Source organism: Propionibacterium freudenreichii subsp. freudenreichii, from assembly GCF_000940845.1.
Taxonomy (GTDB): Bacteria; Actinomycetota; Actinomycetes; order Propionibacteriales; family Propionibacteriaceae; genus Propionibacterium; species Propionibacterium freudenreichii.
Window position 1 is genome coordinate 1,838,561 of record NZ_CP010341.1, and the last position, 56,751, is coordinate 1,895,311.

General features: G+C 68.0%; 54 protein-coding genes, 2 tRNA genes and 2 riboswitches (1 of these 58 running past the window's edge). Of the genes, 21 read left to right on the top strand and 35 right to left on the bottom strand.

Features of this window, described 5'->3' with window-relative positions:
* Together RM25_RS08015 and RM25_RS08020 are read right to left on the bottom strand one after the other, a co-directional pair.
* On the bottom strand, window positions 1-330 hold the 5' portion of the coding sequence (locus RM25_RS08015) for an SRPBCC family protein (RefSeq protein WP_044636290.1). It extends 75 nt beyond the left edge of the window; 330 of the gene's 405 nt are visible here — the first part of the coding sequence; its start codon is at window positions 328-330; its stop codon lies beyond the left edge, outside the window.
* Between the two features lie 129 nt (window positions 331-459).
* Window positions 460-1,110 carry a DNA-3-methyladenine glycosylase gene (locus RM25_RS08020; protein WP_013161586.1) on the bottom strand — a complete coding sequence of 217 codons (651 nt, stop codon included), beginning with the start codon at window positions 1,108-1,110 and terminating at the stop codon, window positions 460-462.
* Between the two features lie 208 nt (window positions 1,111-1,318).
* Here RM25_RS08020 and RM25_RS11945 point away from each other — a divergent pair, with 208 nt between their 5' ends.
* Together RM25_RS11945 and RM25_RS12320 are read left to right on the top strand one after the other, a co-directional pair.
* Window positions 1,319-2,269 carry a hypothetical protein gene (locus RM25_RS11945; RefSeq protein ID WP_080774522.1) on the top strand — a complete coding sequence of 317 codons (951 nt, stop codon included), beginning with the start codon at window positions 1,319-1,321 and terminating at the stop codon, window positions 2,267-2,269.
* 48 nt (window positions 2,270-2,317) lie between these two features.
* Window positions 2,318-3,022: an NUDIX hydrolase gene (locus RM25_RS12320; RefSeq protein ID WP_013161588.1), complete on the top strand. Its 705-nt coding sequence runs from the start codon at window positions 2,318-2,320 to the stop codon at window positions 3,020-3,022.
* Window positions 3,023-3,196: 174 nt separating this feature from the next.
* On the opposite strand, the gene RM25_RS08035 is transcribed toward RM25_RS12320, so the two are convergent.
* Both RM25_RS08035 and RM25_RS08040 read right to left on the bottom strand, forming a co-directional pair.
* Window positions 3,197-4,009, bottom strand: coding sequence for a Bax inhibitor-1/YccA family protein (locus RM25_RS08035; protein WP_013161589.1), 813 nt, complete (start codon window positions 4,007-4,009; stop codon window positions 3,197-3,199).
* Between the two features lie 136 nt (window positions 4,010-4,145).
* The gene (locus tag RM25_RS08040; protein WP_013161590.1) at window positions 4,146-4,895 is read right to left on the bottom strand and encodes a class I SAM-dependent methyltransferase; all 750 of its coding nucleotides are present in this window, start codon (window positions 4,893-4,895) and stop codon (window positions 4,146-4,148) included.
* Between the two features lie 302 nt (window positions 4,896-5,197).
* On the opposite strand from RM25_RS08040, the gene RM25_RS08045 reads away from it, so the two are divergent.
* Both RM25_RS08045 and RM25_RS08050 read left to right on the top strand, forming a co-directional pair.
* Window positions 5,198-5,971, top strand: coding sequence for an SDR family oxidoreductase (locus RM25_RS08045; RefSeq protein ID WP_013161591.1), 774 nt, complete (start codon window positions 5,198-5,200; stop codon window positions 5,969-5,971).
* A gap of 216 nt (window positions 5,972-6,187) precedes the next feature.
* A complete protein-coding gene (locus RM25_RS08050) occupies window positions 6,188-7,651 on the top strand; it encodes an APC family permease (RefSeq protein WP_013161592.1) in 1,464 nt (487 codons plus the stop codon).
* A gap of 57 nt (window positions 7,652-7,708) precedes the next feature.
* Here the strand turns inward: RM25_RS08050 and eno (RM25_RS08055) are convergent, their stop codons facing one another.
* Window positions 7,709-8,980, bottom strand: a complete 1,272-nt coding sequence (gene eno / locus RM25_RS08055) for a phosphopyruvate hydratase (protein ID WP_013161593.1) — start codon at window positions 8,978-8,980, stop codon at window positions 7,709-7,711.
* A gap of 82 nt (window positions 8,981-9,062) precedes the next feature.
* A riboswitch (Fluoride riboswitch) is annotated at window positions 9,063-9,136 on the bottom strand.
* A 134-nt stretch (window positions 9,137-9,270) separates the two neighbouring features.
* The gene (locus tag RM25_RS08060) at window positions 9,271-9,870 is read right to left on the bottom strand and encodes a TetR/AcrR family transcriptional regulator (RefSeq protein WP_036941834.1); all 600 of its coding nucleotides are present in this window, start codon (window positions 9,868-9,870) and stop codon (window positions 9,271-9,273) included.
* 103 nt (window positions 9,871-9,973) lie between these two features.
* On the opposite strand from RM25_RS08060, the gene RM25_RS08065 reads away from it, so the two are divergent.
* From RM25_RS08065 to RM25_RS08080, 5 genes are all read left to right on the top strand, one after another.
* On the top strand, window positions 9,974-11,401 hold the full coding sequence (locus RM25_RS08065) for an MFS transporter (RefSeq protein WP_044636291.1): 1,428 nt from the start codon (window positions 9,974-9,976) through the stop codon (window positions 11,399-11,401).
* 147 nt (window positions 11,402-11,548) lie between these two features.
* The gene (locus RM25_RS08070; RefSeq protein WP_052809161.1) at window positions 11,549-12,349 is read left to right on the top strand and encodes an ABC transporter ATP-binding protein; all 801 of its coding nucleotides are present in this window, start codon (window positions 11,549-11,551) and stop codon (window positions 12,347-12,349) included.
* Window positions 12,331-12,483: a hypothetical protein gene (locus tag RM25_RS12770; RefSeq protein WP_157761834.1), complete on the top strand. Its 153-nt coding sequence runs from the start codon at window positions 12,331-12,333 to the stop codon at window positions 12,481-12,483. The genes RM25_RS08070 and RM25_RS12770 overlap by 19 nt, the downstream gene beginning before the upstream one ends.
* A complete protein-coding gene (locus RM25_RS08075; protein WP_044636292.1) occupies window positions 12,467-13,240 on the top strand; it encodes an ABC transporter permease in 774 nt (257 codons plus the stop codon). The genes RM25_RS12770 and RM25_RS08075 overlap by 17 nt, the downstream gene beginning before the upstream one ends.
* A 17-nt stretch (window positions 13,241-13,257) precedes the next feature.
* Window positions 13,258-13,875 (top strand): TetR/AcrR family transcriptional regulator, encoded by a 618-nt coding sequence (locus RM25_RS08080; RefSeq protein WP_052809162.1) that lies wholly within the window; start codon window positions 13,258-13,260, stop codon window positions 13,873-13,875.
* Window positions 13,876-13,989: 114 nt separating this feature from the next.
* Here the strand turns inward: RM25_RS08080 and RM25_RS08085 are convergent.
* From RM25_RS08085 to RM25_RS12670, 15 genes are all read right to left on the bottom strand, one after another.
* Window positions 13,990-14,062, bottom strand: a tRNA-Leu gene (locus RM25_RS08085).
* Window positions 14,063-14,171: 109 nt separating this feature from the next.
* Window positions 14,172-15,128 (bottom strand): Ppx/GppA phosphatase family protein, encoded by a 957-nt coding sequence (locus RM25_RS08090; RefSeq protein ID WP_013161596.1) that lies wholly within the window; start codon window positions 15,126-15,128, stop codon window positions 14,172-14,174.
* Window positions 15,125-15,640 (bottom strand): DUF501 domain-containing protein, encoded by a 516-nt coding sequence (locus RM25_RS08095; protein WP_013161597.1) that lies wholly within the window; start codon window positions 15,638-15,640, stop codon window positions 15,125-15,127. The genes RM25_RS08090 and RM25_RS08095 overlap by 4 nt, the downstream gene beginning before the upstream one ends.
* Before the next feature lie 79 nt (window positions 15,641-15,719).
* On the bottom strand, window positions 15,720-16,361 hold the full coding sequence (locus RM25_RS08100; protein ID WP_013161598.1) for an FtsB family cell division protein: 642 nt from the start codon (window positions 16,359-16,361) through the stop codon (window positions 15,720-15,722).
* A 277-nt stretch (window positions 16,362-16,638) separates the two neighbouring features.
* The gene (gene eno, locus RM25_RS08105; RefSeq protein ID WP_013161599.1) at window positions 16,639-17,928 is read right to left on the bottom strand and encodes a phosphopyruvate hydratase; all 1,290 of its coding nucleotides are present in this window, start codon (window positions 17,926-17,928) and stop codon (window positions 16,639-16,641) included.
* Window positions 17,929-18,042: 114 nt separating this feature from the next.
* Window positions 18,043-18,714, bottom strand: coding sequence for a nucleoside triphosphate pyrophosphohydrolase (locus tag RM25_RS08110; RefSeq protein ID WP_013161600.1), 672 nt, complete (start codon window positions 18,712-18,714; stop codon window positions 18,043-18,045).
* Window positions 18,714-19,247: a hypothetical protein gene (locus RM25_RS08115; protein ID WP_013161601.1), complete on the bottom strand. Its 534-nt coding sequence runs from the start codon at window positions 19,245-19,247 to the stop codon at window positions 18,714-18,716. Before RM25_RS08115 ends, RM25_RS08110 begins: the two co-directional genes overlap by 1 nt.
* A gap of 121 nt (window positions 19,248-19,368) precedes the next feature.
* Window positions 19,369-20,370: an IS481-like element ISPfr17 family transposase gene (locus tag RM25_RS08120; RefSeq protein WP_044636817.1), complete on the bottom strand. Its 1,002-nt coding sequence runs from the start codon at window positions 20,368-20,370 to the stop codon at window positions 19,369-19,371.
* A gap of 97 nt (window positions 20,371-20,467) precedes the next feature.
* Window positions 20,468-24,163: a transcription-repair coupling factor gene (mfd, locus tag RM25_RS08125; protein WP_044636293.1), complete on the bottom strand. Its 3,696-nt coding sequence runs from the start codon at window positions 24,161-24,163 to the stop codon at window positions 20,468-20,470.
* Between the two features lie 78 nt (window positions 24,164-24,241).
* Window positions 24,242-24,607, bottom strand: coding sequence for a GatB/YqeY domain-containing protein (locus RM25_RS08130; RefSeq protein WP_013161603.1), 366 nt, complete (start codon window positions 24,605-24,607; stop codon window positions 24,242-24,244).
* Between the two features lie 67 nt (window positions 24,608-24,674).
* On the bottom strand, window positions 24,675-25,268 hold the full coding sequence (gene pth / locus RM25_RS08135; RefSeq protein WP_013161604.1) for an aminoacyl-tRNA hydrolase: 594 nt from the start codon (window positions 25,266-25,268) through the stop codon (window positions 24,675-24,677).
* 204 nt (window positions 25,269-25,472) lie between these two features.
* Complete coding sequence (locus RM25_RS08140; protein ID WP_013161606.1) at window positions 25,473-26,132, bottom strand: 50S ribosomal protein L25/general stress protein Ctc; 660 nt, start codon at window positions 26,130-26,132, stop codon at window positions 25,473-25,475.
* Between the two features lie 377 nt (window positions 26,133-26,509).
* Window positions 26,510-27,505: a ribose-phosphate diphosphokinase gene (locus RM25_RS08145; protein ID WP_013161607.1), complete on the bottom strand. Its 996-nt coding sequence runs from the start codon at window positions 27,503-27,505 to the stop codon at window positions 26,510-26,512.
* A 33-nt stretch (window positions 27,506-27,538) separates the two neighbouring features.
* The gene (gene glmU, locus RM25_RS08150; protein WP_013161608.1) at window positions 27,539-29,086 is read right to left on the bottom strand and encodes a bifunctional UDP-N-acetylglucosamine diphosphorylase/glucosamine-1-phosphate N-acetyltransferase GlmU; all 1,548 of its coding nucleotides are present in this window, start codon (window positions 29,084-29,086) and stop codon (window positions 27,539-27,541) included.
* Between the two features lie 186 nt (window positions 29,087-29,272).
* Window positions 29,273-29,351 (bottom strand) — tRNA-Gln (locus RM25_RS12670).
* A gap of 161 nt (window positions 29,352-29,512) precedes the next feature.
* Between RM25_RS12670 and pyrB the strand changes: the two genes are divergently transcribed.
* Both pyrB and RM25_RS08160 read left to right on the top strand, forming a co-directional pair.
* Window positions 29,513-30,559 carry an aspartate carbamoyltransferase gene (pyrB, locus tag RM25_RS08155; RefSeq protein ID WP_036941731.1) on the top strand — a complete coding sequence of 349 codons (1,047 nt, stop codon included), beginning with the start codon at window positions 29,513-29,515 and terminating at the stop codon, window positions 30,557-30,559.
* A gap of 94 nt (window positions 30,560-30,653) precedes the next feature.
* The gene (locus tag RM25_RS08160) at window positions 30,654-31,463 is read left to right on the top strand and encodes a TetR/AcrR family transcriptional regulator (RefSeq protein WP_044636818.1); all 810 of its coding nucleotides are present in this window, start codon (window positions 30,654-30,656) and stop codon (window positions 31,461-31,463) included.
* Between the two features lie 34 nt (window positions 31,464-31,497).
* Here the strand turns inward: RM25_RS08160 and RM25_RS08165 are convergent, their stop codons facing one another.
* The 5 genes from RM25_RS08165 to RM25_RS08185 form a co-directional block, all read right to left on the bottom strand.
* Window positions 31,498-32,475, bottom strand: a complete 978-nt coding sequence (locus RM25_RS08165) for a 4-(cytidine 5'-diphospho)-2-C-methyl-D-erythritol kinase (protein ID WP_013161612.1) — start codon at window positions 32,473-32,475, stop codon at window positions 31,498-31,500.
* 76 nt (window positions 32,476-32,551) lie between these two features.
* Window positions 32,552-33,412, bottom strand: a complete 861-nt coding sequence (gene rsmA, locus RM25_RS08170; RefSeq protein WP_036941854.1) for a 16S rRNA (adenine(1518)-N(6)/adenine(1519)-N(6))-dimethyltransferase RsmA — start codon at window positions 33,410-33,412, stop codon at window positions 32,552-32,554.
* A 5-nt stretch (window positions 33,413-33,417) separates the two neighbouring features.
* Window positions 33,418-34,374, bottom strand: a complete 957-nt coding sequence (locus tag RM25_RS08175) for a TatD family hydrolase (RefSeq protein WP_230640184.1) — start codon at window positions 34,372-34,374, stop codon at window positions 33,418-33,420.
* Between the two features lie 204 nt (window positions 34,375-34,578).
* Entirely contained in the window at window positions 34,579-35,457 is an 879-nt protein-coding gene (gene rsmI, locus RM25_RS08180) for a 16S rRNA (cytidine(1402)-2'-O)-methyltransferase (protein ID WP_036941738.1), read from the bottom strand.
* An 85-nt stretch (window positions 35,458-35,542) separates the two neighbouring features.
* A complete protein-coding gene (locus tag RM25_RS08185; protein WP_044636295.1) occupies window positions 35,543-37,930 on the bottom strand; it encodes a glycoside hydrolase family 95 protein in 2,388 nt (795 codons plus the stop codon).
* 287 nt (window positions 37,931-38,217) lie between these two features.
* Here RM25_RS08185 and RM25_RS08190 point away from each other — a divergent pair, with 287 nt between their 5' ends.
* The 3 genes from RM25_RS08190 to RM25_RS08200 all read left to right on the top strand — a co-directional run bounded on the left by RM25_RS08190 (window position 38,218) and on the right by RM25_RS08200 (window position 42,566).
* A complete protein-coding gene (locus RM25_RS08190; RefSeq protein WP_044636296.1) occupies window positions 38,218-39,777 on the top strand; it encodes a dolichyl-phosphate-mannose--protein mannosyltransferase in 1,560 nt (519 codons plus the stop codon).
* A 49-nt stretch (window positions 39,778-39,826) separates the two neighbouring features.
* On the top strand, window positions 39,827-40,891 hold the full coding sequence (locus RM25_RS08195) for a YdcF family protein (RefSeq protein ID WP_044636297.1): 1,065 nt from the start codon (window positions 39,827-39,829) through the stop codon (window positions 40,889-40,891).
* A gap of 121 nt (window positions 40,892-41,012) precedes the next feature.
* Window positions 41,013-42,566: a uracil-xanthine permease family protein gene (locus tag RM25_RS08200; protein ID WP_036941747.1), complete on the top strand. Its 1,554-nt coding sequence runs from the start codon at window positions 41,013-41,015 to the stop codon at window positions 42,564-42,566.
* 30 nt (window positions 42,567-42,596) lie between these two features.
* Here the strand turns inward: RM25_RS08200 and RM25_RS08205 are convergent, their stop codons facing one another.
* Window positions 42,597-43,049: a cupin domain-containing protein gene (locus tag RM25_RS08205; RefSeq protein ID WP_048733736.1), complete on the bottom strand. Its 453-nt coding sequence runs from the start codon at window positions 43,047-43,049 to the stop codon at window positions 42,597-42,599.
* Between the two features lie 332 nt (window positions 43,050-43,381).
* Between RM25_RS08205 and galK the strand changes: the two genes are divergently transcribed.
* The 5 genes from galK (at window position 43,382) to RM25_RS08230 (ending at window position 46,597) form a co-directional block, all read left to right on the top strand.
* Window positions 43,382-44,578, top strand: a complete 1,197-nt coding sequence (gene galK / locus RM25_RS08210) for a galactokinase (RefSeq protein WP_044636298.1) — start codon at window positions 43,382-43,384, stop codon at window positions 44,576-44,578.
* 49 nt (window positions 44,579-44,627) lie between these two features.
* Window positions 44,628-44,699: riboswitch (Fluoride riboswitch) on the top strand.
* A 35-nt stretch (window positions 44,700-44,734) separates the two neighbouring features.
* The gene (locus tag RM25_RS08215; protein WP_036941861.1) at window positions 44,735-45,268 is read left to right on the top strand and encodes a universal stress protein; all 534 of its coding nucleotides are present in this window, start codon (window positions 44,735-44,737) and stop codon (window positions 45,266-45,268) included.
* Complete coding sequence (gene crcB / locus RM25_RS12775; protein WP_013161624.1) at window positions 45,265-45,681, top strand: fluoride efflux transporter CrcB; 417 nt, start codon at window positions 45,265-45,267, stop codon at window positions 45,679-45,681. Before RM25_RS08215 ends, crcB begins: the two co-directional genes overlap by 4 nt.
* On the top strand, window positions 45,678-46,064 hold the full coding sequence (locus RM25_RS08225) for a fluoride efflux transporter FluC (protein WP_013161625.1): 387 nt from the start codon (window positions 45,678-45,680) through the stop codon (window positions 46,062-46,064). The genes crcB and RM25_RS08225 overlap by 4 nt, the downstream gene beginning before the upstream one ends.
* A gap of 59 nt (window positions 46,065-46,123) precedes the next feature.
* The gene (locus tag RM25_RS08230; RefSeq protein WP_013161626.1) at window positions 46,124-46,597 is read left to right on the top strand and encodes a GNAT family N-acetyltransferase; all 474 of its coding nucleotides are present in this window, start codon (window positions 46,124-46,126) and stop codon (window positions 46,595-46,597) included.
* A gap of 74 nt (window positions 46,598-46,671) precedes the next feature.
* Here RM25_RS08230 and RM25_RS08235 read toward each other — a convergent pair whose 3' ends face one another.
* The 3 genes from RM25_RS08235 to RM25_RS08245 form a co-directional block, all read right to left on the bottom strand.
* Window positions 46,672-47,997, bottom strand: a complete 1,326-nt coding sequence (locus tag RM25_RS08235; RefSeq protein ID WP_026138135.1) for an ISL3-like element ISPfr2 family transposase — start codon at window positions 47,995-47,997, stop codon at window positions 46,672-46,674.
* Between the two features lie 166 nt (window positions 47,998-48,163).
* Window positions 48,164-49,528 (bottom strand): NADP-specific glutamate dehydrogenase, encoded by a 1,365-nt coding sequence (gene gdhA, locus RM25_RS08240; protein ID WP_013161627.1) that lies wholly within the window; start codon window positions 49,526-49,528, stop codon window positions 48,164-48,166.
* A 154-nt stretch (window positions 49,529-49,682) separates the two neighbouring features.
* Window positions 49,683-51,170, bottom strand: a complete 1,488-nt coding sequence (locus RM25_RS08245; RefSeq protein ID WP_080774526.1) for an MFS transporter — start codon at window positions 51,168-51,170, stop codon at window positions 49,683-49,685.
* Window positions 51,171-51,282: 112 nt separating this feature from the next.
* Here RM25_RS08245 and RM25_RS08250 point away from each other — a divergent pair, with 112 nt between their 5' ends.
* Entirely contained in the window at window positions 51,283-51,876 is a 594-nt protein-coding gene (locus tag RM25_RS08250; RefSeq protein ID WP_013161631.1) for a TetR family transcriptional regulator, read from the top strand.
* A 75-nt stretch (window positions 51,877-51,951) separates the two neighbouring features.
* Here RM25_RS08250 and RM25_RS08255 read toward each other — a convergent pair whose 3' ends face one another.
* From RM25_RS08255 to RM25_RS08270, 4 genes are all read right to left on the bottom strand, one after another.
* A complete protein-coding gene (locus RM25_RS08255; protein ID WP_052809165.1) occupies window positions 51,952-53,391 on the bottom strand; it encodes an MFS transporter in 1,440 nt (479 codons plus the stop codon).
* Window positions 53,392-53,529: 138 nt separating this feature from the next.
* A complete protein-coding gene (locus tag RM25_RS08260) occupies window positions 53,530-54,912 on the bottom strand; it encodes a DHA2 family efflux MFS transporter permease subunit (protein ID WP_036941753.1) in 1,383 nt (460 codons plus the stop codon).
* A gap of 123 nt (window positions 54,913-55,035) precedes the next feature.
* Window positions 55,036-55,347 (bottom strand): ArsR/SmtB family transcription factor, encoded by a 312-nt coding sequence (locus RM25_RS08265; protein ID WP_044636300.1) that lies wholly within the window; start codon window positions 55,345-55,347, stop codon window positions 55,036-55,038.
* A 76-nt stretch (window positions 55,348-55,423) separates the two neighbouring features.
* A complete protein-coding gene (locus RM25_RS08270) occupies window positions 55,424-55,858 on the bottom strand; it encodes a MarR family winged helix-turn-helix transcriptional regulator (RefSeq protein ID WP_013161635.1) in 435 nt (144 codons plus the stop codon).
* A 63-nt stretch (window positions 55,859-55,921) separates the two neighbouring features.
* Between RM25_RS08270 and RM25_RS08275 the strand changes: the two genes are divergently transcribed.
* Window positions 55,922-56,290 carry a VOC family protein gene (locus RM25_RS08275; protein WP_013161636.1) on the top strand — a complete coding sequence of 123 codons (369 nt, stop codon included), beginning with the start codon at window positions 55,922-55,924 and terminating at the stop codon, window positions 56,288-56,290.
* A gap of 49 nt (window positions 56,291-56,339) precedes the next feature.
* On the opposite strand, the gene RM25_RS12325 is transcribed toward RM25_RS08275, so the two are convergent.
* Complete coding sequence (locus RM25_RS12325) at window positions 56,340-56,747, bottom strand: M23 family metallopeptidase (RefSeq protein WP_080774527.1); 408 nt, start codon at window positions 56,745-56,747, stop codon at window positions 56,340-56,342.
* Window positions 56,748-56,751: the final 4 nt, after the last annotated feature.

Here is a 56,751-nt window from a genome sequence, read left to right on the forward strand (position 1 = left end):
GCGCAGGTGGGAGTGCGCCACCTTCACCAGGGTGTGATCGTCATCTGTGAGGGCCAGCGTCAGGTCGACCAGCGACGGCGGGAGCTCCTCGCTCTTTCTCCACCAGAAGCGGATCTGTTCGCCACGATGGACGCTGCGGACGACGCCGGTGCGCCCATCGGCCGCCGTCCACGTCTGTCCCTTTTCCCCGAGGACCGCACCGCGACCCAGAAGGGCCTCGCTACCGTCCTTCGTCATCAGCACGGCCCAGACCTTGGCGATGGGTTGGGCGATCACGCGGCTGACGACGACGGATGTCTTGGGATCTTCGGTACTGACCTGCTCCGACATGGGAACCTCGATTCACTTCTCGGATTCAAATGGGCCGGCCTGCCCCAGGGACAGTCTGGTGCGCAGGGCTGCGATGCTTCGCTGCATCATCACCCCGGCCATGTCATGACCCTATCGGTACCGACGGCCTCAGAGAAGGGTAAATGGACCCTCACGCGGAGTCCACGGCGAGCCGATCTTGCGGGACGAGACGCTGGGTTCGTCGGGCAGCCAGAACCGCAGCGGCTCGTCGCGGGCCTTGGTGATGCCCACCCGCGGCCCCACCCAGATCTCGGGGGCCAGCGCGTCGGGCACGTGGAGCTCGAACAGGTCGTCGGGCCCGCCCAGGGGCTGGCCGTTGTCGGCCAATGAAAGGCCGATCGCCGCCCCGAAGTTGCCGGGGCCCTTGGCCAGTTCCGCCTCGGGACGCCGGGCCTGTGCATCGGCCTGGTCCTCGTCGGGCGACGCCGCCACGATGAAGCCGCGGTTGGTCAGCGCCTGGTCGACGCCCTCGACCACCTCGCCGGCCCGCATCAGCACCCCGGAGGCGGTGCCATCGGGCGAACACACGATGTTGCCCGACAGGTGGATGCCGTAGCTGGAGTAGACGTACACGTGGCGGGCGGGACCGAACATCACCGCGGCCCTGCCCGAGGGCCCGCTCACTGCGTGCGACGCCGGATCCTTGGGACCCAGGTAGGCCTCCACCTCGGTCAGCCGGATGGCCACCTTGCCCCGACGGATGATTGCTCCGAGCAGATATGGCGCCACCGCGTCGGCACGTCGATTGAAATCGATCACGCGCCCAGTCTGACACAGCCACCGGCGCCTGCCCCCGGCCTTCTGCCCACGGGGAAACCTCCCCCGCACGCGGTATTGCGCGGTGCAGCGAAGCCGTGATCCCCGTCGCGCCGGCGCCGCGGCAACCCCGGCCGCGCCCGCCGATGAGTGCGTCGAAGCGGTGTGCAGGCCATGACGCCACGCCGACGAAACGCGTACGGTGGTGGCCATGTCGCACACGGTGAGGGGATACCTGCGCGCGCTGGGCGCACCCGTTGCCCTGGTGTTCGCGGTGACGGCCTGCGGTGCACCCCAGGCTGGGCAGGCCTCTTCATCGGCCACCACTCCCGCCAACGCGCAGTCGACCCAGGCGCCGGCCTTCGACCTCACGGTGGCGGGCCATGCACGCCAGGTGATCGACTTCCTGGTGGCGGCGTCGGGCAACAAGCCGGTGCTGCGGGTCGAGGTGACCCCCACCGCCGCCAACATCACCTACCTGGAGGACGACCAGGCCCACACCATCGGCTACGCCAACGGCCACATCAGCCCCGTGGATTCGACGGTGAAGTACATCAACCAGGCTCAGTTCAAGCCGTCGGGATTCAATATCGACAATGTCGGGGAGCTGTTCGAGAAGGCCGGCGAGATCTCCGGTTCCCGCCAGCAGCAGGACCTCCAGATCAACGAGTACAACCAGGGCGTGGTGCTGATGACGGTCACCACCACCCCCGAGACCAGCACGGTCTTCTTCCGTCCCGATGGCAGCATCGTGAACAAGCTCGACTTCAGCACCGCTGATGGCATGCGTGAGGGCCTCTCGGACACCGTCCAGGGGGCGTCGCGGGTGGAACAGGTGGTGATCAAGCCCGATTCGCTGTCTGCCGATGTGCGCACCGACGCGGCCACGATCCAGCGTCGCACCCGCCAGCGGGCCCTGCCGAGCATCACCTCGAACATCAAGGATTCCTCCGACCCGGGCACCTTCGATCCCGCGCTGATCGACCCGGGGCTGATCGCCCGGCTCGAGCAGACACTGCCCGCAACCGTGGGACGCACCCCGTCGACCAGTGTGACGGTGACCATCGCACAGCACGCCGGACAGCGGGTGCCCTTCATGTACTTCCAGTTCAGCGGGGCCGAGGTGGTCACCACCATGGCCGGCGACGTCATCGCGAAGTAGCCGCGCCGGCGTCCGCGGACGTTTTGGGGCCGGTGGGACAATGGTGGGATGCACGTTATCGGGGTCCAGCGGGTGGACAAGGCGCCTGTTGTTCGCCTACCCGTGGGGCATGGCGAGGATCCCCGTGTGTTGCTGTGGCATCGCGGCTGGGTCGTCTCGCGCTGGCTGTCCGCCACCGGAGCGGACGAGGAGCTCGTGGTCACGGCGCAGGTGCGACAGCGCACGGCCACTTCACGCACGCCCCGTCGCCGCGGGCACCGGCAGGATCCCGACCTGGTGGTGGCGCCCGGAGAAGTGCCCACCAAGCGTCAGCGCGTTGCCGCCTACGCGATCGTGCGCTCACATCGCGGGTTGCTCGGCACGATCTGCAGCGATCGCACAGCCGTGCCCGGACGTTGGCAGCTGCCCGGAGGGGGTCTGGAGGCCTCCGAGACGTCAAGCCAGGCGGTGATCCGCGAGGTGCGCGAGGAGACCGACCAGTCGGTGGCGCTGCGTCGCCTTGTCGACCTGCAGTCCGACCACTGGGTGGGACGCGCCCCGAACGGTCGGCTGGAGGACTTCCAGGCCATCCGCATCATCTATACGGCGGTCTGCACGGCCCCCACCGAGCCCGAGGTGCTCGACGTGGGCGGCACCACTGAGGCATCGCACTGGGTGTCGCTGCGGGGCTGGCGTTCGCTGCCCTGGACGTCCAGTGCCCGCTCCGCCCTCGACCGACACGTGGACGAACTCAGCGGCCTGTTCGCGCGCTGATCGGCCACGCCGACGCCGCTGCTCGCGCGTCGCGGCGCATCACCCTGCGCCGGTTTCCCGCAACGCACGCGTCCCCGAACGCTCGCATCCCGCCGTCCCCTGTCGGGATCGGCGGGATGTGCAGCAAGCAGGTGGGCATGCAGTCCGCGAGGACCGTGGGGGGTCGGCGCGTGATCAGTTACGGAAGAAGCTCAGGATGCGCAACAGGTTGGTGTACAGCCACACCATGGTGACCATCAGGCCGAATCCGGCCCGCCACGATTCCTTGGCCGGCGCGCCCATGCGGACGCCCCGTTCGCATTCCTCGAAGTCCATGAGCAGGCTCGCCACGGCCAGCACCACGCCGATGGCGGCGAACAGCCAGCTGAGGGCACCCGCGCCGGCACCGATGTTGAAGAAGCCCAGATTCACCCCGAACAGCAGGGCGATCAGGTTGATGCCGGCCACCACCGCGTAGCCGATGATCGAGAAGATGAAGATCTTCTGCATGCGGCCGCTGATGCGGGCGCCGAAGGTGCGGTAGGCGAACAGCGTGACGGCCGCGGCAGCGAAGGTGCCCAGCACGGCCTGGCCCACGATGCCGGGGTAGATGCTCTCCATCACCTGGCTGAATGCCCCGATGAGGATGCCCTCGAACACGGTGTAGGCCATGATCGCGGGCACCGAGGTGCTGCGACGCACGGTCACCAGGATGGCGGCGACCAGGGCGATCACCGATGACCCGAGAGCCAGGGGCAGGGCCATCGCCGGGTTGACGGCGGTGAACATCCAGGCGGCCGCGGCCACTGCCACGAGGATCACGAACAGCGTGGCGGTCTTGGCGATCACATCGTTCATCGTCATGCGGGCCGCGGGCCGCGACGGGCCCGGGTATCCGCCGGGCGGATAGGACGCCTCCTGATACGCCGCGTCGACGTACTGCTGACCCGCTTGGCCAGCGGGGACGAAGGCGTCCGGCCTGGTCAGTACTGGGTTGCTGCTTCGCACCTGTGCTCCGATCTGAGAAATGGGCCCGACAGGGCCGGGTCGATCCCACCAAGGCTACCCAGTGGCCCTTCGGCGGCCAATGATGAGCCGGCCCGGCTCACACCCAACTGTCCCTGATTTCGCCGTCATCCGGTGATCAGCGCCGGGCGTCGATCAGGTGTCGCGAGGAGTGGTCGACGAAGGACCTTCCGGCGCGTAGTTGCGCGTCGAGGCACACCAGTTGGTCGTGATACTTGTCCGGCGAGAAGTCAGGCACCCACCAGGGGCACTTGCGCAGGATCCAGACGATGGCCCCGATGTCGAAGTACTCGATGCGCAGGGTCGCGGTGAGCAGGGACTCGATGTGGAGTCCGGCGGCCTGCGCCTGTGCCGCTTCGACATGCGGGTCGCGGCGCTTCCGGTTCTCCGGCAGCGGGCCGAGGAAATACTCGATGAGCTCGAACGACGAGGCCGGCCCCACGTGCTGGGCGAAGTAGTGGCCGCCGGGTTCCAGCACCCGCGCGATGTCGCGCCAGTCCGGCTTCACCGGATGGCGGGAGGTCACCAGGTCGAAGCTGGCGTCGTCGAAGGGCAACGGATCATCCCCGGTGGTCTGCACGACCCTGACGCCGCGGGGCCCCAGCAGCTTCCGGGCGCGCTCCGCATTCGGCGGCCAGGATTCGGTGACCACCATCGTCGGTGGCAGCTGCGGGGCCTCGTTGACCACCTCTCCCCCGCCGGTGTCGATGTCCAGCGCGGCGTGTGCTCGGGCCAGTCGGCCCGCCAGCAGGCGTGCATATCCCCAGGGCGGACGCTCCTCGGTGGCGCGACCGTCGAGGAAGCCGAATCCCCACCCGGTGATATCGGCACTCTGGGCTTCGGCAACCAGCTCAGCAAAGGGCCGCATCAGGTCATTATCGCCCCCGGACGGCCATGGCGGTCGCGTCGCGCTGCGAGGCGGGCACCCGGTGATCGCGCTGGGCTTATCGACTCGTGGACGCAAAACCCTTGCCGCGTAAGGCACCGACGCGCAAAACTAGCAGGAGTTACGTGTTGCCGGCACTCACACCGGCCCGGACATTGCGACGCGCCTGCCTGCGCTCGTCGATGGTCGGCCACATTGGTCCGCCAGGTACCCGGGCCGGGCAGGACGTGACGCCAAGCGACCGGGTCTCCCCCACCCCGGCCCCACCGCATCGGGAGGAACCAATGAGCAAGCGACCGCACACCATCCTGGTTGTCGGAGCCACGGGAAGCGTCGGCCGCTTCGTGGTGGCCGAGGCCCTCAAGCAGGGCTATGCCACCCGAGCGTTGGTGCGCAACCTTGACAAGGCGAAGACCCTGCCCGAGGGTGCGCTGGCCGTGGTGGGCGACCTGACCGACGCCGCCACGCTAGACCGGGCACTTGCCGGAACCGACGCGGTGGTGTTCACCCACGGTTCGAACAGCACCGAGGAGCAGGCCGAGGCCGTCGACTACGGCGCGGTGCGCTCGGTGCTCACCGCCCTGGGCGATCGTTCGGTGCGGGTCGCCCTGATGACCGCGATCGGCATGACCAAGCGCGACAGCATCTACAACAAGGAGAACCACGGACGCGACTGGAAGCGCCGCGGGGAGCGTCTGCTGCGCGCCAGCGGCCTCGAGTACACGATCGTGCGTCCGGCCGCCTTCGACTACAACGCCCCCGACGCCCACAAGCTCGTGATGCGCCAGGGCGAGCACCCGAGCAATGGCGGCGTGGCCCGCGAGCAGATCGCCCGCGTGCTGGTGGACGCCCTGAGCAACGACGCGGCGCGTCACAAGACCTTCGAATTGCTCGACACCACCGGCGAGGAGCAGGCCGACCTGACGCCCCTGTTCGCAGCACTGCAGCCCGATGAGCCGGCGGCGGCCGACGCGCCGGGCGACTCCGAGAACCTGCCCCTGTCCGATGAGCCGCAGCGCGTACTCGACGACCTGAAGCGCCTCACCGACTACGAATAGGCCGGCGCCTGTGGGCCGGCATCTGCCCGGCTCTGCCGACCAAGAACACCCGTGAAGCCGACGTCCCCGGACGTCGGCTTCACGTTTCAAGCATGTAACAACTGGATCGCGGCTCTTTCGTGCGCCCCACCGGGCCACTAGCGTTTGCTCGTTGCACGCACACCCCATCTGTCCGCGTCGGGTTCCCGGCGTTCCACGTACGAGGAGGGCTGAGCCATGAACACGTCAGATCGCACTGCATCACCCCACGCGAACCCGCCAGCCCCCTCAGACGACGGCAAGGCGTCCCCGGCGCTGAAGCAGGTGATGGGGCCCGGACTGCTGTTGTTGTTCGTGGTGGGCGACATCCTGGGGACCGGCGTCTACGCCCTGACCGGGCAGGTGGCCGGCGAGGTGGGAGGCGCGGCCTGGTTGCCGTTCCTGATCGCCTTCGTGATCGCCATGATGACGGCACTGTCATACCTGGAGCTGGTCACCAAGTACCCGCAGGCGGCCGGCGCGGCCCTGTATGTGCACAAGGCGTTCGGGGTGCACTTCATCACCTTCATGGTGATGTTCACCGTCATGTGTTCGGGCATCACCTCGGCCAGCACGGCATCCCGGGCGTTCGCCGTGAACATGGTGCGCGGGCTCACCGGCTCCGAGCCGGCCGACAACAACCCGTGGCTGCTGGTGGTGGCGCTGGGCTTCATTTTCCTGGTGATGCTGATCAACCTGCGCGGGGTGGCCGAGGGCGTCAAGGCCAATGTGGTGCTCACGCTCATCGAGGTGTCAGGGCTGCTGCTGGTGATCTTCATCGGCCTGTGGGCGATCACCCAGGGTCGGGCCGACTGGAGCCAGGTGGTGGCCTTCCAGACCAGCTCGGAACGCAATACGTTCGTGGCGGTGACGGCCTCAACGTCGCTGGCGTTCTTCGCGATGGTCGGTTTCGAGGATGCCGTGAACATGGCCGAGGAGACCAAGGAACCGACGCGCATCTTCCCCCGCATCCTGCTCAGCGGGCTGACCGTCACCGGTGTGATCTATGTGGTGATCGCCATCATCTCGGTTGCCCTGGTGCCGGTGGGCAATCTTGCCGCGAGCGAGGCGCCGCTGGTTCTCGTGGTGGAAAACGCGGCACCCGGATTCCCGATCAACCAGCTGCTGCCCTGGATCTCCATGTTCGCGGTGGCCAACTCAGCGCTCATCAATATGCTCATGGCAAGTCGCCTCATCTATGGCATGGCCCAGCAGGATGTGTTGCCGGGCGTGCTGGCGCGCGTCTTGCCGGTGCGGCGCACGCCATGGACCGCCGTATTGTTCACCACCGCGATCGCCGCCGGGCTGATCCTGTATGTGAGCCTGGCGCGCGGCAGCGCAGTGGTCGGCCTGCTCGGCGGCACCACCTCACTGCTGCTGTTGGCCGTCTTCGCCGTGGTGAACCTGGCAGTGGTGGTCTTGAAGCGCGACCGGGTGGGGCACAAGCATTTTCGCACCAGCCGGATCGTCGCGATCGTGGCCTGCCTCCTGTGCCTATTCCTCGTGCTACCGGTGTCGGGGCGTCCGATTGGCCAGTATCAGATCGCCGGGGTGCTCATCGTGATCGGCGTGGCTCTGTGGGCGGTCACGGTGGTTATCAACAAGCGTGTTGGACGCACGGAGCTGAAGCATCCCGAGGACATCCCGCCCGAAGTGATCTGAACGGGATGTCCACGCCATCGTTGGCCCGACGGGCGTCGTCACCAGGTGACCAGCACCTCAGCCAAGCCCGTAGGCAAGCTCGGGGTGGTCGGCGGCAATCTCCAGCAGCCGGTTGTATTTGGCCACGCGCTCGCCGCGTGCCGGTGCGCCTGACTTGATGTGCCCGCACCCGGTGGCGACCGCCAGGTCGGCGATAAAGGCGTCGGGCGTCTCCCCCGAGCGGTGCGACATGAACTGCCGATAACCGGCAGCGGCGCAGATGTTCATGGCGTCGAGGGTCTCGGTGACCGTGCCGATCTGGTTCAGCTTGATCAGCGACGCATTGGCCACATGACGCTCGATGCCCTTGCGGATGAGCTCGGGGTTGGTGCAGAAGATGTCGTCGCCAACCAGCTCCACCCGGGAGCCGAGTTCGCGGGTGAGCTGCTGCCAGCCATCCCAGTCGTCTTCAGCCAAACCGTCCTCAAGCAGCCAGACCGGGTACCCGTGGACGATGGCCTGGTAGCGCTCGATCATCTGCGCACTGGTGAAGCTGCGCCCATTGACCAGATAGCGGCCATCAGCCTGACGGAACTCCGAGGACGCCGGATCAATGGCGATGGCCACGCCCTCGAGGCCGGGGGTATAGCCAGCGTCACCGATCGCAGCCACGATTGTGTCGAGCGCCTGCTCGGGCTCGGCGAAATCGGGCGCGAACCCACCCTCGTCGCCCAGCCCAACGGGTTGGCCAGAGTCCTTGAGGCGGGCACGCAGGGCGGAGTAGATCTCAGAGCCTGCGCGCACCGCGTCCGTCATGGAGTCCATCCCGGTCGGGCAGATCATGAACTCCTGGAAGTCGAGCGGATTAGCCGCATGGACGCCCCCATTGAGCACATTGAAACAGGGCACCGGCAGGCGGGGCGGCTGGCCTCCGATTCCCGGGAGATATTCGAACAGCTCGTTGCCGCCGCTGGCCGCAAGCGCCCTGGTGAAGGCCATGGATACCCCCAGGATTGCGTTGGCGCCGAGCCGGGACTTGTTCGGGGTTCCATCCAGGGCCAGAAGGCTCTCGTCGAGTTCGCCGACGGACTCGAAGCGGCGCCCAACAATGGCGTCGGCAATTTCATGGGTGACGTGGTCCACTGCGGCGAGAACGCCGAGTCCGCCGAAGCGATGTGGATCGTGATCGCGCAGTTCCACGGCCTCGTGTGTGCCAGTGGAGGCACCGGAGGGGACCATCGCCCGTGCGCGTGTGCCGTCGGACAGGGACAACCTGACCATCAGGGTGGGTCGGCTGCGCGAGTCCAAGATTTCCATCGCGTCCAGCGTGGTGATTGTTTGACGTGGCATGAGTGCCCTCCCGCGTGCTCGCGGACGGCCATGCGCATCGCGTGCCTGCTCGATGCGGGATGCCCATGTCCATCCCTTGATTCAACGAACAGGAACTATCAGCAGGTCTGCGGTTCGGGCTCTTATGCCCCGGCGGGTCCCATCGCCGTTTTCAGGATAGTCCCGCGCATGTGCCCTGGAGCTTCTGATCGCGTGAAAGATTCCACCTCGCGCCTCTAATCATCGGGGAAGGCCGTGTGCCGTCGATGACGCTGCCGACACCCACCAGCTGTTCCTGGTGTCTGCTCGCCTCAGGCCCTCTGCGCGAACTCCGACCAACCTGCCTCCAGGCGAGCCATGATGGCGTCAAGATCGGCCCGTGAGGCGTCCATGTCCGTGGCCGCGAGATCGGGGATCTGGAGCACGATGCGGGCCAGGGCGCGGATCACGGCGTCCTCCGGTCGCCCCACGATCCCGGCCAGCAGGGTGGTGAGCCCGGGCTCGCAGCGCTCCCACCGTTCCTTGGCGTAGGCGCGCAGCGGCGGAGCCTCGACCACCCGGCGCACGAAGGCCGATTGCGTGCCCGAGAAGGCACCGCGGTCACGGAAGAACTGGTGCAGGGCGTCCAGCACGCTCTGCCCGTCGGCCCGCGATTCGACGGCGGTAATGATCGACTGCATCCTCTCGTCGGCAGAGTCGACGTTGTCACCGAAGATCACGGCGTTCTTGCCGTCTGGGAAGTGTTTGAACAGCGTTGTCACTGCGGTATCGGCTTCCTCGGCGATGTCGACAACGGTGACAGCCTCATAGCCGCGCGCGAGCACCAGCCTGCGCGCGGCGGCGGTGAGCGCCGACGAGGTGGCGGCCTTCTTGCGTTCGCGACGTCCCTGGCGTTCCGCTGTCTGACTCATGGCCTCAGTGTACAGATCACGTTTGTGTAGCTCCTCCATTTATGTAGTGATTACACTTTTGCAATGGCTGCGCATATGCTGTCGCTGCGAAAGGAAGTACGTCATGACACAGACATTGACCGCCGTCGAGCCCACCACGAGCTCGCGGCTCGGCAGGCGCCTCTGGGCGATCCTCGCGGTCGTCCTCATCGCGGACGCCATCGACCTGATGGATTCCACGATCATGAACATCGCAGCCCCGACGATCCAGCGCGAGATCGGCGGCGGGGAGGGCCTCATCAAGTGGCTCGGGGCCAGCTATGCGCTCGCGCTGGGCATCCTGCTCGTGGTGGGCGGGCGACTCGGCGACCGCTTCGGGCGCCGGCGGCTGTTCCTCATCGGCATCGCCGGATTCGGGGTCGCCTCGGTGTTGTGCGCGGTGGCCATCGATCCCGCGTTCCTCATTGCCGCCCGGCTGCTCCAGGGGGCCTTCGGCGCCCTGCTCATCCCGCAGGGCATCGGCATCCTCATCGCCACCTTCTCCCGTGAGCAGTTCCCCACGGCTGCCTCGATGTTCGGCCCCGTGCTCGGTGGGGCCTCGATCGTCGGCCCGATCCTGGCGGGATTCCTCGTCGGCGCCAATATCGGTGGCCTGACGTGGCGGCCCATGTTCCTCATCAACATCGTGCTGTGCGCGGCCGGGCTCATCGCCGGATGGAAGCTGTTGCCCCCGGATCGCGACCTGCAGAAGGTGTCCATCGACGGACTCGGCTCGGCACTGTTGGCAGTGGGCATGCTCGGCGTCCTGTTCGGACTCATCCAGGGCTCGACCAACGGGTGGACTGCGGTTCCCGTGATCTGCCTGGGCCTGGGTGTCGCCGGGTTCATCGGCTTCGCCCTGCGCCAACGCCTCGCGACGAATCCCCTCATCGTGCCGGCGCTGTTCCACAACCGTGGCTTCACGTCCGGGTTGCTCATCGGGCTGGGCTACTTCGCGGTGGTCAACGGCTTCGCCTATGTGGTCTCGCTCTACTTCCAGATGCACCTGGGGCTCAGCCCGGTGGGTGCCGCGCTGGCCATGATGCCGATGATGGTGGGCATCATCATCGCCTCCTTCGTGGCACGCCCGCTCATCCCGAAGCTGGGACGCAACCTCGTGGTGGCCGGCCTGGCCACCACCCTGGCCGGGATCGTCGCCCTCATCGCCATCAGCATTGCGGCGGGAGACGCCACCAACCAGTGGATGCTCGCGCCGGCGATCCTCGTGCTCGGATTGGGCATGGGCGCGTCGTTCAGCAGCATCTACGACGTCGCGATCGGCGATCTCACGACGGACCTCGCCGGTAGCGCATCGGGTTCACTGTCGGCGGTGCAGCAGCTGGCCTCGGCCATCGGCTCGGCGGTGGTCACCACGATCTACTTCCAGACCTCGGCAGCCGCCGACGCCAACCGACCCTTCATCGCCTCACTCGTCGTGGTCGGTGCCATCACCGCCGTCTGCCTCATCGCCGCTCCCCTGCTGCCGAAGCGTGCCCCGCAGGACGCCCACTGAGCGGGCCGACATATCCGACAGAAAGTAGCCGGGCGCCATCAATGAAATCACCACCCCATCCCCACCCCAGCACCCCTCGAGTTTCCCCTCGGGATTCTACGTAGTAGACTTGCTCTACGTCGTAGAGTTACGACGGATGGAGCACGAATGTTGGTAGCCAAGGGAATCATCAAGTCGTATGGGAACCTCAAGGTTCTCCGCGGCGTCGATCTGTCGGTCGAGCGAGGGCAAATTCTTGGCCTCATGGGGGTGAATGGGGCGGGCAAGACGACACTGATTTCGATCCTTGCCGGACTGACGCGGCCGGATGCCGGCGACGTGCACATTGGGGGCGTGGATCTGCTTCGTCACCGCCGCCAGGCCGCCCGGCATATCGGGGTCGCCCCACAGGCGTTGGGCATCTACCCGACCCTGACGGTGCAGGAGAACCTGGATTGCTTTGCGGGGCTGGCTGGTTACTCCGGTCGGAAGGCCCGTTCCCGGACTGCTGAGATCGCGCGGTTGATGGGTCTGCAGGATCTGCTCGACCGGCCCGCAGGTCACCTCAGCGGTGGCCAACAGCGGCGTCTGCATACCGGGATGGCGCTTCTGGGTCACCCGGACGTCTTGTTCCTGGACGAGCCGACAGTCGGCTCGGATGTGCAATCACGCGAGGTGCTGCTCAGCATCGTCACACATATGGCGAATGAGGGCACCGCCGTGATCTATACGACGCACTACCCCGCTGAGCTTGAGCAGTTGGATGCAACCATCAACGTGCTCGTCAACGGCAGGATCACGGTGACCGGCAGTGTCCAGGAAGTCACCGGGCAGTGGGCCTCATCATCGATATTCCTTCATTTCCGGGGCAAGACACCGCGGAAGTGGACGGGTGGAAGGAAGACCGCGGCGGACTGGTTCCAATCCGGCCGGTCAGCGATCCCGGTCAGATGCTCGGCCAGACATTGAGCACGCTCGGGGCTGCTGCGGGCGGTCTGGACGATGTACGCATCACCCGTCCCAGCCTCGAGGCGGCGTATCTGGCGATCACGGGCGACCATGCGCTTGCGGAAAAGGAGGCCAGCGATGTCGTTGCTGCCTAGCATGTCGATTGCCAGAACTACCTGGAGGCTGCAGCTGCGCGATCCTGGGTCGTCAGTAATCATGACCCTCCTGCCGCTCATCCTCGTGCCGCTGCTGAACCCCAGCGCGAAGGCACAGCTGATCCTGTCCGGATATCCGAACGCCAGCGGTGCCGAGCAGACGGTGCCTGGGCTCGCCATATTGTGCGCGTTCCTGTCCGTTGAGCAGGTCACCACCTTGTTCTTCCGCGAACATGCGTGGGGAACATGGGACCGGCTGCGCGCCAGCGCGGCGTCCACTGCCGACATCGTGACAGGCAAAGTTGTTGTCCGCTTCCTGATTCAGCTCGCTCAGACTGCCATCGTCTTCGCCGTGGGTGCGCTCATCTTCGGTTACCGTCCCAACGGCTCGGTGCTCGCGATCGGTATCGTCGTGATCGTGTTCACCGCCATGCTCGTCGCCTTTGGCGTGATGCTTGTCGCGCTGTTTCGCACCATGGATCAGGCCGATACGGTCGGAATGCTCGTGGGCATGCTCCTGGCCGGCCTGGGCGGCGCCCTGGCACCTGTCGCGTCGTTCCCCGGCTGGGTGCAATCGCTGGCCCACGTCAGCCCCGCCTTCTGGGTGTTGGACGCCCTGCGCCGCCTCACCCTGGACAGCGCACACCTGACTGACGTGATGCCCGCGATAATCGGCACGCTCGCCTTTACCGCCGGGTTCGCACTGATTGCCGCCGTCAGCTTCCGCTCCAATGCCGTGAAAGTAGGCACCACATGAGTACGAGTGGGCGTCCCATGCGCCCGACCCTGTCCCGGGACTACATCCTTCACACTGCATTGCACATCGTGGACCGTGACGGTTCCGACAAACTCACCATGCGCCGGCTGGGCACCGAGCTTGGCGTAGATCCGATGGCCATTTACCACTATGTGCCGAACAAGGCCGCCCTGTTCGACGGCATTGCCGAGACGATCTGGTCATCGCTCGACCTGGGCGTCCCGAGCCCGGACGAAAGCTGGCAGCAGCAACTCATCGCCGCCATGCGCGCCTTGCGTGGAGTCCTGCGGGCGCACCCGAACGCGGTCGCCCTCGTCGGCACCCGGCCCGTAACCAGCCCCGAGCTCCTAACCGTCATAGAGCAACTGCTCGGCTTTCTCACCGAGGCGGGCATGCCTGCAGACGCTGATACGGCCGATCTGCTGAGCACCCTGGTCAACTACACGATCGGCCAAGTCCTCGCAGAGGTCGGCGAGCCGGTCGGAGCAGAGTCAGCCCCAGCCAATTACCAGGCCCTGTCTCCCCAGACCCACCCACATCTGAGCGCCCTGCTGAACAACGGCTGGACTTACGATCCGGACGCCCAGTATGACCACGGTCTCAACGCCCTGCTCGCAGGCTGGCGCCAGACCTGACACCCCCACGCGAACACGGTTCCTTGCATATCCAGATCCAGGGACCCATCGGCCGCCTCAGCGAGTGCCATCTCCGGTCCAAGACCAGCGCTGGCCTCACATGTAGCGGGGTCGTGCCCCCAGCGGGATTCGAACCCGCACTGGAGCGGGTTTAAGCCGCCTGCCTCTGCCGTTGGGCTACGGGGGCCCGGAAACAGACTAATCGGCGGCACCCACACGCGCGACACGAACCGGGACAACCAGGGCCAACCGGCGATTCACCGGACCTGCCCACCAAGACGGCCCAGGCCCGTGCGCTAGTCGGCGCTGATCGCCTGTCCCTTGCCGTCCACCAGCATGCTCAACGCGATGCCATCGAGGATGTCGGACTCGCTCACCACGAGTTCGGGTGCCCCCACGCGGGAGGCGACCTCCTCGACGATCAGGGCCCCGGCGCACAACACCTCGGCACGCTGCGGCTGCACGGGCCCCCAGCTGACCACCTCGGACACGGTGGCACCCAGCAGCCGATCAGCCACCTCGTGCACCGCTGCCTGGCTCAACACCGAGCCGTGCACGCGCGAGCGGTCGTAGCGGCGCAGGTGCTGTGCAAGGGCGGACATGGTGGTCACGGTGCCGGCCACGCCGATGAAGGTGCGGATGTCGGACAGCTCCACCCCGCTCGAGTCGAGCTCGGAGCGCACCAACTGCCGGGCACGGGCGATCTCGTCGGCCGTGGGCGGGTCAGAGCGCAGGATGCGCTCGCGCAGTCGCCGGGAACCGATGTTGAGGCTCACCGACGCGTCGATGTGGGCCAGGTCCGCGCCCGCGCCGACGCCGCGCACCAGCTCGGTGGATCCCCCACCGGAGTCCATCACCAACACCGGGTCGGCCTTGGACCGGATGCCCGACAGGGCCCCCCGGAAACTCAGGTGCGCCTCTTCCTGCCCCGACACCACCTCGGCGTTGATGCCCAGCCGGGCGCGCACCCCACGGAACAGCTCGTCGCGGTTCTGGGCGTCGCGGGTGGCCGAGGTGGCCACGAAGCGTCCCCGCTCGCAGTCGAGGTCGGCAATGATCTCGTTGAACTGCTCGCAGGCGTCGAACGCGCGGTTGAGGGCATCGGGGGCGAACAGGCCGGTGGCGTCGACGCCCTGACCCAACCCCACGAACAACAGCCTGCGGTCGTATTCGTGCAGCGATCCATCGGGGTTGAGGCTTGCCACGAACAACCTCATCGTGTTCGTTCCGCAGTCGATCGCCGCAACCCTCATCGCTTGCTCCCCTCCGGGCGTGGGACGCAGGAGTGCTTCCAGAACTCACCCACGGCGCGCACCGTCTCGTCACCGAGCGGGTTGACGCCCGGCCCTACCGCCAGCGCATGGCCGAGCAGCGCGTGCAGGCACTTCACGCGGGTGGGCATACCGCCGGCGCTGATGCCGTCCAGCTCGGGCACCTCGCCCAGCGCGGCACGATCGGCCAGATAGGACTCGTGGGCCGCCCGGTAGCGCTCGGCCAGCTCCGGATCGTTCTCAAGGCGCCGCGTCATCTCGGCCATCACGCCGTTGGCCTCCAGCCGTGAGCACGCCGCCACGGCGCGCGGGCAGGTGAGGTAATAGGTGGTGGGGAACGGAGAGCCGTTGGGCAGCCGCGGTTCGGTGGCGATCACGCCGGGACGTCCGCAGGGGCATCGCCAGGCGACCCCCACGACGGCCCGTGGCTCGCGGCCGAGTTGCTCGGCGACAATCTGCTCGTCAGCGGGACTGAGGGGCTCGATTTGGCGCATTCTCCAATTGTGGCACGACCGAAAAACGGCATGCGCCGGACGGAGCTCGCCTCGGGTCCGCGACGCGGCGGTGGGCCGGTCAGCCTCCGCTGGTTGGCGCGGCGCTGGGTCCCACGACCCGTTCGATCCGACTCGGCGTCGGCGTCTCGGTGGGCTTGTCAGCGCTCTTGTTGCTGTCCCATGCGCGCTGCCACCACGCCTCTGCCTGCTGTGCCCCGACGCCGGTGCGGTCGATCTTGGCCCCGCCGCCGTAGGGGTCGCCGTTGGCATCCACCACCTGGTAGCCGGTCTCGCCGGGCATCACCCAGCCGAGCCTGCTGCGCGCCTGGGCCCGCACATAGTCCGGGTCGTTCCAGCGCTGCTGCTCGTTGTCAAGCTGGCTGATGTGCTCCTGGCTGGACGCGATGGCCGCCCTGGCCTGGGATATCTGCTGGCGCTGGTCGACGTAGACCCGCAGGCTGGTGATCAGCGAGATGATCAGCACCGCCACGATCGCCAGGACGGCGGCCAACCGCCGGGTCATGCGGGCGCCGGTGCGGGCGACCGGGCCGGTTGCCTCGTTGCCCGACTCGTCGCCCTCGGCACCCGAGCTCGTCTGGGTCTCCAGGCGGGCGCGTTCATGCGAGCTGCGACGCGAGGTGCGCGCTGCGGTGCGGGTGCTGGGGGTGTCGCCCGCCGAGGGGGGCGCACTGCGGCGCCGGCTGGAACGGGACGAGACCATGTCCCCATTGTCCCCCGACACCGGCCCGGGCGGCATCCGGCAACGCCCGACGCCGTTGAATTCACAGGGCGCGGACCCGCGCGGACGCGACGCGGGTGGACATGTCACGCCTTAGATGGCGCCCCCTGGCATGGCGCTCGGGCACGCCACGGGGACATGCCACCCCGGATATGCCACCGAGGAGATGCAACAGGGGGCGCCACCGGCCTTGCGGCCGGCAGCGCCCCTGTGCGGGTCGTTCAGTGCTGGGCGTCCACCCGGCACCGTGCGTCCATCATCACCACTTGGTGGAGTCGAACTTCGGGAAAGCCCCGGCACCCGCGTAGGTGGCGGCCTCGTCGAGGTCCTCCTCGATGCGGATGAGCTGGTTGTACTTGGCAACGCGCTCGCCGCGGGCCGGTGCACCCGACTTGATCTGGCCACAGCCAAGGGCCACGGCCAGGTCGGCGATCGTGGTGTCCTCGGTCTCGCCGGAGCGGTGGCTCATCATGGTGTGGAAGCCATTGCGATGCGCCAGGGTCACTGCGTCGATGGTCTCGGTGAGGGTGCCGATCTGGTTCACCTTCACCAGCAGCGCGTTGGCCGCCTTCTCGGTGATGCCCTTCTGCAGGCGCTCGACATTGGTGACGAACAGGTCGTCGCCGACGATCTGCACCTTGTCGCCGATGCGCTCGGTGAGCGTCGACCAGCCGTCCCAGTCCTCCTCGTCGAGGGGATCCTCGATGGAAACCAGCGGGTAGTCATTGACGAGCTTCTCGAGGTACTCGATCATCTCGGCGGTGCTGCGCGACTTGCCCTCGAACTCGTAGCGGCCATCGGTGTAGAACTCCGAGGCGGCCAGGTCGAGCGCCAGTGCGACGTCCTTGCCGGGCTTGTAACCGGCGGCCTTGATGGCGTCCTCGATGAGGTCGAGCGCCTCACGGTTGTTGTCGAGGTTGGGGGCGAAGCCACCCTCGTCGCCCAGGCCTGTGCCCAGCCCGCGCTCCTTGAGCACGCCCTTGAGCGTGTGGTAGACCTCGGCGCCGATGCGCATGGCCTCGGCGAAGGACTTCGCGCCGATCGGAGCGATCATGAACTCCTGGATGTCGACGTTGGAGTCGGCGTGGGCGCCACCATTGAGGATGTTCATCATGGGGACGGGCAGCTCATTGGCGGTCGGGCCGCCGATGTACTGGTAGAGCTGCAGCTCGGCCGACTCCGCCGATGCCTTGGCCGCGGCCAGCGAGACGCCCAGGATGGCGTTCGCGCCGAGCTTGGCCTTGTTGTCGGTGCCGTCCAGCTCGATCATCGCCTCGTCGAGCTCACGCTGCCTGCTGGCCTCCATGCCGAGGACTTCCTCGCCAATGGTCTCGACCACATTGCCGACGGCCTTCTGCACGCCCTTACCGCCGTAGCGGTTCTCGTCGCCGTCGCGCAGCTCAACGGCCTCGAACTGGCCGGTTGACGCACCCGACGGGACGCCTGCACGGGCCGACGAGCCGTCATCCAGAACGACCTCAACCTCGACGGTGGGGTTGCCGCGCGAATCAAGAATTTCGCGGGCCTCGATGAATTCGATACTTGCCACAGGTGCTGCCTTTCAGTGTTTTTGGGAAGGCGTTGAGCCCCCTGTCCAGCCTAATGGGTCCGCCGCCACAAAGCGCCTGACGGGAACCACCCGCCGTGACGGCTTCATGCCCCCTCAGGACTGTTCGGCGGCCCTGATTTCGGCCTCCCAGCGGCGCAATGCCGCGCGCGTGGCCTGGTCCGCGTCCACTCCGACGCGTTGGGCCCGGCGCACGAGGCTGAGAATCTTCTCGCCGGCCTCACGATCACTGATCGAAAGGTCCTCATCCTGGGCCGGCCCCATGTCGGGACCCACGTCGTGCACCCGCTGGGCCACCTTGGCCGCCCGCGCCAGCGTGGGCAGGGCGTCGGCGATGCCGTCCAACGACGAATCGCGATGCTTGGCGGCCTTCTTGCGTCGTTCCCAGCTGGCGTCGAGGTCATCGGGCACCTCGGCGTCGCCATAGACATAGGGATGGCGGGCAATGAGCTTGTCGGTGATGCCGCGCACCACCTCGGCGATGTCGTATTCGCCCTCGTCAGAGGCGATGGACGCGTGGAAGACCACCTGCATCAGCAGGTCGCCGAGCTCCTCGCGCTGGTCATCGGCCGTGCCGACCTCGATGGCGTCCACCACCTCGGCCGTCTCCTCGATGAGGTGCTTCACCAGGCTGAGATGGGTCTGCCTGGCGTCCCAGGGGCATTCGATGCGCAGCGTCTGGTTCACTGCCACGAGCCGGGCGAATTCCTCGCCGGCCCGTTGGGCCGCCGCGGGCAACGAGCCCACATCGTCGGGGCGCTGGTTCATCAGCGGTCGGTGCTCAGCTTCGACAGTGATCCGGTACCGGCCACGGCAAAGTCGGTGGGGCTCCACGCGCCGTAGCGCGGGTTCACCACGGGGGCCAGCGAGGCGGCGTCCTTCTGCACGTTCTTGCCCTTGGCCGACAGCACCAGGGCCGTCAGGCGCAGCTGTCCGTCAACCGCCTGGGCGCAGTCATTGTCGGCCAACAGGCCCCGCGCATTGCCCAGGGCCTGCTTGGCCTGGTCCATGTCGGAATCCGACAGCGTCACGCCGTACTCGCGCGCCAGCTGATCGGCGATCATGCCCTCGCCCACATAGGAGACCACCACGCGGCGGATGTCCCCGGGCGTGTACTGGCCGGCGCCGCCCCCGGCGTCCAGCATCTTCGAGCAACCGTCGGCGTAACGGGTGATGGTCGACTCGCTGACCCGGGCACCGTCCAGCTCGATGGCCGTTGCGGGGCTGGGTGAGCAGCCGGCGAACATGGCAAGCGCCGCGGCGGGCACACCAATCCTGACGAGCAGCGAACGCCTGGACATCGAGTAACTCCTTCGACGGGACGGAGCGGCCGCGAGACCGCACAGGCGTGCGCCACCGCGGGGCTGGACGGCGCGAGAGCCGGGCAGCGCATCTGGCGATGAGCTTAGTGCAGCCGGGGGCCTAGCTGTACTTCCCCGTGACGTTGTGAACGCGGGCTGAGGGAGTCTGGCCGCCGATCCCGGTGTGGGGTCTGTGGTGATTGTAGTGATGGAGCCAGGTCTCGTAGGCTGCGGCGCGCTCGGCTTCGCTGGCGTAGGGCTTCGCGTAGGCCCACTCGACGGCGAGGGTTCGGTTGAACCGCTCGACCTTGCCGTTGGTCTGCGGCCGGTATGGCCGGGTCCACTTGTGCTTCACCTCGTCGCCGAGCGCGTCAGCGAAGGCGCCTGACCGGTAGCAGGAACCGTTGTCGGTCATCACCGCGGTGACTGTGACGCCCAGGCCTGCGAAGAACGCGTTCGCGCGGGTCCAGAACCCCGCTGCGGTCTCTTTGCGCTCGTCGTCAAGGATCTCTGAGTACGCGATCCGGGAGTGGTCGTCCACGGCGTGGTGCAGATACCGGTAGCCGCGAGAGCCGGCTGCCCCGGCACGGGCTGCCTTGTCGCGGGCCACTCCCGCGTGACGGTCCTGCATGGATCCGCGACCGTGGGCACGCCACCCGCCGCCGTCGGGGATCCGGCCTTGTTTCTTGATATCTACGTGCACGAGCTGGCCCGGCGCGGCGACCTCGTACCGTGTCGGCTTCGGGCGGCGAACCGGCAGCCCGGTGGCCTGGTCGATGTTGATCAGCTTCGGCATCTTGTATCGGGCGAGCACCCGACCGACCGTGGAACGGTGCAACCGCAGGTGATACGCGATCCGGTGCGGACCCCACCGGCGAGTGAACCGCAACGCGACGATCCGATGCTCCGTCTTACGCGAAAGCCGGTTCGGTGACGAGGTGGGCCTCGAACTACGGTCGATCAACGGCAGCCCTGCCCGGTACCTGTCGGCCCACCGCTTCACCGTCGCGGGCGAGCACTGGAACCGTTCCGCCGCCCGCCGCAACGACCAGCCCTGTTCCACGACGAGAACAGCAAGACGACGACGCCCTTCCGGTGTCAAGGGTGCGTTAGCGTGAGTCACGAAGACCTCCGTGGTCAGGAGAGTGAGTGTGGTAACCCACATCCTGCCCGGAGGTCTTCGCTACCTCACCCGTTCACAACCTCCCGGGGAAGTACACCTAGCCCGCGGCGGCACCGGCGGTTGCCCCCACCGTGTCACCTGCAGTGTTGCCGGCGGTGCCCTGCCGCCTGGGGGCATCGGGCAGCAGGATGTCGCGCACGAACCCGGAGGCCCAGGCGATCAACTCGTCGCCGATGATGGGCTGGCCACCGACCTTGGCGGTGCGCGGTGCGGGCACCAGGGCCAGGTTGGCGGCGTTCTTCACCAGGGTGCCCGGGTAGAGCCGGTCGAGGCGCACCCGGCGCGAGTCGGGCAGCGACAGTTCGGTGCCGTCGGGGGCCCGGCGTCCGGCAATCGGCGCAAACCTGATGGATCGGCCCTGGCTCATCACCTCGGTGAGTCCTGCCTGACGGCACAGCAGCCTGAAGGCCGCCACCGTCAGCAACGATTCGGCCTGCTCGGGCACGGGGCCGTAGCGGTCCTGCAGCTCGCCGCGCAGCGCCTCGATGTCGTCGGTGCTGGTGACCTCGGCGATGCGCTTGTACATCTCCAGGCGCAACCGCTCCGATTCCACATAGTCCTCGGGCAGGTGGGCGTTGACGGGCAGCTCGATGCGCATCGGCTTCTCCTCCTCGCCCGGGCCATCGCCCTTGAACTCGGCGACGGCCTCCCCCACCAGGCGCAGGTAGAGGTCGAAGCCGACGTCGGCGATGTGGCCGGACTGCTCATCGCCCAGCAGGTTGCCGGCGCCACGGATCTCCAGGTCCTTCATGGCAATCGCCATGCCGGCGCCCAACTCGTTGTTGGCGGCCAGCGCGGCGAGCCGGTCATGCGCCGTGGTGGTGAGCGTGCGGTCACCGGGGTACAGGAAGTATGCGTAACCGCGCTCGCGGCTGCGTCCCACCCGGCCGCGCAGCTGGTGCATCTGCGACAGGCCCATGTGGTCGGCACGATCCACGATCAGGGTGTTGGCGGTGGGGATGTCCAGGCCGGCCTCGACGATGGTGGTGCACACCAGCACGTCGGCGCGCCGCTCCCAGAAGTCGACCATCACCTTCTCCAGGGTCTTCTCGCTCATCTGCCCATGGGCGGTGACCACGCGGGCCTCCGGCACCATCTCGCGGATGCGGGCGGCCACCCGATCGATGCTGGCCACCCGGTTGTGCACCAGGAACACCTGGCCCTCACGTGCCATCTCGCGACGGATCGCGGCCAGCACCTGGCCCTCGTCATAGGGGCCGGCGAAGGTGAGCACGGGGTGACGTTCCTCCGGTGGCGTGGTGATGGTGCTCATCTCGCGGATACCGGTCACCGCCATCTCCAGGGTGCGCGGGATGGGGGTGGCACTCATCGAGAGCACATCGACGTTGACGCGCAGCTTCTTCAGCGCCTCCTTGTGCTCCACACCGAAACGCTGTTCCTCGTCGATGATCACCAGGCCGAGGTCCTTGTAGTGCACCTTGGACGACAACAGCCGATGGGTGCCGATCACCACGTCGACCTTGCCCTGCGCCATCTCCTCCAGGGTGGTGGCCACCTCCTTCTCGGTCTGGAAGCGGCTCAGCTGGGCCACCGTCACGGGAAAGCCCGAGTAGCGCTCGGCGAAGGTCTGGTAGTGCTGCTGCACCAGCAGCGTGGTGGGCACCAGCACGGCCACCTGCTTGCCGTCCTGCACGGCCTTGAAGGCGGCACGCACGGCGATCTCGGTCTTGCCGTAGCCGACGTCACCACAGATCAACCGGTCCATCGGCACGATCTGCTCCATGTCGTGCTTCACGTCGGTGATGCAGGCGAGCTGGTCGGGGGTCTCCTCGTAGCGGAAGGCGTCCTCCATCTCGTGTTGCCAGGGGGTGTCGGGGCTGAAGGCATGTCCGCGCGAGGCCTGGCGGGCCGCGTACAGCTTGATCAGGCCGGCAGCCACCTGGCGTACGGCCTTGCGGGCGCGGCTCTTGCGGTGCTTCCACTCGGCGCCGCCCATCTTGTCGAGCGCCGGTGCCTCACCACCCACGTAGCGGGTCACCTGGTCGAGCTGGTCCATCGGCACATAGAGGCGATCGCCGGGCTGCCCGCGCTTGGACGCCGCATATTCGATCACCATGTACTCACGGGTGGCCCCTGCCACCGTGCGCTGGGTCATCTCCACGAAGCGTCCGACACCGTGCTGCTCGTGCACCAGGGGGTCGCCGGGCTTCAGCTCCAGGGGCACCACCTGGTTGCGGCGCTTGGTGGGCATCTTGCGCGACGAGCGGTCTGCGTTGGGCTGGTTGGTGATGTCGCCGGCGGCCACCAGGGTGAGCTTGAGGTCGGGGGCGCGGAAGCCGTGGCGCAGTCCCGACAGGATGATGGACACCACATGGGGCTCGGGCTCATCGGGCAGTTCGTCGAGCACGCGGGCGGGCGTGTCATGGTCGCGCAGCATCTCGGCCATGCGGTTGGCCAGTCCCTTGCCCTCGACGCTGGACACCACGCGCCAACCGCGGGCCAGATCATCGGTCATGGTGGCGATGGCCTTCTCGGCGTCGCCGCGCCAGCCGGGCAGCGGCTCCATGTCGAGGATCATCTCGGGGATCCCCCCGGCGAACGCCGCGTCGGCGGCCGAGACGGATTCGCCCGCGGATGCGGATTCTCCGGTGGGGTCCTCGCCCTGCGGGGCACTGTCGGGTGCCGCGGCGAAGGCCGACAGGCTCCACCAGCCCTGGCCGATGTCGAGGCTGTGCTGGCGCACATCGGCCAGCTCCTGGTACGACGACGCGGCCAGGTCGATGGGGGCCTTGCCGCCCGCGGCAGCAGCCGCCCACGAGGCGTGCAGGAACTCCTGGCTGGTGCGCACCAGGTCGGCGGCGCGGGTGCGCACCAGCTCCGGGTCGCAGACCAGGGTGAGGGTTTCGGGGGCCATCACGTCGACGAGCAGCTCCACGCCGTCGGCAAGCGCCGGGATGAGGGCCTCCATGCCCTCCACCGACTGGCCCTGCGAGATCTTCTCCAGCATCTCGGACAGTTCGGGGTGGGCGTCGACGAGGGCGGCCGCGCGCTGTTGCACCTCGGGAGTGATGAGCAGCTCACGACAAGGGGCGGCAACGAATTCGTCGACGGTCTCGTCGGTGGAGCGCTGGTCGCCGACGGTGAAGAAGCGCAGGTCCTCGATGGTGTCGCCGAAGAAGTCGACGCGCACCGGATGGCTGTAGGTGGGGGCGAAGATGTCGACGATGCCACCGCGCACCGCGAATTCGCCGCGGCGCTCGACCAGGTCGACCCGCGAGTAGGCGGCGGCCACCAGGTCGGCCTCGAGCCGGGAGGGGTCATAGTCCTCGGCGGTGCGCAGCTTCACCACCGGAAGGTCGGCCAGGCCGCGCACCTGGGGTTGCAGCACCGAACGGATCGGAGCCACCACGACCGAGGGCGCAGGCAGGTCGTCCTTGCCGGCAATGCGACGCAGCACCTCGAGGCGGTGGCCCACGGTGTCCGAATTGGGGCTCAGCCGCTCGTGGGGAAGCGTCTCCCAGGCCGGGTAGTAGGCAACCTCCTCGTCGCCGAGCAGCGAGCTCAGCTCGTCCACGAGGGACTCCGCCTCGCGGAACGTGGAGGTGACCACGAGCAATGGACGTCCGGCACGACGCACCAACCCCGAGGTGATGAAAGCCCTGGTGGCGGGTGGTCCTGCGATGTCGAGAGCCGGCACACCTGCGCGCGCCTGCTCAATCGCATCGGCAATAGCCGGGTCGTTACAAACGGTATCGATCAGACCCTGCAGCATCACCGGTCAAGCGTACCCGGGGGCGGTAAACGCCCCTGCCCGGTCGACGGGCGTCGCCGCTCGGCGGCCGTCCGGTCCTCAGTCGACCTGTTCGACCAATCCGCGCAGGGCGTCGGCCTCGGCCCGCTGGGCGGCGGCCTGCTCGGCATCGGTGAACATGGCCGCAGAGACGGCGAGTTCATCGGCCTCGCGCAGGATGAGTTCCTGTTGTTCGGGCTCGCTCAGCACGCGCCGACCGGCCTCCGCGGCACCCAGGCCGGTGGCGGACGCCTCAATCGCGCCGGCGGCCGGCATCACGTCGACACCCACGGCGGTGGCGTTGTCGAGCACCGACAGGGCGGCACGCAGGGTGGACATCCGGGTGCGGTTCCTGGCCCGCATCGCGTCCTTGAGGGCGATGCGCAGCCGGTCGTGGATTCCATCGATTGCCCCGTCATGTGCCATGGGGCCAGCAGAGCACAGCGAGCGGGCAGATACCAAACAACGCTGCGGGCGTCCCGGGCGCCTCGGATCAGTTGTTGAACCGGTTCTGGGTGGGACCCAGCCCGGCGTTGATCAAGGAGATGACGGCTTCCGCGCCGTCGTCCACCTCGATCGCCAGTTCCTCGCGTTCGGCCTTGCTGAAGCGCCCCAGCACGTAGTCGGCACCGGCCCGGTGGCCCTGCGGACGGCCGATACCCAGGCGCACGCGGTAGAAGTCGCCGGTGCCCAGGTGGGCCCGGATCGACTTGAGTCCGTTGTGCCCGTTGTCGCCGCCGCCCAGCTTGATGCGCAGGCGACCGGGGTCCAGGTCGAGTTCGTCATGCACCACGATGATGTGGTCGGGCTCGATGTCCAGGAAGTCGGACAGCTTGCGCACGGCGCGGCCCGACTCATTCATGAAGGTGCGCGGCTTGGCCAGCACCAACTTCTCGGGGGCGGGCCCGCCGATCCCCTGGGGTCCGATCCTGGTGGAGGCGGTTTCGGCGTGCATGCCCCGCGAGGCACTGAAGCGCTCCCCCGCCCGCCTGGCCAGTTCGTCGACGGTCAGAAAGCCGATGTTGTGCCGGGTATTGGCATATTGCGGCCCGGGATTGCCCAGACCCACCACCAACCAGCTCATCATTGCCCCCTGTTGTCAGATGTTCTTGCAGATGTTCTTGTCGTCGCCCACTCTTGTTCAGAATGGCCTTGTTCTGAATGGCCTTGTTCCGGCTGGTCCTGCGATCACGTACCCCGGTGCGCCACGAGTGGGCGCCGCCCGAGCAGGCAGACGGGGCGGGACCACGCCGTGTGATCCCGCCCCATCGTGTCAGCTGGTGTGGTGCGCTCAGCTCTCGGAGTCGGCGCCCTCGGCAGCCTCTGCGCCCTCGGCACCCTCTTCGCCGGCGACGGGAACCTCGGGCTCCTCGGCCTCGGTCTCACCGAGCTCGGCCTCAAGGGCCTCCTCGGAGATCTGGGCGACGGCCGACAGGATCAGCGTCTCGGGATCGTCCTCGAGCTCCGCGCCCGCAGGCAGGGTGATCTGGCCGGCCAGCAGCTGGTCGCCAACCTCCATGCCATCGATCGAGGCCTCGATGCGGTTCGGGATCGCGGTGATCTCGGCCTGGATGGCCAGCTGGGTGCGCTCCTCGTTGATGATCGCCTCGGGGGAGGCAACACCCACGAATTCCAGCGGCACCTCAACGGTGACCTTCTCGCCGCGACGCACGCGCAGCAGGTCGACATGCTTGATGAAGCCCTTGATGGGATCGCGCTGCACCTGCTTGGGCAGTGCCAGCAGGTCCTCGTCGCCCTCAACGTGGATGTTCAACAGGGCGTTGGCGGTGCGCAGCGCCAGCAGGGTCTGGTGGCCCGGCAGCGTCAGGTGCACCGGGTCGGTGCCGTGCCCGTAGAGCACGGCGGGAATCTTGTCCTCGCGGCGGATGCGGCGGGCCGCACCCTTGCCGAACTCGTTGCGCGGTTCGGCGTTCAGCTCGATCTCAGCCATCGGTTCTCCTCATGATCAACATGTGCCGTGAGGAGGCATCCCCACGCATCAACACCGTGACGTGTCAGGGAACCTGAGGGTGAACCATGCTCGACGCGCATCTGCGGAGCATTCACCCGCGGCGCACCAGTCGATCACGGCCCACAACACTGCGGACCCTCGCCAAGCGGCAGGGGCAACTATAGCCGAACGGCGACCGATCCCCGTCATCGGCGGAACCGTCGCCGCATCAGGTGGGGCCACCACCGGGCCCGGGACGCATTGACCCCGGCACGCATTGACCCCCGACCATGTGCTGGCCGGGGGTCAATGTCACGGCCCCACCGTGAAACGCAGAACGGGGGAAACCAGGGTCGTGGGGACCCGGGACGGGAGGCTCAGCCCTGCGGGCCGCTGTGTGACTTGTTCGTGAACAGGCTCGTCACCGAGCCGTCCTCGAAGACCTCGCGGATGGCGCGGGCCAGCAGCGGGGCGATGGACAGCACGGTCATCTTGGGGATGTCGATGCCTTCGGGAATCGGCAGGGTGCTGGTGAAGATGATCTCCTCGAACGGCGTCTCGTTGAGACGCTCCTGCGCCGGACCCGACAGGATGGGGTGGGTGGCGCAGGCAATCACCTTCGCGGCCCCGCGGTCGAGCAGCGCATTGGCGGCCTGACAGATGGTGCCGCCGGTGTCGATCATGTCGTCGACGAGCAGGCAGGTGCGTCCCTCGACGTCGCCCACCACCTCATGGACCTTCACTTGGTTGGCCTTGGTGGGGTCGTGGCGCTTGTGGATGATGGCCAGCGGCACCGTGAGGCGGTCGCTCCAGTTGTCCGCCAGGCGCACGCGGCCGGCATCGGGGCTCACCACCACCATGTCGTCGCCGCCGTACTTCTTCTCGACATAGTCGGCCAGCACGGGCAGGCCGGACAGGTGGTCGAGCGGGCCGTTGAAGAAGCCCTGGATCTGCGCGGCATGCAGGTCAACCGACATGATGCGGTCGGCGCCGGCCGTGCGGAACAGGTCGGAGACCAGGCGGGCCGAGATGGGCTCGCGGCCCAGGTGCTTCTTGTCCTGACGGGCATAGGGGAAGCACGGTGCCACCACGGTGATGCGCTTGGCCGACGCCCGCTTCAGGGCATCGACCATGATCAGCTGCTCCATGAGCCACTCGTTGACCGGTGCCGGATGGCTCTGGATCACGAAGGCATCGCAGCCACGCACCGATTCCTCGAAGCGCACGTAGATTTCGGAGTTCGCATAGGTGATGAGGCGGCTGGGCACCAGCTCAACATCCATCAGGTCGGACACGCGCTGGGCCAACTCCGGATAGGCCCTGCCCGAGAACAGCATCAGATGCTGTTTGCTGTTGCGCTTGACGCCGGTCATTCCCGTTTCTCTCCTCTTATCCCCTGGGGGGCTTCAGTTGTCCTGGGATGAGTTCTTGGCGGCGTCAGCGGCAAGCGCCTGCCTGCTTGCCTGCACGGCCGGATGGATGTCCCCGGTGGAGTTGCGGGCTGCCTCGTCCGCCTTGCTCCCCGGATGACGGGCGGCCACCCAGCTGTCGGAGACATGTTCACGACCACGGGCCACGGCCAACGCCCCGGCGGGCACGTCGTCGATGATCGCCGAGCCGGCGGCCACGAAGGCGCCGTCGGCCACGTCGACCGGCGCCACGAGCACCGAGTTCGACCCGATGAACACGTCGTCGCCCAGGTGGGTGGTCGACTTGTGCTTGCCGTCGTAGTTGGCGAACACGGTGCCGGCGCCCACGTTGACGTCCTCGCCGATGATCGCGTCACCGCAATAGGTCAGGTGGGGCACCTTGGAGTTCTCGCCGATCTTGGCGTTCTTCGTCTCCACGAAGGTGCCGATCTTGCCGCCCATCGCCAGCTCCGTGCCGGGACGCAACCTCGCCCACGGGCCCACATTGGTCCTGGGACCGATCACGGCCAGCTCACCGTGGGTGCGGATCACCTGCGCGTCCTCACCGACCTCGACGTCCTTCAGGGTGGTGTCGGGGCCGATCGTGGCGCCGGCAGCAATGGAGGTGGCCCCCAACAACTGCGTGCCCGGCAGCAGGGTGACGTCCTGCTCCAGGGTGACGTCGCGCTGGATCCAGGTGGTGGCGGGATCGGCGATGGTGACGCCCTGCAACATCCAGTGCTCACAGATGCGCCGATTCACCTCGGCGTTCATCCGCGCCAACTGCACGCGATCGTTGACGCCCTCGGTCTGCCAGGTGTCCTCGGTCTGGTAGGCGCCCACGGCATGGTGATGGCGGTTGGCGTACTCGATCACGTCGGTGAGATAGAGCTCGCCCTGCGAGTTGTTGGTGCGCAGGCTGGCCAGGCCGCGACGCAGCAGGTCGGCGTCGAAGACATAGATCCCCGAGTTGATCTCGGTGATGAACAGTTCGTCGGGGTCGGCGTCCTTGTGCTCGACGATGCGCAGCACCTGATGGTTCTCGCGCACCACCCGGCCGTAGCCGGTGGGATCGTCGACGTTGGCGGTGAGCACGGTGGCGGCATTGTGCTGGGTGTTGTGGGTGTCGACCAGCGCCTGCAGCGTGGCACCCGACAGCATGGGGACGTCGCCGTAGGTGACCACCACGTCACCGCTCAGGTCGGCGGGCAGTGCATCCAGCCCGACGCGCACCGCATCACCGGTGCCGTTCTGCTGTTCCTGCACGGCGATGGTTGCCTCGGGGGCGACCTCGGCCAGGTGCTCCTCGACCTGGGCGCGCTGGTGACCCACCACCACCACCAGGCGTTGGGGTTCCAGGGCCGCGGCTGCCCGCAGCGCGCTGCTGATCATCGACTCGCCGGCAACCTCGTGGAGGATCTTCGAGGTGCGCGACTTCATGCGCGTGCCCTCGCCGGCGGCCAGCACGATCACGGCCGCGACACGCGGCACGGCGGTGGCGTCACTCGAGCGTTGCGGGGCGGTCCGTTCGGAATGGGTGCTCATCGCGATTCCTCCTGTCCGAGCGCACCTGGCATCTGTTGCCAAGACGCTGCTTGCCACACAACTTCGGTACCACTTGTTCAGTATTGCTTGTTGCCCAGTACTGCTTGCTTCCACACCAGCTGCTCGTCGCCGCGTGCCCGCGGCCACGTGCCGGTGACTGCTTGCCACCGACCCTTCACGAGCCAGCTCCCTGGGCAGGAGTCGAACCTGCGTCGCTAGTCCTGATTCAAAGTCAGGCGGGCCCTGCCGGCAGACCAACCAGGGAACGATCGCCACGGCGACCGGTCCCAAGTGTAGAGCCCGAGCGCCGGCCCGGGACAATCGGTGTGTCACGGTGGAATCGGCCCGCCGGGGCGACCGGGCATGGCGAACCGAAGTCGTGGACCGGTGCCCGCGACACCACGACGATCCTCTAGGCTGCACACCGTGAGCTCGGATGATGCGACAGTTCCCGTTTCTTCACTTCCCCCCTTTGGTCCCGGCCAACATCTGCTGAGCGTGTCCCAGCTTGATCGTGCCGCGTTGACCAGCCTGTTCGGCCTGGCCGAATCGTTGCGACCGGTGGGCCAGGGCACGCAGGTGTGCCGCATCCTGGAGGGAGCGATGCTCGGCAGCCTGTTCTTCGAACCCAGCACGCGCACCCGGCTCAGTTTCGAGTCGGCCTTCCAGCGCCTGGGCGGCGCGGTGGTCTCCACCACCGGATTCACGTTCAGCTCGATGGCCAAGGGCGAGTCGATCCACGACACGGCGCGTGTGGTCTCGGGGTATTCCGACGCCCTGGTCGTGCGCCATCCCGACACCGGGTCGGTGGCCGAATTCGCCGACGCCTCCGTGGTGCCGGTGATCAACGCCGGCGACGGCTCGGGTGAGCACCCCAGCCAGTCCCTGCTCGACCTGTTCACGATGCGCCAGGAGCTCGAGGCACGCGGCAAGTCCATCGACGGGGCGACCATCGCCGTGCTCGGCGACCTTCGCTACGGACGCACCGTCCACTCGCTGCTGCGCATCCTGGGCCTGTACTCCAAGGTGACCTTCCGCGTCTTCGGGCCGCCGGCCCTGGCGCTGCCCGCAGAGTTCTTCGAGGTGGTGTCCGCCAGCGGGAACCGCATCGTGGAATGCGACTCGGTGGGCGAGGCGATCGGCCCGGCCGACGTGATCTACTGCACCCGCGTGCAGAAGGAACGCCTCTCGGAGCAGGACGAGGAGTCGGTGCACCTGAAGGGCGACCTGCTCAACATGGCGATCCTCACCCAGTACGGGCGACCGGACGCCATCATCATGCATCCCCTGCCGCGCGACTCGCGCCACAACTCCTTTGACCTGTCCCCCGATGTCGACGACTTCCCGGGCCTGGCCATCTTCCGGCAGACCGACAACGGCCTGCTCATCCGGATGGCGATCTTCTCGATCGCCCTGGGCGTGGCCGACCATGTGACCGACGACCTGCGTCCGGCCGCCTGGCAGCGCCGCTAGGCCAACCCACACCACTGCGCAGCCGTTCGTCGCGGGCCGGGTGACGGGAGCCGCCGGCCGCGGTGGCCCGTTGTCGGCGTGGGACAATGACGCCGTGAGCAGCCAAACCCCAGCACGAGCCACACGACGCGGACGCACCCGCATGACCAGCGCCGAGCGCCGTGAGCAACTCATCGTGGTGGCCCGGTCACTGTTCGCCGAGCGGGGCTTCGACGGCACCAGCGTCGAGGAGGTCGCAGCCCGCGCACAGGTGTCGAAGCCCGTTGTCTATGAGCACTTCGGCGGCAAGGAGGGCATCTACGCCGTCGTGGTCGACCGCGAGGTGACCACCCTCGACAATGCGATCATGGCGGCCATCGCCGTGCCCGCCACCAGCTACCGCGAGGTGATCGAGCGCGGCACGCTGGCGCTGCTCGACTACATCGACGCCTCACCCGACGGCTTCCGCATCATCTCCCGCGATTCCCCGGTGGGCAGCGCCTCGGGATCATTCGCGTCGATCCTTAATGACATCGCCACCCGCGTGGAGGACCTGCTGGCTCCCCCGCTCATCCGGCGGGGCTACGACGCCACCATCGCCGGCGTCTACAGCCAGGCGCTGGTGGGACTCGTGGCGTCGGCCGGGCTGGCCTGGCTGGACACCCGCAAGCCCGACAAGCGACGCGTCGCGGCGGAGCTGGTGAACCTGGCATGGAACGGGCTGGCCAGCATCGAGCACAAGCCCACCCTGATCACCGACCGCGGTGCGGTGCCGGGCAAGCGGCGCCACACCAACAAGCTGCGTCCGGCCCGCACGGCCAGCAAGGGCGCCACTGCGGCCGCCCGCAAGCGGGCCGCGAAGTCGTCCCACGCGTCGTCCGAGGACGATTCAGGTCCCGTCGACCGGGCCGACGGGCAGGACTGACGGGCACGGGCAGGACTGGGCCGGCAGCGCCCGCTCAGCTGACCACCAGTTGGGCCCCGGGTGCGGGACTGGTGACGCACAGGGTCTCGTCGACCTGCTCCAGGCTGCGCAACACGGTCTGCACCAGATAGGCATCGGGCTGGGAGGCGCACAGGAAGGCGCAGGTGGGGCCCGACCCCGACACGATCCCGGCCAGTGCACCGGCTGCGGTGCCCGCCGCGAGCACCTCGCGGAGCTCGGGACGCAGCTGACAGGCCGCCTCCTGGAGGTCATTGCCGAGCAGCGGCGCGACGCGGGCGGCGTCCCCACTGGCCAGCGCGTCGAGCAGGGCGGTGCAGGCGTCCGGGTCGTCCGGCCGCAAGGGCACCACCTTGCCGGCATCCACCTGCTCGTCGAAGCAGGCATAGACGCTGGGGGTGGACAGGCCCCGATCGCTCAGCGCAAGCACCCAGTGATAGTTGCCCCGCGCCAGCGCCGGCATCACATCGCCGCCACGCCCACGGCCCAATGCCGTGCCGCCCACCAGCTCGAACGGCACGTCGGAGCCGATATCGGCGGCCAGTTGCACCAGGTCGTCGGGAGTGGTGTCCAGGTCCCACAACACCGAGCAGGCAAGCAGGGACGCCGCGGCATCCGCCGAGCCGCCGGCCATTCCACCGGCCACCGGGATCGACTTGTCGATCGACAGGTGGACGCCCAGGTCGGCGGTGCCGAAGTGGTGGCGCAGGGCCACGGCTGCCCGCACCGCAAGGTTCGTCGGATCATCGTCGACGCGGTGGGCGTGCAGGCCGCGCGTGGTCACGGTGATGGCATCGTCGCGGCGGCGTTCGGCCGTGAGCTCGTCGAACAGGGCCACGGCCTGGAAGACGGTGGCGAGTTGGTGGTAGCCGTCGTCACCGCGGGCGGCGACGCGCAGTGCGAGGTTCACCTTGGCCGGAACACGCACCCGCACACGCAGGTCCACGGCGCCCAGGCCACGGGCGCCACTGGCGGGGAATTCGGTCTCGCTCACACCCTCAACGTATCCCGGAACTGCACCCGGGGCTGCCGGGATCCTCCCGCGCGCCCTGCCGGCACGGTCGGCGCGATCAGCGGCTCGGTGTGGCGTGCGGCAGCTGCTCGGCGATCGCGGCGAAGGCGGCGATGTCCAACGCCTCACCGCGCACCGTCGGGTCGATGCCGGCCGCCTCGATCGCGGCGGAGGCCGCCGCCGAACTTCCCACGATGCGCGCCAATGCGGAGCGCAGCATCTTGCGGCGCTGGGCGAAGGCAGCGTCGATCACGGCGAACACCTGCTCCCGGGAGGCGCTGGTGGCCGGCGGCTCGCGGCGTTGGATCGCCACCAGGCCCGACTCCACGTTCGGCACCGGCCAGAAGACGCTGGGCGGCACCGTTCCGGCCTTGTGCGCCTCGGCGTACCAGGCGAGCTTGGCGCTGGGCACGCCGTAGGTGCGACTGCCCGGAGCGGCCACGAGGCGATCGGCCACCTCGAGTTGCACCATGATCAGTCCCGCCCGCCAGGACGCGAAGCGTTCGAGCATGTGCAGCAGCACCGGCACGGCGACGTTGTAGGGCAGGTTGGCCACCAGGCGGGTCGGCGCGGGCCCGGGCAACGACTCGACGCGCAGCGCATCGTCGGTGACCACCCGCAGGCGCCCGGCCCGATCGGGTTGATGTTCGGCCACGGTGAGCGGCAGTTGGGCCGCCAGCACCGGATCGATCTCGACGGCGGTGACGCCGGCAGCGGAGGCTAACAGTCCGAGGGTCAGTGATCCGAGGCCCGGCCCCACCTCCAACACCTCATCCTCGGGTCCTACGTCGGCCAGCGACACGATGCGGCGCACCGTATTGGCGTCCACGACGAAGTTCTGGCCGAGCGTCTTGGTGGGGCGAAGGTTGATGGCGTTGGCGTGCCGCCGCACGCTGGTGGGATCGAGGAATTCGGCCACGCCGCTCACCAGGTTCCGGTCACGATGGCCTGCGGGTTGCTGCCGTAGGCACGCGAGGTGTTGGCGTCGAGCTGGCGGCACCATGCGGCCAAGGCCTGCTCGTCACTGGTCTCGATGCCACGTGCCGCGGCCAGGAAACGCACCGTGTGCGGCACGAGATAGGGAGCATTGGGGCGTCCCCGCATCGGCACCGGGGTGAGATAGGGCGCATCGGTTTCCACCAGCACCTTGTCGGCCGGGGTGCTGCGCAGTGCGTCGCGCACGGCACCATTGGCCTTGAAGGTCACCGATCCGGCGAAACTCAGCCAGGCATCGTGTTCCAGGCAGGTGGCGGCGAACTCGGCATCGCCGCTGAAGCAGTGCAGGATCGTGCGCGGCGGCCACCCGTATTCGTCGAGTACCGCGGCGACGTCGGCATGGGCGTCGCGATCATGGATCACCAGGGCACGACCGGTGCGCTGGGCAATCTCGATGTGGCGGGCGAAGAGCTCCCGCTGGAAGGCCTGGCCGGCAGGGTCCTGGATGCGGAAATAGTCCAAGCCGGTCTCGCCCACGGCACGGACCCGCTCATGGGCGGTGGCGAGCTGCTCGATGCGCCGCATCACGTCGTTGACCGCTTCGGGGCCCTGACGGGCCACCATGCGGGCTCCGTCGTTGGGATGCAGCGCCACGGCGGCCACCACCTGTTCGTGGGTGGCCGCGAAGTCCACCGCCCACTCGCTGCTGGGCTGGTCGCAGCCCACCTCGACGATGCGGTGCACGCCGACGACCGCTGCGGCCGACAGGTTGAGCTCGGGGTCGAGCCCGGAGAACTCGACGGTCGCGTCGGCATGGGTGTGGTTATCGGTGACCAGTGCGGGCAGTGGCTCGGGAAGGGCAGGCAGCTTGGCCTTTGACAGCTGGGATTCGATCTCGGCTCGCTTCACGTCGGCCATTATCCCCTCGCGTGTGGTGATGTCCATATTGCTGGTGTGCACGGTCCCATTTCTCGTGGTCAACTTGTTCTCTTTGTCAACGTGTTTCTTGGTCAGCTTGCTTTTCGGTCAACGTGTTTCTTGGTCAGCCGGCTTGATCCGGCGACTTCCCGGAAAGCCTGAATTCCTGCGGATTCCCGAAATGTTCCACCGGAAAGTGGCGTGGCGGCTGCCTCACGTCGTCCCCCGGCGCTATGGGCGCTGGTTCGCGCGGCCGGTGGCGTTGTGTGCCTTCTCGTCGAGCGCGGCCTGGTAGAGCAGCTTGCGCCGCACCCCCGTCTGCTCGGCCACCTCGGCCACCGCCCCGCTGAGGCGCTCGCCGGCGGCCACGCGCGCGTTCACCTGCACCAAGGCCTGTGCCAGTCCCTGCTCGGCGCTCACCGTGTGGCCGGCGATCACGATCGTCGTCTCCCCCCGGGCATGCTCCACGGCCCAGGAGTGCAACTCATCGAGGGTGCCCCGCACGACGTCCTCCCACGGCTTGGTGAGTTCGCGGCACAGCACTGCGGCCCGTTCATGGCCCAGTGCCTCGGCGGCATCGGACAGGAAATCGGCCAGCCGGTGGGGCGCCTCGAACAACACCATGGTGCGCGGTTCGGTGGCCAGCTCGGCGAGCCGGTGACGACGCGGCCCGCCCGAGCGGGGCAGGAAGCCCTCGAAGCAGAAGCGGTCGCTGGGAAGCCCGGACACGGCCAGGGCCGTGGTGACCGCGCTGGGGCCCGGCACCGCCGTCACCCGGATGCCGGCCTTGATGGCGGCATTCACCAGGCGGAAGCCGGGGTCGGAGATGGAGGGCATACCGGCATCGGTGGCCACGACCACGGTCTTTCCGGCCTGCAGGTCGTCGAGCAGCCCGGGCGTGCGTTCGGACTCATTCCCCTCGAAATAGCTGACGATGTGGGCCCGGGTGGTGACGTCTATGCGGGCCAACAGCGTGCGGAACAGCCGGGTGTCCTCGGCGGCGATCACATCGGCGTCGCGCAGGGTCTCGCGCAGCTGGTCGGACGCCTGGTTCGACCCGCCGATGGGTGTTCCGGCCAGGATCAGCAGGCCTTCGTCGCTGGTAGTCACAGCCGTGAGACTATCCGCATCGTCTGACAGGCGAGATATGAGAGACCGGCCGCTGCACCCGGCGCCGGCCATCCACAGGCGTGGATCACAGGGCGGAAACGGTGTATGTCTGCCCGCGCGAGGCGGGGAAGGAGACGAGCATCCGCCCGGGGTCGCTTCCGCCCACCCGGGTGGCGTCCACCGCTGCGCCCGCCGCATCGCGCACCGTGAACTCACCGCGGGGCAGGTCCAGGGCCAGCACGTCGTCACGCCGGGCAGCCACGGTCGCCTCACGCAGGGCGCCGCCACGCCAGCTCAGCGCAATCGAGTGGTCGCCGGGCACCCGCACACCGGCCACCCGCCCATCCGGCCATCGCGCGGGGAGGGTCGGCAGGAGCGCCACCACCCCGTCGGCCACCTGCACCAGCAGCTCGACCATCGCCCAGGACAGAGCCATCGCCGCGGGCAGCGAGCGACGTGGCCCGGCCCCCGCATCGGAACCAGCCCCGGCATCCGAATCGGCCCCGGCATCGCGCAGGGCGAGCAGGGACGCCGAACTGCCCCCACCCACCAGCTCGTCCAACACGGCGGCGGCCTCGTCGGGAAGGCGCAGGCGGGCGGCCAGGCCCAACCGGCGCACCAGTCCCTCGCCCCACGCCCCGTCCCCGTGGGATCCCGTCCGGGCGATGAACGTGCGGCGGGCGGCATCGAAGAGCTCGGGATCGCGGCGCCGCGAGATGCCCTCGCCCGGGAACACCCCGTGCAGGGAACGCAGCAGGCCGGCGCCGCCGTCGGCCGGGCGGCGTCCCCGGGGCCAGTCGCGCAGCCTCCCCGCACGCACCGGGAGCGGGGCAAGGCCGGCCAGTGCCGCATGGGCGCGGGCAACCATCGCCGCATCGGCGGACCCGGGACGGGCACCCACCAGCTCCACATAGTGCTCGAGGCTCTGGCGCACCAGCGACAGGTCGAAGGACGATCCCGCACCGACGCCGGCCAGGCGTCCATCGGGCCCCAGGCACAGGCTCCCGGGCAAGGTCGACGGACATGGCAGGAGCGCGCCATCGGGACCGTTGATGAGCTGATCGAGCACGAACTCGACGGCTGCACGGTGCGCCTCCAGCGCCGCCCCACGGTCACCCCCGTGCGCCGCGTGCCGGTACAACGGCGCGATGAGGCCCAGCAGCGCCGAGGGCCAGTTGGCCTGATCGGTGGGCCCCTCGCCGGGTGCGCCATGGCGCCAGATGTCGGGCGTGCCGTGGACGCAGGCCCCGGCGAACCCATAGCTGTTCGCGGCGGTGGCGCGCCCCGCGGTGACGAGTTCGCCTGCCGCCTGCTCGACGGGGTCCATCAGCTCCCCCAGCCCGACCACGTCGAGGGCGAGCGGCGCCAGCCCGCCGCCGCTGCGTTCGAGGGCATCGCCGGTGTCCGCGGACCTGGTGGTCGCCCACAGGCTGCCGCTGGTCGGCATGGAGCTCGTCCGGCGCGTGCTGGCGATGAGCAGTGACCGGCCCAGGTGGAAGGCCAGTTCGTCGCGGGCAGCGCCATCCCCGGCGCCCAGGTCAAGGTCGACGCGGTCGAACAGGGCCGCATGGTCGGCCACATGGCGTCGAGCCAGCAACTCGCTGTCCATGGCGAGTGCGGCGTCAACCTGCTGGCGGGCGGCTCGCACCAGCGGCCCGGGATCGCCGATCGGGTTGGTCTGCCATCCCAGGAATCCATCGCGGGCGGCTGCCACGAGCCTGCTGCCGGACGCAGTCGTCTCGACTGCCACCACGAGCGCGAACGCCATGCCCGCCGGCACCCGCCCCTCGCCATCGGGCGCGTCGGTGCCGTAGTGCACGGCAGTGGCCCGACGGGCGTACGAGGGATCCGCGGGCGCCTCCACGGGGGCCCTTCCGGCGACGGTCAACCAGATGCGTCCCCCGCGGCGCCTCAGCTGGCGCTCGCAGGGGTGGGGGCAGTCGAACTCCGGCGCCACCAGCTCGTGGGCCGCGCCCATCCAATCGGCCAACAGCACGTGGTCGGGCGCGCTGACGAAGCAGTCGAGCTGGCCGGTCCCGCGCCGGCCCGTCCCGAAGCGCGTCGTGGCGATGGCCCTCGACAGGTCGAGGACGCGGGAGTAGCCATGCGGGGCGTCGGCGACGTCGGGGGCATATCCCCACCGCAGGGAGCCGAGCGGCTGGGGGCTGTCGCGACGCCCGTCCTGCTGCAGTGCCGGGGTGGGCGGAACAGGATGTTGCATGGTCCGGGCCAGTTGCTCGGTGCGCGGCGAGTTCCCGGCGACGATGGCCGCCCGCAGCGCCTCCACCAACCCCGGGGCGCGCCGTGGCGTCGCGTCGAGCGGGCCACCCGACCACAAGGAGTCCAGCCCGAGATCGAGGGTCTCGGTGCCGGGCGCGCCATGGACTGCCACGCCCAGGTTGCCGTTACCGAGCAGGAAGGCGTCCGCCGGCGATGCCGCAGGCCGCGCCACCTCGATGCGATAACGGTCCACTGCCCCTCCTCACGTCGCCCCGTCGTGATCCGCCGGCCGGGACGCCTGCCGAACAGCGTAGCCAGCACCACCCACGAGGTGGCGAGCGCGCAGCGGGCGTCCGGCGGCACATTGCGCCCGAACGGGACGACCACGATGTTCTCCCCCCATGTTCACAGCCCACGCCGCACGACACCCGGGCGGTTCATGGCCGGCACTTCTAAGATGTCGACGTGAGCACCCTGCCCCCCGCCCCTGCGCCGGCACCAGAAGCACCGACCCGGCCACTTCGTCGCGGCGGGTTGCTGATGTCGACGATCGACAAGCTCGACGACGCCACGATCCTGCAGCGCGACCGGTGGCGCAGTTGGATCCTCACGGCGGCGTTCGTCGTGGTCGGGTTCCTCATTCGCCTGGTGAACCTCGGGCGACCCAACCGCCTGGAGTTCGACGAGACCTATTACGCCAAGGACGCCTGGTCGCTGTTGCACTTCGGCTATGAGCGGGCGTGGCCGTCGACCGCGGACGCAAGGATCGCCACGGGCAGCACTGACCTGTGGCAGAGCAATGCCTCGTTCATCGTGCATCCGCAACTGGGCAAGTGGCTCATCGCCGCCGGCGAGAAGCTGTTCGGAATGAACTCCTTCGGCTGGCGCTTCGCGGCACTGGTCTTCGGGGCCCTGTTCATCGGCATCGTCATCAGGATGGCGCGCAGGTTGTCGCGCTCCACGCTCATCGGCTGCCTGGCCGGACTGTTCATCACCGTGGACGGACTCAGCTTCGTGATGAGCCGCATCGCCCTGCTGGACATCTTCGAGGCCTTCTTCACCGTGGCGGCGGTCTCGGCCTGGCTGGTCGACCGCGACCACTTCAGACATCGGCTGGCCGAGCACCTGCGCGCCAACAACCTGCTCAACCTGGGCGGCTCCTATGGTCCGCTGTTGCTGTTCCGGCCATGGTTGATCGCCTCCGGCGTGCTGTTCGGGCTGGCCTGCGGCTGCAAGTGGAACGCCATGTACGTGCTGGCGGTGTTCGGCATCCTCACCGTCATCTACGACCGCAGCGCACGGCGCACCGCCGGTGCCGGACGCCGGGCCTGGCATGCGGTGTGGCGCGACGGCCTGGCCGCATTCGTCCAACTGGTCGTCGTGGCCGTGCCGGTGTACGTGCTCACCTGGATCAGCTGGCTGGTGACCCAGGGTGGCTATGACCGCCAGTGGGGCGCCTCCCATCCGGACGATCCGCTGGTGAAGCTGATCGGCAAGCCGCTGGCGAGCCTGTGGCAGTACCACAAGGAGATCTACGCCTTCCACACCGGCGACTGGATCGCCTCCCAGACCCACACCTACCAGGCCCACCCCTTCGGTTGGCCGGTGATCGGACGGGTGATCGGCATCGACGCGGTGAACGACATCCAGCCCGGCGACGACGGTTGCAAGGCGGTGGGCGACACCTGCCTGCGCGTGGTGTCGGGGGCCGGCACGCCGATGCTGTGGTGGATGGCCGCCCTGGCGGTGATCATTGCCCTGTTCATCTGGATCGGCGCACGCGATTGGCGCTTCGGCGTGCCGATCATCGCCGCCGCGACCACCTGGCTGGGCTGGTTCCCCAACGCCGACCGTCCCACGTTCTACTTCTACGCGATCATGATGATCCCCTTCACCGCCACCGTGTTGGCGATGGTGCTGGGCAAGGTGCTGGGGCCCTCCGACGCCCCACCGCGCCGGCGACGCAATGGGGCCATCATCGTCACCGCGGCCACCGTGATCATCATCGCGAACTTCATGTTCATCTATCCGATCCTCACCGACGAGCTGATGACCCGACGGCAGTGGCTGCTGCGCATGTGGTTCCGTAGCTGGATCTGATCGTCCGCCCCGCATGGCGCGGACCCGCGGCAATGCGACAATATGCACCATGTCCGATGGCTTGTGGGTGTTGTTCGTCACGGCGGCCGTGTTCACGGTGGCCAGCCTGATCGCCTTGTGGGTCACCGCCCGCCGCGATCCGCGCCGCCTGCGCTGCGCCGTGCTGCTGCTGATCGCCGCCTTCTGGCTGCTGGTCACCCTGGTCACGGCCAGCCCGATGTTCGGTGAGCGCGGCCAGACCATCTTCCTGGTGATCGCCGGCGTGCTGCTGGTGGCATGGCTGGCCGCGATGGGCATGCTCCCCCTGCTGCTGGTGATCGACGGCCTCATCGTGCTGCGCCGCGAGGGCATCCGCTCCCGCACCGGACTGCTCGTGCTGGCGGCGGGCATCGCCCTGCTCCTGCTGCCGGGGGTCACCGCCTCGCTGGCACGCAACGACCGTTGGTGGTCGATGGCCCTGTTCACCCTGGTCACCTTCATCGGCACCTACCTGGGCACCTTCCTCGTGGTGATGCTGGCCCAGTTCGTGGTGCGCGCCCTGTTCGGGGGCCGACGCCGCGTGCCCGACCCCGATGTGCTCATCGTGCTGGGTTCCGGACTGATCAACGGGAAGGTGCCGCCGCTGCTGGCGTCGCGCCTGGACCGCGCCCTGCAGGTGAGCGCCGAGGAGGCACTGCAGGGACGTCGTCCGATGTTCGTGGTCTCCGGTGGACGCGGCTCGGACGAGCCCCGTGCCGAGGCCGAGGCGATGGCCGAATACCTGACATCGCGGGGAGTGCCCGATGAGCGCATCATCGTGGAGGACCGCTCCCGCTCGACGCGGGAGAACCTGGTGAACTCCACCAGGCTGTTGCGGGAGCGTGGCATCGGCGGGCCCATGCTGGCCGTGACGAGCTCGTACCACACCACCCGCACCGACGTGCTGGCCGCCGACCTGCGCCTGGACGACGTGTTCGTCACCGGGGCCCACACCGCCTGGTACTACGCGCCGGGCGCCTACCTGCGCGAGTACATCGGCGTGCTGACCTATCGTCTGCCGCTCAATATCGGCGTCGGCATCTTCTGCGTCGTGGCCGCCGTGGCGATGGCCTGGGCCACCTCGCGCGTGGGCTGACCACCCCCGCACGCCGGCACCGCTCCAGTGCGGTGTGACAACGCCATGGACCGCTGTCCCGTAGTCGGGCCGCCTACCCCTACACTGTCCCGCGGACCAGGCACGGAAAGCGGGAGGCACAATGATCTGGAAGCTGCACAACGGGGGTGTTCTCAAACCGGGCGAGGTCGTGGCCCCTGATGAGCGGCTCAGCTGGGGAAAGACGATCGGGCTCGGCGCCCAGCATGTGGTGGCAATGTTCGGCGCCACCTTCGTCTTCCCCCTGTTGATGGGGCTCAACCCGCAGCTGGCGGTGATGATGAGTGGCATCTCGACGATCATCTTCATCATCGTCACCAAGCACGAGGTGCCCAGCTACCTGGGTTCCTCGGCGGCCTTCCCCGGCGTCGCGACCGCCATCTATGCGGCCGGCGGCAAGCCCAATGACGTCTCGGGTGCCCTGTTCGTGGTGGGCCTCACCCTGTTCATGTGTGGCCTGATCATCCACTTCGCCGGCTCACGGGTGATCCACAAGGTGTTGCCGCCGGTGGTCACCGGCGCCGTCGTCATGCTCATCGGGTTCAACCTGGCCCCCGTGGTGGCCAAGAACTACTGGCCCCAGGACCAGTGGACCGCCTTCATCACGATGATCGTCGTGGTGGCGCTGTCGGTCGGGCCGCGCGGATTCCTGTCGCGCATCGCGATCTTCTTGTCGATGGTGATCGGCTATCTCATCAGCTGGCTGCAGGACGTGGTGTTCGGCCCGATGCACAAGGTCGTCGACGGGCAGGCCACCGACGTATTGCGCGTCGACTGGTCGGGTGTCGCCAAGGCGGACTGGTTCGGACTGCCCCCGAAGACCGATCTGGCCACGTGGACCTATTCCATGGACGCCAATGGCGTCGCGCACTTCCCCGCCTCCAATGTGGTGGGCTTCCACCTGCCGTCGTTCCACCTGGCGTTCATCCTGTTGGCGCTGCCGGTGGTGATCGCGTTGATCGCCGAGAACACCGGTCACGTGAAGGCGGTCGCCGAGATGACCGGCAAGAACCTCGATCACCAGATGGGCCGCGCCATCGCCGCTGATGGCGCCACCTCGATGCTCGCGACGCTGGCCGGAGCCGGCCCCACCACCACCTATTCGGAGAACATCGGCGTGATGGCCGCCACCCGCGTGTACTCGACGGCCGCCTATGTGGTCGCCGCGATCGTTGCCATCCTGTTCGGCCTGAGCCCCAAGTTCGGCGCAGTGATCTCGGCGATGCCCGGTGGTGTGCTCGGCGGCATCTGCGTGGTGCTCTACGGCATGATCGGCCTGCTCGGGGCCAAGATCTGGAAGGAGAACCGGGTTGACTTCGCCAACCCGGTGAACCTGGTTCCGGTGGCTGCCGGCATCATCATCGGCGTCGGCGATGTCTCGCTGAAGTTCAGCGACAGCTTCACCCTGGGCGGCATCGCGCTGGGCACCCTGGTGACGGTCGTGGTCTTCCACCTGGCCTACTGGCTCGCCCCCAAGCGGCTCTCCGATGCGGCCCTGGACGGCTCGGGCGTGTTGTTCGATGCGCCGGGCAGCTACTCGGCCAGGCCCCTCATCCCGCCGGCCACCCGTCCGGGAAGGGCCCCGCGTCCGGCGAAGGCCCCTCACCCGCAGGCGGATGGCCCCGCCGGGACGGATCCTGCCGACCCCACGCGCTGATCCCGGTCTGCTGCGCGGGAACGGGGAGACTCAGCCGTAGATCCGGTCGAGTGGCCCGTTGTCGCCGTAGATGGGGTCAACATCGGGCGGGGAGACATTGTTGATGCGCTCGGCCGCCGCGTCATGTTCGACCGGCTCCACAGTGAGGGTGTCGGGATGCGGCTCCTCGAAGAAGGCCGAGATCACCCGGAGGTCGCCGGAGACGCGTCGGCATGAGACCCCCGCCGGCAGCACCACCACGTCGCGGGCGTTCAGGGCGATCTCCACGCCACCCGATCCCCCCAGGGCGACCTCGCCGGAACCGCTCACGACGCCGAACACGGCGAACGCAGTGGAGTGGTAATGGTCGGTGTCGCTGAGCATGTCGTCGCGCGCACCCACCCAACGGTTCTCCGCGAAGGTCGTGCGGAACCAATCATCGAGGTCGCTGCGCTGGGGCGCGGCCTGCTTGTAGACCAGTGCTGGCAGCGCGCTGTTCGGCACAACTCCGTTATCGGCCAACAAATGCCGCGCGGGCTCAACAGGCCCGTTTTCGCTGGGTGTCTCGCTCATGGCCCAAGGCTAGAGCCTTGCCGCAGGTTGCGAACAGGTACCCATCACGTGGTCCCGGGCGTCAACGATCCGAGCTATGAAGGCGGCGACCACACCGGCCCGCCGCCGGCAGGCCCCGAATGCAGAGCGGCAGCCGCGTCGTGCGTGGCCGCGACGTAAAATCCCGGCATACAGTGGATGATGTTCTCGCTAACATTGTTCGTGGGTGGCGCTGTGCAGGTCGCCGCCGACGCACACGCCAACGACGCCGTTGAGGAGCAACCATGAGCCAGCTCGCACACACTGCAGCGCAACGCTTCGAGCAGATCTTCGGCCACGCCCCCACCGGCGTCTGGGCAGCTCCGGGCAGGGTGAACCTGATCGGCGAGCACACCGACTACAACGGCGGCCTATGCCTGCCGATCGCCCTGCCCCAACGCACCTATGCGGCCGCCGGCCCCCGCGACGACGACATCGTGCGGGTCACGTCCCTGGACTTCGACGAGCAGGCGGAGGTCAGCCTCGACGACGTGGCACCGGGGGTTCCCGGCGGCTGGCTGGGCTATGTGGCCGGCACGATCTGGGCGCTGCGCGAGCGGGGCTTCGCAGTGCATGGACTCGACCTGGCCACCACCTCGGATGTGCCGATCGGCGCCGGACTGTCGAGTTCGGCCGCCATCGAGGGCGCCGCAGGCGGTGCGGCATCGGGGCTGTTCAACCTCGGCCTGCTGGACAGCGACGCATCCCGCGTCACGCTGGTCGACGCGTGCCGTCGCGCCGAGAACCACATCGTCGGTGCACCCACCGGGGGGCTCGACCAGACGGCCTCCCTGCGCTGCCTGCCACGCCATGCCCTGCTCATCGACTTCGGCCATGACGCCCGGGTGCGCCAGATCCCCTTCGACGTGGCGGCCCACGGCCTGCGGTTGTTGGTGATCGACACGCGCGCCAAGCACGCACTGGTCGATGGGCAGTATGCCGCCCGCCGCGCGAATTGCGAGCAGGCCGCCCGCGAACTTGGCGTGGACCTGCTGGGACGCATCACCTCCGAGCAGCTTCCCGACGCATTGTCGAGGCTCAGCGACCAGACCCTGCGCCGTCGCGTACGCCATGTCGTCACCGAGATCGCCCGCACGAGGCAGTGCTGTGACGCCCTGGAACACGGCGACTTCCAGCAGGTCGGTGAGCTGTTCAACCAATCACACGCCTCGCTGCGCGACGACTACGAGGTGAGCAGCCCCGAACTCGACCTGGCCGTCGCGGCGGCCCGCGGCGCCGGAGCACTGGGCGCGCGGATGACCGGCGGCGGTTTCGGTGGCTCGGCGATCGCGCTCGTGCCGGTGGCTGCCCTTGATGCCGTGAAGAGGGCCGTCGCCGACGCCTACCTGGCACGCGAATGGACCCCCGCGCATGTGTTCGCAGTGCACGCAGCCGGCCCCGCCGACAGGGTCGCCGTCCACGAGGCACAACTGGTCGAGTAGGCGTCCGCGCCGAGCTGGCCGGCAGCGGTCATCGCGTGGCCGGGGCTAGGATGAACGCGGCGATGGATTCCGCCTGGGCCTCGGCCCGAACCGCCGTCCGGCTGATGATTCCTGTCCCATGTCGTGGGGCGGATGCTGCCCCGGATCGGATTTCCCATGGCCAAGCAGGTGCCCCAGCCAAGCGTCGAGCGCATCGTCGCGCCCGCCTCACATCCCTTGGTCGTCGGGGTGGAACCGGGCACCTCCGAGCTGGTGGTGCGCACCGCCCTGAGCTGGGCCGCAAGCCTGGGCGCCGAGCTGTACATCGGCTATGCCGATCCCACGCGCATCACGGTGGCTGAATATCCCGATGGCACCGTGCGCCACACCGAGCTCGACTCCGACCTTCCCGACGACTCCTGGCACGACCGCGAGAAGGCACTGACCGCCGAACTCGCCCGCGTGTGCCACGGCAGCGGCGTCACCTGGCATTTCCGCTACCTTGCCGGACGCACGGATCGGGCACTCACCCACCTGGCACGTGCCGTGGACGCCTCGGCGTTCCTGATCGGCGCGAAGGGACGCGGCCGCCGGCGCGATCCCCTGGAGTTCCTGCGCAGCTCGGTGGGCACCCAGTTGGCCCATCACCAGCATCGTCCGGTGATCCTGGTGCCGGTGTCGGTCGTGGACTGGAAGGAGCCGCTGCTGTGAGCTGGCCCGGCGGATTGCTCGTCGCGGTGGGTGGCGGGCTCGGCGCGACGATCCGCTTTGCGCTGAGCACCGTGGCCCCCGACCATGCCGGGAGCTTCCCGACGACGATCCTGGCGATCAACCTGGTGGGGGCCCTCGCGCTGGGCTGGCTGTCACGGTTCCTGGTGCTCACCGGACCCGACGAGGGCTGGCGCCGCCGGGTGCGCCTGGGCGTGGGCACCGGGGTGATCGGTGGCTTCACCACCTACAGCACCTTCATCGTCCAGACCCTGTCGCTGATGCAGCTGGGAAGGGTCTGGATGGCCCTGGGCTATCTGTTCGCGAGCCTGCTGGGCGGTATCGCCTGCGTCTGGCTCGGCATCGTGGTGGCGGACCGGATGGCCCGCACGGCCGGCGAGACGGTGCGCCCATGAACATCACCGCTCCCCTGCTGTGGCTCGGAGTGTTCGTCGCCGGGGGCGTGGGTGCCTGGTGCCGCTTCCGACTCGACGGCCTGATCGCGCGACATTGGTCACGCAGTGTGCCGGCAGGCACCTTCACCATCAACGTCCTGGGGTCGTTCGGCCTCGGGCTGCTCACCGGACTGGCCGCAGCGTACGCGAGCCTTGCCCCGCTGACCGTCGTGCTGGGCACCGGGATGATGGGTGGCTTCACCACCTTCAGCACCGCCAATGTGGAGGTCGTGCGGCTCATGCTCAGTGGGCGTCCGGGCGCAGGCATCGGCCTCGACGTCGCCACGCTGGTGGTCGCGGGCGCCGCTGCCGTGCTGGGACTGTTCCTCGGTGGATTGTGGTGACCGCTCCGCGATGAGAAACCATGGTCGGCCGCCCCGGGCATCGGGCTAGGTTCACAACCATGTCAACGTCGCTGTCGATCAGCTTCACCCCTGCCCCACCCGACTCCGCGCTGGGCCATCACCTGTTGGGCCTGTACTTCGCCGAACTGCAGACGAGCCTTCCCGGTGGTTTCGACCCGAGCGGACAGGAGAGCTATGGACCCGACGAGTACTACGTGGCGGCACTGCACGACGGGCAGGCGATCGGATACTGCGGCTACCGGCCTCTGGGCCCCACCGACGCCGAGATCAAGAAGCTCTGGGTGAGTCCCGACTTCCGCGGGATGGACGTGGCCAATCGGCTGATGGCCCACGTCGAACAGCAGGCGGCACGCGACGGCTTCACCAGGGCCCTGCTCGACACCAGCGACCTACTGACCCACGCCGTGGGCCTGTACGAACACCGCGGCTATCACCGAATCGACCGGTACAACGACAATCCCTACGCAACCCTGTTCTTTGCCAAGGCGTTGGGGACTGCGCCCGGACGCTGAGGCGGTTGGACGCCCGGTGGTTCCCCGTCCCGCCTCCGCTGGCCGGATTCCGCCCCGGAGCATGCAAAAGGGGCTCATCCCAATCGGGGGTGTAGGAGTTGGGGTCTGAAGCCGCCGGTCTCGAGCAGGCTTCGGGCGATGTAGTTGGTCAGGTTGCGGAACCCGAGTGCGGAGCCGCGCAGGTGTTCGAGCCGTCCGTTGAGCGCCTCGGTCGGCCCGTTGCTGGTGCCGGGTCGTTCGAAGTAGGCGAGCACGTCAGCGGCTCGCTTCTTCAGGGTCCGGCCCAGGGTGGTGAGCTCGGTGAGCACCTTGGGGACGCCGGCGCTGAGGTCGGTGATCAGCTTCTCCATGAGCTCGCGGCCACGTTGCCGGTCCTCGTGGCGATAGGCGGCGATCATGCGCTGGTAGACACCCCAGGTCGCCTCGACCTCGACGTGAGCGTCATCAACGAACAGCGCGCGTAGCCTGTCGCTCTGCTTGTCGGTGAGCAGGTCCGCGCCGGTGTGCAGCGTGCGCCGCGACTTGTAGAGCGGGTCGTCCCTGAACCCACGGTGCCCGTGGATCGCGAGTTGGACCCGGCGCCGGCACCTGTCGAGGGCGTCACCGGCCAGGCGCACGACGTGGAAGGGATCCATCACCGTGACCGCGTCCGGGATCTCCTCTGCAGCGGCGGTCTTGAACCCGGTGAAGCCGTCCATCGCGACCACCTCGACCGCGTCACGGAAGGCGTCGTCGCGGTCGGCGAGCCAGGTCTTGAACGCCGCCTTCGACCGGCCCTCGACCATGTCCAGCAGCCTTGCTGGGCCGGCGCCATCGCGGACCGGGGTGAGGTCGATGATCACGGTGACGTACTTGTCGCCACGCCTGGTGTGGCGCCAGACGTGCTCATCGACGCCAATGACCTTCACGCCCTCAAACCGCGTGGGGTCGTTGATCAGCAGCCGCTTGCCTTCAGCCAGGACCGCGTTGTTGGCGGTGTCCCACGCGACCCCGAGTCCCTCGGCGACACGGGCGACGGTGAGGTGTGCGACCACGATCCCTTCCAGCGCCCACCGCAGCCCGGTGCGCGAGAGCTTCGCGCGTGGCTCCGCCGCGGCGCTGGTGTCTTGGCGCCACACGTGTCCGCAGTCGGCACAGCGGTAGCGGCGCACTACAACTTCCAGCACGGTCGGTCGCCAGCCCAGCGGCTCGTGGGCCAACCGCCGGATCACGGTGTCACGAGCAGCGCCTTCGCTGCCGCACCGTCGGCACCACTGATCTGGTTCCACCACGCGGCACGCGAGGACCGCACGATCCGGTTCAAGTCGTTGTCCGGTCACGCTCAGACCGAGGCCGTCGAGTCGAGCGAAGGCGGTCAGGTCAGGGCGGCCGAAGCCGGCCGGCGGGGTAGCGTCGGACACGTCGAGGTCTTTCGGATGGATGGCGTAGGAACCTCCATCGTCGGGAGACCTCGACGTCTATCTGCGGACCGACGCGCCCGGCCGACCTACACCCTCATCTGAGAAGACCCGCAAAAGGGCCGCACCCACCAACGGTGGGCACGACCCTTCCGGCCGAACGGATGACTCAGATCACACCCATGGCGACCATGGCATTGGCAACCTTGATGTAGCCGGCCAGGTTGGCGCCAGCCACATAGTCACCGGGAACGCCGTACTCCTCGGCGGTGCCCAGGCAGCGGTGGTGGATACCCACCATGATGTCCTCCAGGCGCTTCTCGGTGTACTCGAAGGTCCAGGTGTCGCGGCTGGCGTTCTGCTGCATCTCAAGGGCGGAGGTGGCAACACCGCCGGCGTTGGACGCCTTGCCGGGTGCGAACAGGATGCCGGCGTCGCGCAGCAGGTCGGTGCCCTCCGGGGTGGTGGGCATGTTGGCGCCCTCCGCCACGAGCTGCACGCCATTCTTGATGAGCGCCTTGGCGCCGGTCTCGTCGAGCTCATTCTGCGTGGCACACGGCAGCGCCAGGTCGCAGGGCACATCCCAGATGCTGCCGCCGGCCACGTAGGTGGCCGACGCCCCGCGTTCTGTGGCGTAGTCGGAGACGCGCCCGCGGCGCACCTCCTTGATCTCGCGCAGCAGGTCGAAGTCGATGCCCGACTCCTCCACCACATAGCCCGACGAATCGGAGCAGGAGATCACATTGCCGCCGAGCTGCTGGGCCTTCTGGATGGCGTAGAGCGCCACATTGCCCGAACCCGAGACCACCACGCGCTTGCCGTCGAGCGCCTGGCCATGGGCCTTGAGCATCTCCTCGACGAAGAACACCAGGCCGTAGCCGGTGGCCTCGGTGCGCACCTGCGAGCCGCCCCAGGTGAGGCCCTTGCCGGTGAGCGCGCCCGACTCGTACTGGTTGCGGATGCGCTTGAACTGGCCGAACAGGTAGCCGATCTCGCGTCCACCCACGCCGATGTCGCCGGCGGGGACGTCCGTGGTGGCGCCGATGTGGCGCTGCAGCTCCGTCATGAACGACTGGCAGAAACGCATTATTTCGTTCTCGGACTTGCCCTTGGGGTCGAAGTCCGAACCGCCCTTGGCACCGCCGATCGGCATACCGGTGAGCGAATTCTTGAAGGTCTGCTCGAAGCCGAGGAACTTGATGATCGACAGGTTCACCGAGGGATGGAAGCGCAGGCCGCCCTTGTAGGGGCCGAGCGCCGAGTTGAACTCAACGCGGAAGCCGCGGTTGACCTGCACCACGCCCTTGTCGTCGATCCACGGGACGCGGAATATGATCTGCCGCTCGGGTTCGCAGATGCGCTGCATCACGGACCACTGCGCATAGGCCGGGATCTTGCCGGCGAGCGGGCCGACGCCCAGCAGCACCTCGTAGACGGCCTGTAGGAATTCGGATTCTCCGGGGTTGCGCGCGACGACAGCCTTGTACTGGGGGCGCAACGTCTCCGCGAGACGATCAATGTCTAGGTTTGCCACCCTTGGATCTTGTCATCATCACAGCGCCCGGCGCGGCAGTTCCGGATCCCGGATCAGCAGCGTGCGCGATGATTCATGCGCTAACGCACGGTGACGCCGGCAGGGCCGGATATATCCGTTCCCCACCGACGCCACCGGGTGCGTTGCGAGCGGCTCAGGCCCTTGCCCCGGCCAGTTCGCCGTCATGTTGCGCGAGCACGCGGGCAGCCTGGTCGGCCACCTCGTTGCCCTTGCGGCGGGTCGGGATGAAGGCCGCGATCGCCGCGCAGACCGCTGCCGCCACCAGGCCCAGGATCAGCGCCATGTGGAAGCCGTCAGCCGAGGGGATCGACTGGCCACCGACCGTGGACGACATGGAGGCCAGCACGCTGGCCACCACCGCGGAGGCCACCGCGGTTCCCAACGAGCGCATCAGGGTGTTCAGCCCGTTGGCGGCGCCGGTCTCCGATTCGGGCACGGCACGCATGATCAGCGTCGGCATCGCCGCATAGTCGAGGCCGGTGCCCACGCCGATGAGGCCGTTGACCAGCAGCACATGCCAGGCATGCAGGTGCAGCGAGGCCGCCAACACATAGCCTGCGGCGATGATCGCCGCCCCGAGCACGAGCAGCGCCTTGGGGCCCCAGACCTTCTCGAGGCGCCCCGCCACCGGCGACATGATGAGCATTGCCAGCCCCGAGGGCGCCAGGATCAGGCTGGCCCTCAACAGGGGCAGGCCGGTGCCGCCCACGGCTTCGGGCAATTGCAGCAGTTGCGGGAACACGATGCTGGACGCGAACAGTGCGAAGCCCATGGCGATGGAGGCCAGGTTGGTCATCAGCACGGGCCCACGCGCGGCCACCCGGATATCAACGAGTGGCTCGCGGATCCGCAGTTCGAGGATGACCCAGACCACCAGCACTGCCAGGCCACCGCCGAGCAGGCCGAGGGTCGTGCCAGAGATCCAGCCCCATTCATTGCCACGCGAGACGGCCAGCAGCACGCCACCCAGCCCGAGCGCCAGGCCGATCAGGCCCACCGCGTCCACGCGACCGCCGGTACGCACCCCGGCGTCGGGCACGAGCCAGGCGATCAGGGCAACGACGATCGCACCCATTGCCGCGGCCACCCAGAACAGCACATGCCAGTCGAAGTGTTCGGTGACGAAGGCGCTGATGGGAAGGCCGATGGCCCCGCCCACGCCCAGCGTGGCGCTGACCAAGGCGATGGACGACCCGAGGCGTTGTGGTGGCAACAGGTCGCGCAGCAGCGAGATCCCCAGTGGGATCACGCCCATGCCCATGCCCTGCAATCCGCGCCCCACGATGAGGGGGCCGACCGAGGGCGACACTGCGGCGACCACCGAGCCGGCGACCAGCAGGCTGAGCAGGATCAGGGCGATGCGGCGCTTGCCGAACATATCGCCGAGCTTGCCCGAGATGGGCGTGCAGATCGCCGAGACGAGCAGGGTGATGGTGATCACCCACGCGGTGTTGTCACGCGTGGTCGCCAGCCGTTCGGGCAGCGAGCTCTGGATGGGAATGAGGATCGTCTGCATGAACGAGGCCACCAGGCCCGCGGACGCCAGGACCGCCACGATCACGCCGGGGTGGCGTGCGCCATGCCCCGCGACGGTGCTGCGGGTGCTTTCAAGTTCAGTCAATTCTGAACCTCCGAGAGAAGTCGGTCAGGAATTCGGGAGTGAGACTGCGTCTCATCCGTGAGAGACAGTATCACCCCTGAGACCGAGTCCCAAGTGGTGTTACGCTGGCGCCATGCCAACCCGAGTGCGCGACCGCAGCCGCGAGATGTTCCGTGAACGCCTCGCCGAAGCGCTCAGCGAGGTGTTCGTCGCGCGCGGGTTCGACGACGTGACGGTCGCGGAGGCCGCGCGTGCCGTCGGCATCTCACGGGCCACCTTCTTCCGCTATTTCAGCTCGAAGGAGGACGCGGCGCTGGCCAGCGTCGAGGGCTCCAACTTTGATTTCGGGGCCGTGCTCGCAGACCTTGACCTGCGCCCCGACGACAGTTGCTGGAGCCTGCTGCAACGCACCTTCCGCCACAGCCTCGCCGGGGTGGGCGGCGCCACGAGTTCCCAGCTCGACCAGCTACGCATGATCCATGCGACCCCGTCGTTGCGTGCCCGCCTGAGCTTCCGCCGGTTGCAGCTGGAGCCCTCGCTGACCGCGGCACTGGTGGGTCATGGCGTGCCGGCCGACCGTGCACATACCGCCGCGATGGCCGGCCTGGCCGCCCTGGAGGTCGCCTGGGAACGCTGGGCACTGCACGAGAGCCCCTCGTTGGCACGTGCCCTCGACGAGGCCTTCGCTGACCTGACCGCCGCGGACAAGCCGATTTCGGCCGGCTGACCGACGCCCACCCACGTGGCGAGCAGCCGTAGCGCGTCGGCCGATGCCGAGCCGGGTGCCGCGGGACGGGTGATGTCAGGCAGGGATCGGGGAATCCTCGGGCGCTTCGACCACGGGAGCCGAACCCATGAGGGGCTGGCCCGCGGTCTCCTTCATCGGCACCAGTGCAATGCCCGCGATCACCGCGAAGAACATGATGTAGAACGCCGGCATATAGGGGTTTCCGGTCAGCTGGATCAGCCACTGGCAGATCAGCGGCGTCGTCCCGCCGAACAGCGACACCGCCAGGTTGAAGGCAATGCCCATCGCACCGAAGCGGGTTGCAGTGGGGAACAGGGCCGGCAGCGCGGACGCCGAGACCGCCAGGTAGAACGAGGTGGGCACCGCGACGATGAACAGCGCACCCAGCACGGCAGCCTCGGTGCCGATCCGCATCACGGCGAACGCGGGAACCATGGTGATCAGGGTGAGCACCACCGCGATCCAGTAGATGGGCTTGCGCCCGATCCGGTCACTGAGCCGGCCCAGGAAGGGCAGCGCGAACGACAGCACGATGAGCACGGGCACGGTGGCGAGCGCTGCCATCAGGTTGCCGACGCCCACTTCTTCCTCGAGGTAAGTCGGCATATAGCTGGTGAGGGCATAGGCCGAGCACTGCGTGGCCGAGACCAGCGCCATGCACACCAGGATCGGACGCCAGTGGTGGCGGATGATGCCCAGCACGCCGTGGCGGGCCATGGGATCGTCGGCAGCGGCGACGCTCAACTCGGCGTCGAGCTCATCGGACTCCTCCTCGAAGACGGGCGTCTCGGGGATGCGCATCCGGAAGTAGATCGCCGCGGCGCCCAGCGGCAGGGCGCTGAGGAAGGGGATGCGCCAGCCGTAGTCGAGCATGGCATCGGGCCCCGATAGGTGGTTGACGATCACGGTGACCAGGCCCACCACCCCGGCTCCGGCCGCGAAGCCGATGTAGGAGCCGACGTCGAGCCAGGCGGAGTAGAAGCCGCGCTTCTTGTCGGGTGAGAACTCCGACACATAGGTGGTGGCCCCGGCGTATTCGCCGCCGGTGGAGAAGCCCTGCACCAGGCGCAGCAGATAGAGGGGCACGATCGCCCACAGGCCGATCTGTTGCGAGGTGGGCAGCACGCCGATGAGGGTCGTGGCGATGGCCATCAGCGCCATGGTGAGGAACAGCACGCTCTTGCGTCCGATGCGGTCACCAAGCGGCCCGAGGATCAGCCCGCCGATGGGACGCACCACGAAGCTCACCGCGAAGCCGAACAGCGTGATGAGCAGGCCGGCCGACCGCTCGACCCCGGAAGTGAACACAGTGGTCATGGTGACCGCCAGGTATCCGTAGATGCCGAAGCCGAACCACTCCATGAAGTTGCCCACGGCGGTGCCGGTGATCGCCTTGCGGATGGTCCGGGGATGCACCAACAGCGGCTCGACCGTTGTCGCAGCCGGCGCATCTGACGTCGCGGAGGGGTCGGGTGCTGAGCCGTGGTGAGTCACGCTGATCCTGTTCCGCCCCAGGCATTGGCCGCCTGCGACTGTCTGCACGGACGCCGTCATCGCGCCCGTCGGATCGCCAACGGGGTCGGCAGATCCGTGGGTCAGCGTACCGGTGAACCGCCCGCCACAGGCTGGTGTTCAGGACGTTGGCAACGGCCGATGACGCAGTGATTGCAGGTCGAGGGCGCTGATCGCACCGGCCGCCACGAGCGCCGCCGAGGCGACCATCGCCGCCCTGAACCCGGCAGCGAACCGGCCGACCGGGGCCATGGCGCCGAACGCCGTGAAGACCATCACGGCAATGGCTGTGCCCATCGCGCCACCAAGTTGGCGGAACATATTGAACACCCCCGAGGCGATTCCGGTCTGCGTCCGGTCCACCGCGCCGAGCACGGCCTTCTGCAGGGCGGGCCCCGCCATGGAGATGCCCATCCCGGACAGCACGAGCGGCGCGACCATCGTGCTGTAACGGGCTCCGGGCGACAGGCTGAGGGCGAGCCACAGGTACCCGACGGCCTGGAGCAGCAGGCTCACCAGCGCCACGAGTCGTTCACCCAAGCGGTCGACGATGCGACCTGCCAACGGCGAGAAGACGACCAATGTGCCCGTCCACGGAAGCAATTCGAGTCCGGCGCGCAGTGCGCTCGCACCGGTCACCGCCTGCAGGTACTGGGGCAGCAGGAACACCACGCCGTACATGGCCGCATAGAGCAGGAAAGTGGCCACTGCGCCGCCACTGAAGGCCGACGACCGGAACAGGCCGAGCGGCACCATGGGAGTCGATTCCCGGTGCTGGTGCACGATGAATGCCACGGCCAGCAGGATGCCGAGGGCACCGACCACTGTCGGCGGGACCATGCTGGCATGCGTCACCGATTCCGACAGCGCCCACACGATGGCGCCCGAGGCAGCGACCACCAGCACCGAATCGAGCGGGTGCGGCCAATCGCCACCCACGTGAGACTCGGCCAGCCTGCGCCATGACAAATAGGCCCCCACAAGGCCGATGGGCACGTTGATCCAGAAGATCCAGTTCCATCCCCAGGTGGAGACGATGACGCCACCCAGGGCCGGTCCGATGATGAGCGCCAATCCCCCGACGCCGCTCCAGATGCCCAGTGCCCGACCTCTTGTGGCGGCGGGGAATGCGCTGGTGAGGATGGCCATTGACATCGGCGTCATCACCGAGGCACCGATCCCCTGCACCACCCGTGCCGCAATGAGCACGTCGAGTGTCGGCGACAGGGCTGCGACCACCGAGCCGACGACGAACACGATGAGTCCGACGACATACATGCGCCGGTAGCCCAACCTGGCGCCGAGGGCCACGCCGATCAAGAGGAAGGCGGCGACTGCAACGTTGTAGGCATTCAGCATCCACTGCAGTTGGCCGACCGTGGCCCCGAAGTCAGCGCGGATGGCCGTGGACGCAGTGGTGACGATCATCGAGTCCATCATGGCCATGAAGAATCCAAGCGAGGTGAGCGCCAGCACCCAGCGCTGGCCGCTCGTCGGAGGCACACGCCCTGTGGTGGTCCGGTCGTCGCCTCGGACGACACCCTTCCAGTTCAATTGTTCTACTTCTTTTGAACTATAGAGCGGCATGAGCCACTCCTCCCTTGCTGGATGAGAGTTGGGTCCCGACTACAGCGTGTCGAAGAACCTGGTCAGGTACTTGTCGAGGGTCTCGTAATTGAGCGAGACGTACTTCTCCCGGGACTCCTTGCGGGTGATGGTCAAGCGAGCTTCGCGCAGCACCTTGAAGTGGTACGACCCGGCGGACTTGCTGATGTCGACGACCCCGCCGATCTCCCCACACGTCACGCCGCGATGCACCTGGTTGAGATAGCGGATGATCTGGAGCCTGATGGGATCCGACAGGGCCTTGAACACCTTCACCCGCGCCTCGTCCTCCATGTCAGTGGATGACGAGCCCCCCATCAGTTCAACAGTCATGCGACTATCGTACACCGATTCCGTGGACGATCCCTCGAGACCCTCACCAGACACGAACAGAAGGGCGTAACTCTGATCAGCGCAGCGCTTCAATGCAGCTGTTCAGCGCATCGTGGAGGTCCGTGCGCTGCGCATCGTCCAACGACCCCACCATGCGCATCACAACTACCCCGACGGCTTCCGCAGCCTGAATCAACAGTGCGGACCCCTCGCCTGTGAGCGATACCGGACGGGCGCGGCCATGGGGCGCCTCCTCAGCCCGGGCCACCAGACCCCTCGCCTCAAGGCCACGAAGCAACACATTCATCGTCTGGCGAGTGACGAAGGCGCGTCGGGCAAGCTCGGAGTTCGACGCCCCTCGAGTCTGCTCCAGCGCAGTGAGGCAGGCATATTGCGGCGTCGTCAGCCCAAGGGGGCGAAGCACCTCGTCCATCCGGGCACGCAACACGGCCTGGACTTCCTTCAGCTGGCAACCGATCTGCCGACCGATACCCATGACATCTTGATCCATGTCAGTATTTTGACATATAGTGTCCATGTCAGGGCACTGACATCCATCTCAGGAAGAAGCACCATGACCGTCACCGGACCAGACTTCATCGCCCTTCAGGTACGCGACCTTGATCGCTCTGCAAGGTTCTACGAGACCCAGCTGGGCCTTCATCGCGCGCCCGTCTCGCCGCCCGGCGCCGTGGTTTTCGCCACCTCACCCATCCCCTTTGCGCTGCGCGAGCCGCTGCCGGGCGTTGACCTCAACCAGCCGTCACGGCCCGGCCTGGGCGTTGCCCTGTGGCTGCTCGGCGACGATGTGCAGGCCTTGCACGACGCGCTTGCGGACGCGGGCGTCAAGATCCTCCAACCCCCGACTGCGGGGCCTTTCGGACTCACGTTCACCTTTGCCGATCCCGATGGATATGCCGTCACGGTGCACGACAAGCACTGAGGTCACCGTGCCCGGGCGCCCCGGGAGATGCGGCCAGACACCTGCTTGTTCATCCGGCACGGATGATCTGCGACTCCCCCGGGAGCACCGGGTTCCCGGCCGCGTCGAACGCGATCGGGAGCCCCACGGCACGGTCCCATTGGACAGTGTCGGTGGCCTGGACATGCACGTGGGGCTGGCTGCTGTTCCCCGAATTCCCGCAGGACGCGATCGGCTCGCCGCGATGGACCATGTCCCCCGCGCTGACGGTCAGCGATCCCTGCTGAAGGTGGGCGATCAGGACGAACGGCCCGTCCCCACCGATCCGGATCACGATGTGGTTGCCGGCAACCCCGGCCGCTCCTGCCCTGAGACGCCTCGGCTGTCCCAGTGCATAGGGGATGAGTGCGAGTTGGGAGCGTCGGGCCCTGTGGTCCGGCCCCCTCCGCTCAAAGCCACGATGCTTCGACCGACTCACAAGC

What these genes read in the sequence shown, in the direction of transcription:
- mfd (WP_044636293.1), bottom strand. Translation starts at nt 24,163, where the DNA reads ATGCTGCAGGGTCTGATCGATACCGTTTGTAACGACCCGGCTATTGCC.
- RM25_RS08175 (WP_230640184.1), bottom strand. Translation starts at nt 34,374, where the DNA reads ATGGACATCACCACACGCGAGGGGATAATGGCCGACGTGAAGCGAGCC.
- RM25_RS08060 (WP_036941834.1), bottom strand. Translation starts at nt 9,870, where the DNA reads ATGAGTCAGACAGCGGAACGCCAGGGACGTCGCGAACGCAAGAAGGCC.
- RM25_RS08050 (WP_013161592.1), top strand. Translation starts at nt 6,188, where the DNA reads ATGAACACGTCAGATCGCACTGCATCACCCCACGCGAACCCGCCAGCC.
- RM25_RS08065 (WP_044636291.1), top strand. Translation starts at nt 9,974, where the DNA reads ATGACACAGACATTGACCGCCGTCGAGCCCACCACGAGCTCGCGGCTC.
- pth (WP_013161604.1), bottom strand. Translation starts at nt 25,268, where the DNA reads ATGATGAGCTGGTTGGTGGTGGGTCTGGGCAATCCCGGGCCGCAATAT.
- RM25_RS08110 (WP_013161600.1), bottom strand. Translation starts at nt 18,714, where the DNA reads ATGAACCAGCGCCCCGACGATGTGGGCTCGTTGCCCGCGGCGGCCCAA.
- RM25_RS08075 (WP_044636292.1), top strand. Translation starts at nt 12,467, where the DNA reads ATGTCGTTGCTGCCTAGCATGTCGATTGCCAGAACTACCTGGAGGCTG.
- RM25_RS08250 (WP_013161631.1), top strand. Translation starts at nt 51,283, where the DNA reads ATGCCAACCCGAGTGCGCGACCGCAGCCGCGAGATGTTCCGTGAACGC.
- RM25_RS08270 (WP_013161635.1), bottom strand. Translation starts at nt 55,858, where the DNA reads ATGGATCAAGATGTCATGGGTATCGGTCGGCAGATCGGTTGCCAGCTG.
- RM25_RS08040 (WP_013161590.1), bottom strand. Translation starts at nt 4,895, where the DNA reads ATGCGGCCCTTTGCTGAGCTGGTTGCCGAAGCCCAGAGTGCCGATATC.
- RM25_RS08195 (WP_044636297.1), top strand. Translation starts at nt 39,827, where the DNA reads ATGTCCGATGGCTTGTGGGTGTTGTTCGTCACGGCGGCCGTGTTCACG.
- RM25_RS12320 (WP_013161588.1), top strand. Translation starts at nt 2,318, where the DNA reads ATGCACGTTATCGGGGTCCAGCGGGTGGACAAGGCGCCTGTTGTTCGC.
- RM25_RS08230 (WP_013161626.1), top strand. Translation starts at nt 46,124, where the DNA reads ATGTCAACGTCGCTGTCGATCAGCTTCACCCCTGCCCCACCCGACTCC.
- RM25_RS08070 (WP_052809161.1), top strand. Translation starts at nt 11,549, where the DNA reads ATGTTGGTAGCCAAGGGAATCATCAAGTCGTATGGGAACCTCAAGGTT.
- RM25_RS08215 (WP_036941861.1), top strand. Translation starts at nt 44,735, where the DNA reads ATGGCCAAGCAGGTGCCCCAGCCAAGCGTCGAGCGCATCGTCGCGCCC.
- RM25_RS08090 (WP_013161596.1), bottom strand. Translation starts at nt 15,128, where the DNA reads ATGAGGGTTGCGGCGATCGACTGCGGAACGAACACGATGAGGTTGTTC.
- RM25_RS08200 (WP_036941747.1), top strand. Translation starts at nt 41,013, where the DNA reads ATGATCTGGAAGCTGCACAACGGGGGTGTTCTCAAACCGGGCGAGGTC.
- RM25_RS08115 (WP_013161601.1), bottom strand. Translation starts at nt 19,247, where the DNA reads ATGTCCAGGCGTTCGCTGCTCGTCAGGATTGGTGTGCCCGCCGCGGCG.
- RM25_RS08100 (WP_013161598.1), bottom strand. Translation starts at nt 16,361, where the DNA reads ATGGTCTCGTCCCGTTCCAGCCGGCGCCGCAGTGCGCCCCCCTCGGCG.
- RM25_RS08045 (WP_013161591.1), top strand. Translation starts at nt 5,198, where the DNA reads ATGAGCAAGCGACCGCACACCATCCTGGTTGTCGGAGCCACGGGAAGC.
- RM25_RS11945 (WP_080774522.1), top strand. Translation starts at nt 1,319, where the DNA reads ATGTCGCACACGGTGAGGGGATACCTGCGCGCGCTGGGCGCACCCGTT.
- eno (WP_013161593.1), bottom strand. Translation starts at nt 8,980, where the DNA reads ATGCCACGTCAAACAATCACCACGCTGGACGCGATGGAAATCTTGGAC.
- RM25_RS12770 (WP_157761834.1), top strand. Translation starts at nt 12,331, where the DNA reads ATGCTCGGCCAGACATTGAGCACGCTCGGGGCTGCTGCGGGCGGTCTG.
- glmU (WP_013161608.1), bottom strand. Translation starts at nt 29,086, where the DNA reads ATGAGCACCCATTCCGAACGGACCGCCCCGCAACGCTCGAGTGACGCC.
- galK (WP_044636298.1), top strand. Translation starts at nt 43,382, where the DNA reads ATGAGCCAGCTCGCACACACTGCAGCGCAACGCTTCGAGCAGATCTTC.
- RM25_RS08190 (WP_044636296.1), top strand. Translation starts at nt 38,218, where the DNA reads ATGTCGACGATCGACAAGCTCGACGACGCCACGATCCTGCAGCGCGAC.
- RM25_RS08275 (WP_013161636.1), top strand. Translation starts at nt 55,922, where the DNA reads ATGACCGTCACCGGACCAGACTTCATCGCCCTTCAGGTACGCGACCTT.
- RM25_RS08145 (WP_013161607.1), bottom strand. Translation starts at nt 27,505, where the DNA reads ATGACCGGCGTCAAGCGCAACAGCAAACAGCATCTGATGCTGTTCTCG.
- RM25_RS08225 (WP_013161625.1), top strand. Translation starts at nt 45,678, where the DNA reads ATGAACATCACCGCTCCCCTGCTGTGGCTCGGAGTGTTCGTCGCCGGG.
- RM25_RS08140 (WP_013161606.1), bottom strand. Translation starts at nt 26,132, where the DNA reads ATGGCTGAGATCGAGCTGAACGCCGAACCGCGCAACGAGTTCGGCAAG.
- RM25_RS08080 (WP_052809162.1), top strand. Translation starts at nt 13,258, where the DNA reads ATGCGCCCGACCCTGTCCCGGGACTACATCCTTCACACTGCATTGCAC.
- RM25_RS08130 (WP_013161603.1), bottom strand. Translation starts at nt 24,607, where the DNA reads ATGGCACATGACGGGGCAATCGATGGAATCCACGACCGGCTGCGCATC.
- RM25_RS08095 (WP_013161597.1), bottom strand. Translation starts at nt 15,640, where the DNA reads ATGCGCCAAATCGAGCCCCTCAGTCCCGCTGACGAGCAGATTGTCGCC.
- RM25_RS08265 (WP_044636300.1), bottom strand. Translation starts at nt 55,347, where the DNA reads ATGACTGTTGAACTGATGGGGGGCTCGTCATCCACTGACATGGAGGAC.